General features: G+C 55.6%; 55 protein-coding genes, 1 tRNA gene and 1 riboswitch (2 of these 57 cut by a window edge). Of the genes, 27 read left to right on the top strand and 29 right to left on the bottom strand.

Going from position 1 to position 57,671, the window contains the following annotated elements:
- Positions 1 to 154: the 5' portion of a thiamine ABC transporter substrate binding subunit gene (gene thiB, locus Q0775_RS07120; RefSeq protein ID WP_298858707.1), read on the bottom strand. The gene continues 824 nt to the left of window position 1, outside the view; only the first 154 of its 978 coding nucleotides appear in the window; it begins with the start codon at positions 152 to 154; the stop codon falls past the left edge of the window.
- A 34-nt stretch (positions 155 to 188) separates the two neighbouring features.
- A riboswitch (TPP riboswitch) is annotated at positions 189 to 288 on the bottom strand.
- A gap of 91 nt (positions 289 to 379) precedes the next feature.
- On the opposite strand from thiB, the gene aroC reads away from it, so the two are divergent.
- From aroC to Q0775_RS07140, 4 genes are all read left to right on the top strand, one after another.
- The gene (gene aroC / locus Q0775_RS07125; protein ID WP_298858709.1) at positions 380 to 1,483 is read left to right on the top strand and encodes a chorismate synthase; all 1,104 of its coding nucleotides are present in this window, start codon (positions 380 to 382) and stop codon (positions 1,481 to 1,483) included.
- A 79-nt stretch (positions 1,484 to 1,562) separates the two neighbouring features.
- Positions 1,563 to 2,537 (top strand): DMT family transporter, encoded by a 975-nt coding sequence (locus tag Q0775_RS07130; RefSeq protein WP_298858711.1) that lies wholly within the window; start codon positions 1,563 to 1,565, stop codon positions 2,535 to 2,537.
- 9 nt (positions 2,538 to 2,546) lie between these two features.
- Complete coding sequence (gene cobO, locus Q0775_RS07135) at positions 2,547 to 3,140, top strand: cob(I)yrinic acid a,c-diamide adenosyltransferase (protein WP_298858713.1); 594 nt, start codon at positions 2,547 to 2,549, stop codon at positions 3,138 to 3,140.
- 124 nt (positions 3,141 to 3,264) lie between these two features.
- Positions 3,265 to 4,212 carry a cyclase family protein gene (locus tag Q0775_RS07140; protein WP_298858715.1) on the top strand — a complete coding sequence of 316 codons (948 nt, stop codon included), beginning with the start codon at positions 3,265 to 3,267 and terminating at the stop codon, positions 4,210 to 4,212.
- An 83-nt stretch (positions 4,213 to 4,295) separates the two neighbouring features.
- Here the strand turns inward: Q0775_RS07140 and Q0775_RS07145 are convergent, their stop codons facing one another.
- Positions 4,296 to 5,165, bottom strand: a complete 870-nt coding sequence (locus Q0775_RS07145) for a branched-chain amino acid aminotransferase (RefSeq protein ID WP_298858717.1) — start codon at positions 5,163 to 5,165, stop codon at positions 4,296 to 4,298.
- A gap of 164 nt (positions 5,166 to 5,329) precedes the next feature.
- Here Q0775_RS07145 and Q0775_RS07150 point away from each other — a divergent pair, with 164 nt between their 5' ends.
- The 5 genes from Q0775_RS07150 to dxs all read left to right on the top strand — a co-directional run bounded on the left by Q0775_RS07150 (position 5,330) and on the right by dxs (position 9,700).
- Complete coding sequence (locus tag Q0775_RS07150) at positions 5,330 to 5,839, top strand: MarR family transcriptional regulator (RefSeq protein WP_298858719.1); 510 nt, start codon at positions 5,330 to 5,332, stop codon at positions 5,837 to 5,839.
- Positions 5,836 to 6,537: a response regulator gene (locus Q0775_RS07155; protein WP_298858720.1), complete on the top strand. Its 702-nt coding sequence runs from the start codon at positions 5,836 to 5,838 to the stop codon at positions 6,535 to 6,537. The genes Q0775_RS07150 and Q0775_RS07155 overlap by 4 nt, the downstream gene beginning before the upstream one ends.
- Positions 6,538 to 6,650: 113 nt before the next feature.
- The gene (locus Q0775_RS07160) at positions 6,651 to 6,893 is read left to right on the top strand and encodes an exodeoxyribonuclease VII small subunit (protein ID WP_298858721.1); all 243 of its coding nucleotides are present in this window, start codon (positions 6,651 to 6,653) and stop codon (positions 6,891 to 6,893) included.
- A 1-nt stretch (position 6,894) separates the two neighbouring features.
- Positions 6,895 to 7,761, top strand: coding sequence for a polyprenyl synthetase family protein (locus Q0775_RS07165; RefSeq protein WP_298858723.1), 867 nt, complete (start codon positions 6,895 to 6,897; stop codon positions 7,759 to 7,761).
- A gap of 10 nt (positions 7,762 to 7,771) precedes the next feature.
- A complete protein-coding gene (gene dxs / locus Q0775_RS07170) occupies positions 7,772 to 9,700 on the top strand; it encodes a 1-deoxy-D-xylulose-5-phosphate synthase (RefSeq protein WP_298858725.1) in 1,929 nt (642 codons plus the stop codon).
- On the opposite strand, the gene Q0775_RS07175 is transcribed toward dxs, so the two are convergent.
- The 7 genes from Q0775_RS07175 to Q0775_RS07205 form a co-directional block, all read right to left on the bottom strand.
- Positions 9,697 to 10,518, bottom strand: a complete 822-nt coding sequence (locus Q0775_RS07175; protein WP_298858728.1) for an ion transporter — start codon at positions 10,516 to 10,518, stop codon at positions 9,697 to 9,699. The two genes, dxs and Q0775_RS07175, sit on opposite strands and share 4 nt — an antisense overlap.
- Before the next feature lie 79 nt (positions 10,519 to 10,597).
- The gene (locus Q0775_RS07180) at positions 10,598 to 11,464 is read right to left on the bottom strand and encodes an SDR family oxidoreductase (protein ID WP_298858730.1); all 867 of its coding nucleotides are present in this window, start codon (positions 11,462 to 11,464) and stop codon (positions 10,598 to 10,600) included.
- Between the two features lie 109 nt (positions 11,465 to 11,573).
- Positions 11,574 to 11,813 carry a hypothetical protein gene (locus Q0775_RS07185; protein ID WP_298858732.1) on the bottom strand — a complete coding sequence of 80 codons (240 nt, stop codon included), beginning with the start codon at positions 11,811 to 11,813 and terminating at the stop codon, positions 11,574 to 11,576.
- A 140-nt stretch (positions 11,814 to 11,953) separates the two neighbouring features.
- The gene (locus tag Q0775_RS07190) at positions 11,954 to 12,658 is read right to left on the bottom strand and encodes a YjbF family lipoprotein (protein ID WP_298858734.1); all 705 of its coding nucleotides are present in this window, start codon (positions 12,656 to 12,658) and stop codon (positions 11,954 to 11,956) included.
- Entirely contained in the window at positions 12,655 to 14,823 is a 2,169-nt protein-coding gene (locus tag Q0775_RS07195) for a YjbH domain-containing protein (protein WP_298858736.1), read from the bottom strand. Before Q0775_RS07195 ends, Q0775_RS07190 begins: the two co-directional genes overlap by 4 nt.
- Positions 14,824 to 14,942: 119 nt before the next feature.
- Positions 14,943 to 16,832, bottom strand: a complete 1,890-nt coding sequence (locus Q0775_RS07200) for a nucleoside-diphosphate sugar epimerase/dehydratase (RefSeq protein WP_298858738.1) — start codon at positions 16,830 to 16,832, stop codon at positions 14,943 to 14,945.
- Between the two features lie 169 nt (positions 16,833 to 17,001).
- Positions 17,002 to 17,619 carry a sugar transferase gene (locus Q0775_RS07205; RefSeq protein WP_298858740.1) on the bottom strand — a complete coding sequence of 206 codons (618 nt, stop codon included), beginning with the start codon at positions 17,617 to 17,619 and terminating at the stop codon, positions 17,002 to 17,004.
- A gap of 264 nt (positions 17,620 to 17,883) precedes the next feature.
- Here Q0775_RS07205 and Q0775_RS07210 point away from each other — a divergent pair, with 264 nt between their 5' ends.
- Positions 17,884 to 18,990: a polysaccharide biosynthesis/export family protein gene (locus tag Q0775_RS07210; protein ID WP_298858742.1), complete on the top strand. Its 1,107-nt coding sequence runs from the start codon at positions 17,884 to 17,886 to the stop codon at positions 18,988 to 18,990.
- 21 nt (positions 18,991 to 19,011) lie between these two features.
- Here Q0775_RS07210 and Q0775_RS07215 read toward each other — a convergent pair whose 3' ends face one another.
- The 4 genes from Q0775_RS07215 to Q0775_RS07230 form a co-directional block, all read right to left on the bottom strand.
- Complete coding sequence (locus tag Q0775_RS07215; RefSeq protein WP_298858744.1) at positions 19,012 to 20,265, bottom strand: glycosyltransferase family 4 protein; 1,254 nt, start codon at positions 20,263 to 20,265, stop codon at positions 19,012 to 19,014.
- Positions 20,266 to 20,350: 85 nt separating this feature from the next.
- Positions 20,351 to 21,316 (bottom strand): sterol desaturase family protein, encoded by a 966-nt coding sequence (locus tag Q0775_RS07220; protein WP_298858746.1) that lies wholly within the window; start codon positions 21,314 to 21,316, stop codon positions 20,351 to 20,353.
- Positions 21,313 to 22,068 carry a class II aldolase and adducin N-terminal domain-containing protein gene (locus tag Q0775_RS07225; protein WP_298858748.1) on the bottom strand — a complete coding sequence of 252 codons (756 nt, stop codon included), beginning with the start codon at positions 22,066 to 22,068 and terminating at the stop codon, positions 21,313 to 21,315. The genes Q0775_RS07220 and Q0775_RS07225 overlap by 4 nt, the downstream gene beginning before the upstream one ends.
- Before the next feature lie 357 nt (positions 22,069 to 22,425).
- Positions 22,426 to 22,845: a VOC family protein gene (locus tag Q0775_RS07230; protein WP_298859980.1), complete on the bottom strand. Its 420-nt coding sequence runs from the start codon at positions 22,843 to 22,845 to the stop codon at positions 22,426 to 22,428.
- 49 nt (positions 22,846 to 22,894) lie between these two features.
- On the opposite strand from Q0775_RS07230, the gene ade reads away from it, so the two are divergent.
- The 4 genes from ade (at position 22,895) to Q0775_RS07250 (ending at position 27,397) form a co-directional block, all read left to right on the top strand.
- Positions 22,895 to 24,691: an adenine deaminase gene (ade, locus tag Q0775_RS07235; protein ID WP_298858750.1), complete on the top strand. Its 1,797-nt coding sequence runs from the start codon at positions 22,895 to 22,897 to the stop codon at positions 24,689 to 24,691.
- Entirely contained in the window at positions 24,688 to 25,503 is an 816-nt protein-coding gene (locus tag Q0775_RS07240) for a hypothetical protein (RefSeq protein ID WP_298858751.1), read from the top strand. Before ade ends, Q0775_RS07240 begins: the two co-directional genes overlap by 4 nt.
- On the top strand, positions 25,500 to 26,969 hold the full coding sequence (locus tag Q0775_RS07245; protein WP_298858753.1) for an AMP nucleosidase: 1,470 nt from the start codon (positions 25,500 to 25,502) through the stop codon (positions 26,967 to 26,969). The genes Q0775_RS07240 and Q0775_RS07245 overlap by 4 nt, the downstream gene beginning before the upstream one ends.
- A gap of 137 nt (positions 26,970 to 27,106) precedes the next feature.
- The gene (locus tag Q0775_RS07250) at positions 27,107 to 27,397 is read left to right on the top strand and encodes an HU family DNA-binding protein (protein ID WP_298858755.1); all 291 of its coding nucleotides are present in this window, start codon (positions 27,107 to 27,109) and stop codon (positions 27,395 to 27,397) included.
- A 654-nt stretch (positions 27,398 to 28,051) separates the two neighbouring features.
- Here the strand turns inward: Q0775_RS07250 and Q0775_RS07255 are convergent.
- Positions 28,052 to 30,445: a M10 family metallopeptidase gene (locus Q0775_RS07255; protein ID WP_298858757.1), complete on the bottom strand. Its 2,394-nt coding sequence runs from the start codon at positions 30,443 to 30,445 to the stop codon at positions 28,052 to 28,054.
- Positions 30,446 to 30,935: 490 nt separating this feature from the next.
- Here Q0775_RS07255 and Q0775_RS07260 point away from each other — a divergent pair, with 490 nt between their 5' ends.
- Both Q0775_RS07260 and Q0775_RS07265 read left to right on the top strand, forming a co-directional pair.
- Positions 30,936 to 31,805, top strand: coding sequence for a DMT family transporter (locus Q0775_RS07260; RefSeq protein ID WP_298858759.1), 870 nt, complete (start codon positions 30,936 to 30,938; stop codon positions 31,803 to 31,805).
- A gap of 63 nt (positions 31,806 to 31,868) precedes the next feature.
- Positions 31,869 to 32,852 carry a GlxA family transcriptional regulator gene (locus Q0775_RS07265; RefSeq protein WP_298858760.1) on the top strand — a complete coding sequence of 328 codons (984 nt, stop codon included), beginning with the start codon at positions 31,869 to 31,871 and terminating at the stop codon, positions 32,850 to 32,852.
- Between the two features lie 6 nt (positions 32,853 to 32,858).
- Here Q0775_RS07265 and Q0775_RS07270 read toward each other — a convergent pair whose 3' ends face one another.
- Positions 32,859 to 33,377: a glutathione peroxidase gene (locus tag Q0775_RS07270; protein ID WP_298858762.1), complete on the bottom strand. Its 519-nt coding sequence runs from the start codon at positions 33,375 to 33,377 to the stop codon at positions 32,859 to 32,861.
- A 134-nt stretch (positions 33,378 to 33,511) separates the two neighbouring features.
- Here Q0775_RS07270 and msrB point away from each other — a divergent pair, with 134 nt between their 5' ends.
- Together msrB and msrA are read left to right on the top strand one after the other, a co-directional pair.
- On the top strand, positions 33,512 to 33,955 hold the full coding sequence (gene msrB, locus Q0775_RS07275; protein WP_298858764.1) for a peptide-methionine (R)-S-oxide reductase MsrB: 444 nt from the start codon (positions 33,512 to 33,514) through the stop codon (positions 33,953 to 33,955).
- Positions 33,952 to 34,458, top strand: a complete 507-nt coding sequence (msrA, locus tag Q0775_RS07280) for a peptide-methionine (S)-S-oxide reductase MsrA (RefSeq protein WP_298858766.1) — start codon at positions 33,952 to 33,954, stop codon at positions 34,456 to 34,458. Before msrB ends, msrA begins: the two co-directional genes overlap by 4 nt.
- 73 nt (positions 34,459 to 34,531) lie before the next feature.
- On the opposite strand, the gene Q0775_RS07285 is transcribed toward msrA, so the two are convergent.
- The 12 genes from Q0775_RS07285 to Q0775_RS07340 form a co-directional block, all read right to left on the bottom strand.
- On the bottom strand, positions 34,532 to 35,080 hold the full coding sequence (locus Q0775_RS07285) for a helix-turn-helix transcriptional regulator (RefSeq protein WP_298858768.1): 549 nt from the start codon (positions 35,078 to 35,080) through the stop codon (positions 34,532 to 34,534).
- Positions 35,077 to 35,652: a cytochrome b/b6 domain-containing protein gene (locus Q0775_RS07290; RefSeq protein WP_298858770.1), complete on the bottom strand. Its 576-nt coding sequence runs from the start codon at positions 35,650 to 35,652 to the stop codon at positions 35,077 to 35,079. The genes Q0775_RS07285 and Q0775_RS07290 overlap by 4 nt, the downstream gene beginning before the upstream one ends.
- A gap of 2 nt (positions 35,653 to 35,654) precedes the next feature.
- The gene (locus tag Q0775_RS07295) at positions 35,655 to 35,909 is read right to left on the bottom strand and encodes a PepSY domain-containing protein (protein WP_298858773.1); all 255 of its coding nucleotides are present in this window, start codon (positions 35,907 to 35,909) and stop codon (positions 35,655 to 35,657) included.
- Positions 35,910 to 36,066: 157 nt separating this feature from the next.
- Entirely contained in the window at positions 36,067 to 38,070 is a 2,004-nt protein-coding gene (locus Q0775_RS07300) for a hydantoinase/oxoprolinase family protein (protein ID WP_298858775.1), read from the bottom strand.
- 67 nt (positions 38,071 to 38,137) lie between these two features.
- On the bottom strand, positions 38,138 to 39,160 hold the full coding sequence (gene queG, locus Q0775_RS07305; protein WP_298858777.1) for a tRNA epoxyqueuosine(34) reductase QueG: 1,023 nt from the start codon (positions 39,158 to 39,160) through the stop codon (positions 38,138 to 38,140).
- A gap of 60 nt (positions 39,161 to 39,220) precedes the next feature.
- Positions 39,221 to 39,886, bottom strand: coding sequence for a glutathione S-transferase family protein (locus Q0775_RS07310; RefSeq protein WP_298858779.1), 666 nt, complete (start codon positions 39,884 to 39,886; stop codon positions 39,221 to 39,223).
- 52 nt (positions 39,887 to 39,938) lie between these two features.
- Positions 39,939 to 40,688 (bottom strand): monofunctional biosynthetic peptidoglycan transglycosylase, encoded by a 750-nt coding sequence (gene mtgA, locus Q0775_RS07315; protein ID WP_298858781.1) that lies wholly within the window; start codon positions 40,686 to 40,688, stop codon positions 39,939 to 39,941.
- A 219-nt stretch (positions 40,689 to 40,907) separates the two neighbouring features.
- The gene (locus Q0775_RS07320; protein ID WP_298858783.1) at positions 40,908 to 41,483 is read right to left on the bottom strand and encodes a Hint domain-containing protein; all 576 of its coding nucleotides are present in this window, start codon (positions 41,481 to 41,483) and stop codon (positions 40,908 to 40,910) included.
- A gap of 138 nt (positions 41,484 to 41,621) precedes the next feature.
- Positions 41,622 to 46,154, bottom strand: coding sequence for a glutamate synthase large subunit (gene gltB / locus Q0775_RS07325; protein WP_298858785.1), 4,533 nt, complete (start codon positions 46,152 to 46,154; stop codon positions 41,622 to 41,624).
- Entirely contained in the window at positions 46,151 to 46,576 is a 426-nt protein-coding gene (locus Q0775_RS07330; RefSeq protein ID WP_298858787.1) for a GFA family protein, read from the bottom strand. The genes gltB and Q0775_RS07330 overlap by 4 nt, the downstream gene beginning before the upstream one ends.
- Position 46,577: 1 nt before the next feature.
- Positions 46,578 to 47,345, bottom strand: coding sequence for a hypothetical protein (locus tag Q0775_RS07335; RefSeq protein WP_298858789.1), 768 nt, complete (start codon positions 47,343 to 47,345; stop codon positions 46,578 to 46,580).
- 142 nt (positions 47,346 to 47,487) lie between these two features.
- On the bottom strand, positions 47,488 to 48,921 hold the full coding sequence (locus Q0775_RS07340) for an NAD(P)-dependent oxidoreductase (RefSeq protein WP_298858791.1): 1,434 nt from the start codon (positions 48,919 to 48,921) through the stop codon (positions 47,488 to 47,490).
- A 216-nt stretch (positions 48,922 to 49,137) separates the two neighbouring features.
- On the opposite strand from Q0775_RS07340, the gene Q0775_RS07345 reads away from it, so the two are divergent.
- Positions 49,138 to 49,935, top strand: a complete 798-nt coding sequence (locus tag Q0775_RS07345) for an undecaprenyl-diphosphate phosphatase (protein WP_298858793.1) — start codon at positions 49,138 to 49,140, stop codon at positions 49,933 to 49,935.
- Here Q0775_RS07345 and Q0775_RS07350 read toward each other — a convergent pair.
- Positions 49,932 to 50,912 (bottom strand): complex I NDUFA9 subunit family protein, encoded by a 981-nt coding sequence (locus Q0775_RS07350; protein ID WP_298858795.1) that lies wholly within the window; start codon positions 50,910 to 50,912, stop codon positions 49,932 to 49,934. The two genes, Q0775_RS07345 and Q0775_RS07350, sit on opposite strands and share 4 nt — an antisense overlap.
- Before the next feature lie 165 nt (positions 50,913 to 51,077).
- Here Q0775_RS07350 and Q0775_RS07355 point away from each other — a divergent pair.
- Positions 51,078 to 51,163: transfer RNA gene (locus tag Q0775_RS07355), tRNA-Leu, on the top strand.
- 58 nt (positions 51,164 to 51,221) lie between these two features.
- Here the strand turns inward: Q0775_RS07355 and Q0775_RS07360 are convergent.
- Positions 51,222 to 53,336, bottom strand: a complete 2,115-nt coding sequence (locus tag Q0775_RS07360) for a sterol desaturase family protein (protein WP_298858797.1) — start codon at positions 53,334 to 53,336, stop codon at positions 51,222 to 51,224.
- Positions 53,337 to 53,500: 164 nt separating this feature from the next.
- On the opposite strand from Q0775_RS07360, the gene Q0775_RS07365 reads away from it, so the two are divergent.
- The 7 genes from Q0775_RS07365 to Q0775_RS07395 form a co-directional block, all read left to right on the top strand.
- Positions 53,501 to 54,310 (top strand): PaaX family transcriptional regulator C-terminal domain-containing protein, encoded by an 810-nt coding sequence (locus Q0775_RS07365; RefSeq protein WP_298858799.1) that lies wholly within the window; start codon positions 53,501 to 53,503, stop codon positions 54,308 to 54,310.
- Positions 54,311 to 54,317: 7 nt separating this feature from the next.
- Positions 54,318 to 54,932 (top strand): ribonuclease D, encoded by a 615-nt coding sequence (locus Q0775_RS07370; protein WP_298858801.1) that lies wholly within the window; start codon positions 54,318 to 54,320, stop codon positions 54,930 to 54,932.
- Between the two features lie 13 nt (positions 54,933 to 54,945).
- On the top strand, positions 54,946 to 55,545 hold the full coding sequence (gene lptC, locus Q0775_RS07375; protein WP_298858803.1) for an LPS export ABC transporter periplasmic protein LptC: 600 nt from the start codon (positions 54,946 to 54,948) through the stop codon (positions 55,543 to 55,545).
- A 20-nt stretch (positions 55,546 to 55,565) separates the two neighbouring features.
- A complete protein-coding gene (gene lptA / locus Q0775_RS07380; protein WP_298858806.1) occupies positions 55,566 to 56,057 on the top strand; it encodes a lipopolysaccharide transport periplasmic protein LptA in 492 nt (163 codons plus the stop codon).
- Complete coding sequence (gene lptB, locus Q0775_RS07385) at positions 56,057 to 56,809, top strand: LPS export ABC transporter ATP-binding protein (RefSeq protein WP_298858808.1); 753 nt, start codon at positions 56,057 to 56,059, stop codon at positions 56,807 to 56,809. Before lptA ends, lptB begins: the two co-directional genes overlap by 1 nt.
- Before the next feature lie 228 nt (positions 56,810 to 57,037).
- Positions 57,038 to 57,604, top strand: a complete 567-nt coding sequence (gene raiA, locus Q0775_RS07390) for a ribosome-associated translation inhibitor RaiA (protein ID WP_298858810.1) — start codon at positions 57,038 to 57,040, stop codon at positions 57,602 to 57,604.
- A 51-nt stretch (positions 57,605 to 57,655) separates the two neighbouring features.
- A protein-coding gene (locus Q0775_RS07395) for a PTS sugar transporter subunit IIA (protein WP_298858812.1) crosses the window boundary here: on the top strand, positions 57,656 to 57,671 show its 5' portion. 449 nt of this gene lie beyond the right edge of the window; only the first 16 of its 465 coding nucleotides appear in the window; the start codon lies at positions 57,656 to 57,658; its stop codon lies beyond the right edge, outside the window.

Consider the following 57,671-nt stretch of genomic DNA (forward strand, 5'->3'; position numbering starts at 1 on the left):
CACAGCCGCAAGTCTCCTCAAACGCCTTTTCGATCGCAGGACCAGGCCCCCAATCGCTGACAAAGCTGTCATAAGTGTAAACGGTAAGTTCGGGCGTATCCGCCCATGCTGCACTGGCAGCCAGTGTTGCAGTCGCAAACGTGAGATACTTCATAGCATCCTCCAAATTGCGGCGCAGAGAGGTGATGGAAGTATGTCCAGACCTTCCCTCCGCCGGTGTTAACCGGTTCAGGTTCTACGGGTCTGTACTGTTGTACATCTCAGCCAATGGCACCCCGAGGTAGGAGTATGGTTATGAGCAGTGCGACCCATTGGCAAGCCAAAACCACTTGAGCCAATGCCGCACGCCCGTTAAGGCATGGGGCAAAGGAGATCCTCCATGTCGATCAACAGTTTTGGCCATCTTTTCCGCGTCACCACTTGGGGCGAAAGCCACGGTCCTGCCTTGGGTGCGACGGTCGACGGCTGTCCTCCGGGGGTGCCAATCACACCCGAGATGATCCAGCACTGGCTCGACAAGCGTAAACCGGGCCAGAACAAATACACCACCCAGCGGCGCGAGGCCGACGAGGTGCGTATCCTGTCAGGCACGTTTGAGGGTGTGACCACCGGCACACCGATCCAGCTCATGATCGAAAACACAGATCAGCGCTCCAAAGACTACGGCGACATCAAAGAGAAATTCCGCCCCGGTCACGCCGACATCACCTACTTCCAGAAATACGGCATCCGTGACTATCGCGGCGGTGGGCGCTCCTCTGCCCGTGAAACCGCATCCCGTGTTGCCGCTGGCGGCCTTGCCCGCGAAGCGATCAAAGCAATCGCGCCCAATGTCCAAATCACCGGATATATGGTGCAAATGGGCCCGCACCAGATTGACCGCGATGCGTTTGATTGGAACCAGATCGAGCAAAACCCGTTCTGGGTGCCAGACGCCCAAGCGGCAACCGATTGGGCCACCTACCTCGACGGCCTGCGCAAATCAGGCTCTTCCGTTGGGGCCATCATCGAAGTGACCGCACGCGGCGTCCCTGCAGGCATCGGCGCACCAGTTTATGGTAAGTTAGACACTGATCTCGCTGCCGCTATGATGAGCATCAATGCCGTCAAAGGCGTGGAAATCGGCGAAGGCATGTCTGCGGCCATGCTGACAGGCGAGTTGAATGCAGATGAAATTTTCATGGGTAAAGACGGCCAACCAAAGTACTCGTCCAACCACGCGGGCGGCATCCTCGGTGGGATTAGCACGGGCCAAGACATCGTTGTCCGCTTCGCTGTAAAACCCACCTCCTCCATCCTCACCACCCGCAAGACGATCACCAAATCAGGCGAGGAAACCGAGATCATCACAAAAGGGCGTCACGATCCCTGTGTCGGCATCCGTGCTGTGCCTGTGGGCGAAGCGATGATGGCCTGTGTGATCCTTGACCACCTGCTGTTGCACCGTGGCCAGGTCGGTGAAAACCGCGGTACGATTGGCTAAAACCAATTTAAGACAACTGCCAATATCCAAATCCAAACCCCGTCTTGCACTTTTCCAGAGCAAGGCGCATTAAATCCATATGGCTGCTCCTCTTACTCAAAACCGATCAGGTCAGGCCATTGCCCTCAAAACAGGGGCCGTCTTTTTGTTTATGGTCATGGCCGCCCTGATCAAGGCTGCCTCTGACGGCGTCCCGCCGGGGCAGGCAGTATTCTTCCGGTCCTTCTTTTCCATACCAATCCTCGTTTTGTGGCTCTGGCAGCAAGGGCACCTGCATGACGGATTTAGGGCCAATAATGTCCTCGGGCATGTCTGGCGCGGTCTTTTCGGGACCACCGCCATGGTGCTCACGTTTGCAGGTCTCGCCCTCCTGCCCCTGCCCGAAGTCACTGCCATCGGATATGCCACGCCGATGTTCACCGTGATCCTCGCGGCCATTTTTCTAGGGGAACGTATTCGCCTTGTGCGAGTCTCTGCTGTGGCATTGGGGCTGGTTGGTGTGGTGATTGTAATCGCACCTCGCTTGTCCGCGAGCCAAGATCTAACAAGCGCCGCAACAATCGGGGCATTGATGACACTCGCTGCTGCGCTGTTGCGCGCTTTGGTTCAAATCCACGTACGCCGATTGGTCCAGACAGACACCACATCAGCGATTGTGTTCTACTTTGCACTCACGGCCAGCTGCGTTTCACTCCTCAGCCTCCCATTGGGGTGGATATTTCCGCATCCCTCATTGGTATGGACATGGCCAGATATTACAGTTCTGGGATTGATCATTTCCGCTGGATTTATCGGTGGCATTGCGCAAATCATGGTCACCTCATCCTATCGTTTTGGCAGTGCCTCCATGCTTGCACCCTTCGATTACTCCTCAATGATCTTTGCCACTCTCATTGGCTGGTTGGTCTTTAGCGAAGTGCCAACTCCCCCAATTTTGATCGGTGCTGCGCTAGTCATTTCTGGCGGCGTGCTAATCATATGGCGCGAGCGTCAGCTGGGGCTGGACCGCAGCAAATCAAAACCAAGCGTCGCCCCCTCAAGCACCCAAAATTAGGAACGCACAATGTCCGACGACCACAAAACCAAAATGCAAGAAGTTCAAGCCAAGCAGCGCAAGCGAATCTCCGAGCTTAAAGACCCTGAAAAGGGTCTGGTGCTGGTGCATACGGGCAATGGCAAAGGTAAGTCTTCCTCCGCCTTCGGCGTTATCATCCGCGCATTGGGTTGGGGACAAAAAGTAGGTGTTGTACAGTTCATCAAAGGCACTTGGAAAACCGGCGAGCGCCAGTTCTTCGAAAAGCTTGAAGAGGTCACTTGGCACTCCATGGGCGAGGGATTCACATGGGACACCCAAGACAAAGACCGCGATATCGCCGCCGCCGAAGCCGCCTTTGCCAAGGGCCGCGAGATGCTGGAAAGTGGTGAATACGACCTCGTTGTGATGGACGAAATCAACATCGCCATGCGTTATGACTACCTGTCGGTCGCGGACGTACTTGCAGGACTGGAGGCTCGGCATAAACGCACAGGTGTCATACTCACAGGTCGGGATGCAAAACCCGAACTCTGCGATTACGCCGATTTGGTCACCGAAATGACCGAAGTGAAACATCCTTTCAAAAACGGGATAAAGGCCCAGCGCGGTGTCGACTTTTAAGCGCCCATACTTCTTAGTATGTTGAAATCTTATCACCACGGGGGAAACCCGTGCTAGCCTGACCTTCCAGACAGGACGAATCGTCCCACCAGAGGACAGGCCTGTCCAATAGTGGAGGATTGATATGACTTTTAAGAAACTTACGGCACTTTGTCTTGGGCTATCGCTGGGGGCGGGTGCCGCTTTCGCGGACTGCACATCAACCAGCCAATGGGGAGCGGAGGATACCCTCGGCTCAGCCAATCTGGTGTCACCAGAACGGACATTGGAAGCAGCCAAGCTAATCAAACAGGGCAAGTCCATGCCGCTTGGCATTGCCATCGGATCAAACACACCCGCCTTCCCGCCGCGCTCGCTCAATTTGCAAGTGGTGCAACCGAACCAGCAAGGTGGTCAAAAGCTTTCAGGATTTGGTTATGAAGCGAACTATAACGATGACCTGCTGCAAACTTGGATCGGGATCGGCTCACAGCTGGATGGCCTTGGGCATCTTGGTGAAGGCGGCCACTACTATAACTGCCTCGACGAGAAAGAGATCAGTGCCATTACAGGCCTGACAAAACTTGGGACACATGCCGTACCACCGCTGGTCGGCCGCGCGGTCATCATCGATATGGCTGCACATACAGGGGTCGATGTCATGCCCGCAGGCGCGCATTTTGGCGAGGCGGAGATCAAAGCTGCCGCCGAGGCCCAAGGCGTGACCATGGGTGAAGGCGACATCATCCTGTTCCACACCGGTTGGACAGAGGGAATGATTGAAAATGATCCTACTGCGTGGGGCAGTTCCGAACCCGGACTGAACAACGAGGGCGCTGTCTATATCGCGTCGCTCAACCCGATGGCAGTGGGCGCAGATACATGGGGGTTAGAGCCTATTCCCGCACCTGAAGGGGATAAGGTCTTTTACGGCCATGTCACCTTGCTCAAAGAAAACGGCATCTACATTCTGGAGACGATGAACGTCGGGCCCCTTGTACGCGAAGGGGTAAGCGAGTTCATGTTCGTGCTGGGACAACCGCGCATCGTCGGCACAGTACAGGCTATGATCAATCCAGTAGCGCTCTATTAACGAGAGGATTTGCGAGGCCTTTGGCCTCGCTACGGAGCAAGCCGAATCTACGATCCGGCTTGCTCCAATTCAAATTTAGACTCTTATGCGCGCACGAGCTTTTCGTAGCTCTCGGCGATATCACGGGTCAGCGCACCTACCTCAAACGTATGCTCTCCGATTTGTCCAACAGGTGTCACTTCCGCCGCTGTTCCGGTCAACCAACACTGCTCAAACCCTGCCAACTCTTCCGGCATGATATGCCGCTCATGTACTGTGATACCGCGATCCCGCAACATACCGATGACAGTTTGACGCGTGATGCCGTTAAGGAAGCAATCAGGATCGGGCGTATGTACTTCACCATCTTTAACGAAAAAGATATTCGCGCCTGTCGCCTCAGCCACATAACCCCGATGATCATACATCATCGCATCGGAACAGCCCTTGGCCTCTGCCGCATGCTTGGACATCGTACAAATCATATAAAGGCCCGCCGCCTTCGCGTGGCAGGGGATCGTTTCGGGCGAAGGCCGCTTCCATTTGGAGATGTCGAGCTTGGCGCCTTTCATCTTGGCGTCACCGTAGTAGGCGCCCCACTCCCAAGCAGCAATCGCCATACGCACCGGGTTCTTTTGGGAGGCAACGCCCATATCCTCGCCCGCACCACGCCATGCGATCGCGCGCACATAGGCATCTTTCAGACCCGAGTCCGCGAGCACAAGCGCCTTGGCTGCCTCAATCTCGTCAATGGAATAGGGAATCGTGAAATCGATCATCTCGGCCGAGCGTTTCAGACGCTCGGAATGTTCACGGCTTTTGAAAATCTTGCCATTATACGCCCGTTCACCTTCAAACACGGAGGAGGCATAGTGCATGGCATGTGTCAGAATATGCACATTGGCATCCCGCCACGGCACCATCTTTCCATCCATCCAGATGTGCCCGTCCCGATCATCATATCCGCCAGCCATAACAGCTCCCTTCAAAATTCATCTATTTTTCCATATATTGCGCAATAATGTAATCGTTTGACATATAGTTACGCAAAACTTGATGTGGCGTAGCCTTTCGGGGTTGGAGTGTCAACAACACTGACATAAACTGCCCACTACAATTACTCTTGGGGAGACAATCCATGGACAGGCGCGCATCCAGCCCCTCCAGCGGCGAAGCACTGCTTTTTCTCACCGACGAGCAGTTGCGGCAGGGAATCGAGGCGATGTTTTTCGCCTATCGCGGCTTCACTGCCGATCCCGACCGCATCCTTGCCGACATGGCCTATGGCCGCGCCCACCACCGCGCCATTCATTTTATCGGGCGTGCACCCAATACCACCGTCAACAACCTGCTCAATATCCTCGGAGTAACAAAGCAATCGCTGAACCGTGTATTGCGCACCCTGATTGCGGATGGTCTGGTAGAGAGCAAGGTAGGCCGCATGGACAAGCGCGAACGCCACCTCAACCTGACGCAAGCGGGACGCACATTGGAACAAACCTTATCAGACGCCCAACGCGCCCGCATGCGAGCCGCTTTTCGTGAGGCAGGTCCAGACGCCGTATCGGGTTTCCGCACTGTCCTTGAGGCGATGATGGATGGCGAGATGCGCGCCACTTACGGTCGATTGAAAGACACAACATCATGAACACACCAGACGCCCACCTGCTGATCGTCGACGATGATGAACGTATCCGCACGCTGCTGCAAAAGTTCCTGATGCGCCACGGGTTTCTCGTGACAGCTGCCCGTGACGCCGCCCACGCACGGCGTATCCTGTCAGGTCTTGAATTCGATATGTTGATCCTCGACGTTATGATGCCGGGCGAGGACGGGCTGACGCTCACCCGCTCGCTGCGCGAGACCATGAACACCCCCATTCTGCTCCTCACTGCCAAGGGGGAGACGGACAACCGCATCGAAGGGCTTGAGGCGGGGGCAGACGACTACCTCGCCAAACCGTTCGAGCCCAAGGAACTGCTCTTGCGGATCAACGCAATTCTGCGCCGCGTTCCCGAAGCAGCCCCCCAAGACACAGCACCCAAAGTGCTAACCCTTGGCACGATCCGATATGACATGGAACGGGGCGAGATGTGGCAAGGCGAAGACCTTGTCCGCCTCACCGCCACTGAAATTCAACTGATGAAAATCTTTTCCGCCAAACCCGGTGAAGCGCTGAGCCGCACCACCTTGGTCGAAGAACTGGGCCGTGATCGCGGCCAAGCCCAAGAGCGTGCCGTGGACGTGCAAATCACCCGCCTACGGCGTAAGATTGAAGCAGACCCCAAGCAACCGCGCTATTTGCAAACCGTGCGTGGCGCGGGATACATGCTCGCCCCTGACTAATCGCCGCGACGGAATTTTCCCTTTGGAAAACACATCAATTGGCCCCGCCCGATACTGGCCTTACGGGCTTCATCACCCTATGCTTGCTCCAACACATGCCAAGAGAGAATTACATGAGCGAAACACCTGTAAACGAGATGAGCTTTGAAGCTGCTATGACCGAACTGGAAGCCGTTTTGGGCAAGCTGGAGCGTGGCGATGTCGCACTCGACGAGAGCATCGCCTTGTATGAGCGCGGCGCTCTGCTCAAAGCGCGTTGCGAAGCAAAACTCAAAGAAGCCGAAGAAAAAGTCGCTGCTATCACGCTCGACGCAGACGGAAACCCCGCCGGATTGAAACCCGTCGAAGGCCTGTAGCATGAGCGGCTTTGCCAATGCGTTGCGAGATGCAGGGGCATTGGCCTCAGCCCATATCGAAGACGCCCTGACAGGAACAACAGGCCCCATCCGTGATGCAATGATCTACGCTACCGAAGGTGGCAAAGGGTTGCGCGGGTTTCTTGTGCTTGAATCCGCTCGCTTGCACGGGATCGGGGCACAAGCTGCCGCCCCCGCCGCTGCCGCAATCGAAGCATTGCACGCCTATTCGCTGGTCCATGATGACTTGCCTTGCATGGACGACGACGATCTGCGCCGTGGCCGCCCCACCGTCCATCGCAAGTGGGACGAGTCCACAGCCGTTCTGGCAGGCGATGCGCTCCAGACCCTCGCCTTTGGACTGGTCGCTCAAACCACCTGTCCTGATGCGGCAAAACTTGCCCTTGTGACCACCCTCGCACAGGCCTCTGGCGTGCGTGGCATGGTCGGCGGTCAGGCTCTCGACATCGCAGCCGAAACCGCAGATGTGGCCCTGACATTAGACGAAATCATCACGCTCCAAGCTGGCAAAACAGGCGCACTTATTGAATGGGCCGCCACCACTGGGCCACGCATGGCACAGGCTAACACAGGTCCTCTGGGACAATATGCCCGCGATCTGGGCCTCGCTTTCCAGATTGCTGATGATATCCTTGACGTCGAAGGCGATGCCACGACAGTTGGGAAAGCAGTGGGCAAGGACGCGAGAGCAGGCAAGGCCACCTTCGTGTCACTGCTTGGCCTTGATGGCGCCAAAGAGCGGGCGCAAACATTGGTTAACGCCGCATGTGACGTGCTATCACCATATGGCGCGGAAGCGGATACGTTGCGCGAGGCGGCACAGTTTGTTGTCGCACGAAAAAGCTAGGGACAAGATAATGACCGACACGCCGAACACACCCCTACTGGACCGGATCTCCCGCCCCGCCGACATGAAGTCACTCTCGGATCGTGAGTTGCACCAGCTTGCTGCGGAAGTCCGCGCCGAGACAGTCTCGGCTGTTTCCGTTACGGGCGGCCACTTGGGCGCGGGTCTTGGTGTGGTTGAATTGACCGTGGCTCTACACGCCGTATTCGACACCCCACGCGACAAAATCATTTGGGACGTAGGCCACCAATGTTACCCCCACAAAATCCTGACAGAGCGCCGCGACCGCATCCGCACGCTGCGCATGGAAAACGGGCTGAGCGGCTTTACCAAGCGTTCTGAGTCTCCCTATGACCCCTTCGGGGCCGCCCACAGTTCCACATCCATCTCCGCCGCCCTTGGCTTTGCCGTGGCGCGAGATTTGGGCGGTGTCGTGCCTGAGGGGCTTGGCGATGCTATTGCTGTTATCGGCGATGGCTCCATGTCTGCAGGCATGGCCTATGAGGCGATGAACAACGCGGGCCACCTCAAGAAACGCATGATCGTTATTCTTAACGACAACGAGATGAGCATCGCACCCCCCGTCGGTGCCATGTCCGCCTACCTCAGCCGCCTTTATGCAGAAGAGCCTTTTCAAGAACTCAAATCCGCCGCAAAAGGCGCGGTGAGCCTGCTCCCCTACCCCTTCCGCGAAGGGGCCAAACGCGCCAAGGATATGCTCAAGGGGATGACTGTCGGCGGGACGCTGTTTGAACAGCTCGGATTTAGCTATCTCGGCCCCATCGACGGCCACGACATGGATCAACTCCTGCCTGTACTGCGCACTGTCAAAGCGCGCGCCACTGGCCCAATCCTGATCCACGTGTTGACGAAAAAGGGCAAAGGTTACGGCCCCGCCGAAGCCGCCCGCGATAAAGGGCACGCAACTGCCAAATTCAACGTAGTGACGGGCGAGCAGAAAAAAGCTCCCAGCAACGCACCCAGCTATACGAACGTCTATTCCGATAGCCTCGTTCAGCTCGCTGCTGACGATGATAAGATTTGCGCGATAACAGCCGCCATGCCGGACGGCACCGGCCTCAACCTGTTTATGGAGCGCTACCCCTCGCGTTGCTTTGACGTTGGCATTGCAGAACAACACGGTGTGACCTTCTCCGCCGCGCTTGCCGCTGGCGGAATGAAACCGTTTTGCACCATGTATTCCACTTTCCTGCAACGCGGATACGATCAGGTCGTCCATGACGTTGCGATCCAGCGTTTGCCGGTTCGTTTCGCCATCGATCGTGCGGGCCTTGTTGGCGCTGACGGTGCTACCCACGCAGGCTCCTTTGATATCGCCTATCTCGCCAATCTTCCCGGTTTCGTCGTCATGGCCGCTGCAGATGAGGCAGAGCTCAAACATATGGTCGCTACCGCCGCGGCGCATGATGACGGCCCCATCGCTTTCCGCTTTCCGCGCGGCGAAGGGCGCGGAGTCGATATGCCGGAACGCGGCATCCCGCTTGAGATCGGCAAAGGCCGTATTATTCGCGAGGGCGGCCGCGTCGCGATTCTCTCCTTTGGTACACGCCTTGAAGAAGTTGAGAAAGCCGCCGAGGCACTTATGGCGAAAGGCATCACACCCACGATCGCCGATGCCCGCTTTGCCAAGCCGCTAGACCGCGACATGATTCTATCCCTCGCGCAAAACCACGAGGCTCTGATCACCGTCGAAGAGGGCGCCGTTGGCGGCTTTGGCAGTCATGTCGCCCAACTGCTTGCGGAGGAAGGCGTGTTCGACAAAGGTCTCAAATACCGCTCAATGGTCCTGCCTGACATCTTCATCGATCAGGCCAGCCCGGAGAATATGTACGCCGTCGCAGCCATGAACGCGGAACACATCGAAGCCAAAGTCCTCAACACCCTCGGCATCGCCAAACTCGGCGTGCAAACCGCCTAGTCCTTGCGCACAGCAATCAGTTGGTCGAGCTTTGCTTCAAGCACAGCCAGCTTTCCTTGCACATCCTCACGGTAGGCATCAGTGCTGGCGACTGATTCCTCCTGATGCGCATCCTGCATAGAGTTAACGATCAGACCGACCAGAAGGTTCACCACTGCAAATGTCGTCATCATGATGAACGGGACAAAGAACATCCATGCCAGAGGATAGACCTCCATCACAGGGCGCACGATCCCCATGGACCAACTCTCCAGCGTCATAATCTGGAACAGCGAATAGCCAGAGCGCCCCAGCGTCCCGAACCACAGGTCAAAATCTGCAGCCTGCTCGGGCGTACAAACTTCACACCCCATTCCAAACAACTTGGTCGCCATCACAGCTCCAATATAGAAAATCAGCGACATGAGCAGAAAGACCGATGCCATACCAGGGAGCGCGGTAACAAACCCCTCCACCACACGGCGCAGGTTTGGCGCGACCGAAATGATCCGCAGTACACGCAAAATCCGCAAAGCACGCAGCGCCGAGAACCCTTCAGCGGCTGGAGCAAGCGAAATACCCACGATAATAAAGTCAAAAATATTCCAACCGTCGCGGAAGAATCGAGCGCGATAGGCGATCAGCTTTGCCACCAATTCAACTACAAAGATCGACAAACAAACTTGGTCCAGCAACAGGATTAGGCCACCTACCTGCTCCATAATCGGTTTGGATGTCTCGAGGCCCAGAATAATTGCGTTGAACAGGATCACCCCGAGAATCGTATTCCGCACAAAGTCCGATTCCAATGTTGCGGTCAACTTTTGAGTGAGTGTCATAGCGGCTCCGCATTCTTTGAGGTTGGGGTGTATATGGCGTGTGCACAGGAGCGCGACAAGGCACCACAAAATGAGAAATTTAGGCGCCGCGACCAGCACTCTGCGCCAATATCGCAGCAAGGCCACTGCGGTAGTCGGGATAGTGCGGCGACCAGCCCAACTCACGCTTGATATGATCATTCCTGACCCGCTTGCTCTCCGCATAAAAGCTGCGTGCCATAGGGGTCATCTCCGCATCTTCAAACGCAACAGCAGGCGGGACAGGCACACCCAACAACTCGGCGGCATAGCCGATCACATCCTCAGGCGGTGCAGGACTATCGTCACACAAATTATAGATAGCGCCCCGCGATGGCGCGTTGAGCGAAAGCTCCAGCGCAGAGGCGATATCCTCGACGTGGATACGACTGAATACCTGCCCCTGCTTAATGATTCTACGCGCTGTGCCATTGCGTACCTTGGCAAAGGGCCCACGCCCCGGCCCATAGATGCCGGCAAGACGGAAGATATGGAGCGGTAAGTCCCGAATCGACTGCCATGCAACCTCAGCATCAACCCGCGCCTGTCCACGTGCCGTGCTGGGGTTAAGCGGTGTCTGCTCGTCTACCCAACCACCGCTATGATCACCGTAAACACCTGTCGTTGAAAGATAGCCAACCCACCGCGCCTGAGGGGCTGCATCAACAATGGTATCTCGCAGCTCCGCCAACACCGGATCACCTGCAATACCAGGTCCTGCCGAAATCAGAATATTTGGGAATTCGGCGACCAACGACCGCAGGTCACTGCTCGGCCACTGCACGGGTTCTGCGCCTGTTGCGGCAATCCCTGCCATCTTGTCAGCACTGCGCGTCGTCCCAACGACATGCCAGCCCTCTTGCACCAACCGCGCCGCTAGTGCCCGTGCACTATAGCCATGACCAATGGATAAAAGGCGATTGTCCACGAGAACACTCCAGTTGTTTCATCAGACTAGTGCAAAGAGACCTTACCCTTGAAAGCAAAACGGCCCTCCCAAAAGGGAAGGCCGAATTGTAACGAACAGAGTGGAAGACTTAGTCTTCGATCTCTGGTGTGACTGTGTCGCTGTCGCTGTCGCTGCTTACCAGTGCTGCTACTGCTGCTGCTGCAACAAGGCCGCCTACTACAACTGGAACACCGATACCGGAGCTACCTGTTACTGGTGCAACGTACTCGCGCTCAGGCTCTGCTTCGTAAGTGGTGTTCAAGGAACCCGCGAAAGAAGCGGAGGCTGCTACTGCGAAGAGTGCGGCAAGAGAAACTGTTTTCATCATGTCATTTGTCCTGTTTATCAAAATAGCGGAATGAACTCGCGATTGCGGTCTGAATAACCGAGTTAAAAATATTTCACAACGTTGTTAAAGCTACGGCCCAAATAAAACAGGCGCAGTTTCGCCAACTGTTGCATACTTGCCTAGTTTTTGACTAGTACTACTTCAAAATAACCGACCCGTGGACCGATCCACTGACGCGATTTTCGGACCAGCCCGGTGGACGGCTGCACCCAATACTCATTACGCAATACAGCATCGCCGCGGACCCCCCCCACACAATCCTCACGTATGTAATTTGTGTTAAATGTCTGATTTACAATGGTTATACGCTCTTGCCCTATAACGTCCAGTTTGCACTGAAACCGATATTCCGTTGTCGTAACGTCACCATCCGAGACCACGTAGGTCCTGACACCGCTGCGATCTGCCCCTGCAGACAGTGCTTTGATTGTCACATTGGCGTCCGCTGAAATCATATCGCCACCAACGCCGCGCGTTCCGATAATTACACCGTTCCGCAGGAAAACCCGCGCATTATCAGTCGAATTCCAGACCTCAACAGTCCCAAGACCCGAATCACGACGCGTAGTGGCACGCCCTAAAAACGAACTTCCTCCCAGCAATTCTGGATTGATCTGTAGCAAAGGCTGATCAATCTCCGCCAACTGCGCGGCGGTCAATTCAAGCTTTTGAGGTGGTCCAGCTCTGCGAGCCGCAATCACCTGACTCAGGGAGTCTAACACCAGTTTAGGCGTGTTGGTCCCTGTCCCTTGCTCAGAGCTACACCCGACGAGAACAAGGCCCATCAAGCCAACGCAAACGAGGCGTGAAATCTCTTTGATCATTCCCATACTCCGGACCAATTCCCGACCAAGCCTTCTCGATGGCCGCTGCGCACCTGTTCATACAAACGACCCGGCACATTCAAACGTGCTCCGCCATCTCGCGTCAGAGGCCTTAGGGTGGTCGACCGCTTGCGCTGATCTGGCTTGCCAATTAACCAATCCATTGGAATGGTGACTGTAATGCCTTTATCAAAAGACCCCTCACCAAAATCTTCGGCGGACACATCGGTTAGCGTAAAGAACCCGCCAACGCGCCATCCGTTTGCAAACTCGCGCTCAAGCGTCACAGTCCCACCAACGTCACCCGCAAGGTAGCGCCCGACGTCAAGCTGACCTGTGAAACCATTGCCAAATTCGTAATAGGCAGAAGCGTGACCTGTTGCGACGCCGTAGTCTTGAAACCCGAGTGCGTTATCAAAAGCACGCTGCTTTACATAATTCGCCTCAACACCCAGCGCGAGGCGGCTGCCAACGGGCTTCCACAGCACTTCTGCTGAAACGCCACCGAACATCCGCTCAAGGTAACCTGCCGTAACCCGCGCATAAACGTCTGGTGCGGCCTTCCACTGGCGATTCACATAGAGGTTCGTAATGGACGTAGCGCCACCTTGATCATACAGAACAGCATCCGTTCGCACATGTTCCAAAGCAGACGTATTGCTGGAACCGTCACTGTCACTCGCACTTGTCAAACGATGCTGGAGTTGCCCTGCAACCTTCCAACCCGGGATTGGTTCATAGGACAAGTTAAGTTGGAGACCTGCATTAAACTCCACAGGCTTATCCGGATCAAACAACCTCTGGGTGAGGTACGGGCCGACAGACCAGTTAAAAATAGGAAACAGATCCTCGTTGCGCGCACTGCCAGCCAAGTTGGGTGCAGCACTTGTAATACCAGCGACGGCCAAAAGCGCATCTGACGAATTCGGCGCAAACTCTAGCGCCTCAAGGTCAGAGCGGCGCAAAACGATCGCAGACTGCGCCAGATTGTTCACCACGGGGACGATGCGGAATGTCTCAACCGAGTCTGGCAACAAACGCGCCAAAACACGCGCTACCCGTCCAACCGATACCGCCGTAGCTCCATATCGCTCATTGCTGTAGCGTACTTCCGTGGTTGAGGCTGTCGTTTTAACCTCAATGAGGGTCAGCCCCTCGGCCTCCAACAAAGGCACCAACGCATCGCGTACCAGAACAGAGCCTTCGACTTCGGATGCAGCCCACGCGGTATCATAAGCCTCGGGCTGCTCGCGACGGCTTGGGCGGATGAAATAGGGACGCGGCGCGGGAATACGCTGCTGTGAAACGGGGCGGTTCGGATTGAATTGCAGTTGTACGTTCACGCCAAGCTCGGAACCGTAAAGATAATATGCACCAACACGAATGCCTTCAGTCACTTGATACTCGGCACCAAAGTTGAAGCGTGATTTGCGGTCAAAAACTCCCCGCGTTGTCTCGGCGATATAAGCGTCAGAGCTATACTCGGCTTTCAGGCCCAACTTGCCATTTACGTTCCATTCCACCCCCGCAAAAGGCGCAGCCTCACCACGAAACCATTGATCTGTGGACAACTCGCCACCAGTATCTCCGGGCATAAACGCGGGGCGATCACCGCCAAAGGGCGCACCGATCCCGCCAGAGCTACCCAAGCGACCCCAGCCCAACCCGACAGTAGCTTTGACAGTTCCTGGAATACTGGCGCCCGAAAACGTTTTGGTCGCGGCAACAAACTCACCTGCGTAAATGCCCGTACCTGCAAAATCCTGCAATCCGACGGTCACCGCTGGTAAATACTGGCTCTCGCGGTTCAGTAAGAAACGCACATCAAAACTACGGTCGCGGTAGGTATCGAAGGATTGACTGAAGTTCGGATTATCGATCCCAACATATCGAAAGCTGGCCTGTATCCGTGGCGTAGCCTGAAACGTCAGGGTCGTTCGAGTCTGACTGCCAAAGTTGGAAACACCAATCGCCACCTGACCATCAGGCAGCGCCTCAGCCGAAGGCATATCGATAAGGCCCGAAGCGCCATAGAAATTCAAGGACGGCCTGTTTGGCACCTCGAAAATCCCGTCTACATTATCAGCGATAAGAATGGACGGCACCAGCGCCACAGACCCAAGAAGGGCTGCGCTCAGGGATGAAATTGCTAATTTCCTGATCATTCGTGACTCTCTGCCAAAGACTTATTTTTCCGCGACCATGCACGCATACGTCCGCCAGCGCAACAAAAGCTACGAATCATCGGTGGTATTCACCGCCAGCGTGACAAATCTGCGTAAATCTAGGAGACATCAGCCTTCGGAAGTGGTCGTTGATAGCCTTCCACCCACTGCCGCGCCACGTCCAAAGCAAGGTCTTCGTCGCTTGCGACATAGGCCTCACGCAAACGGCGAAGCGCACCTGCGATCTCGATCTGGGGCAACCCAACTTCATGCGTCATAAAGATCTTAGGATAGTTAGTGCCCAAAAGTTCACCTGACAGCGTCAACTCTTCGGACATCTTCTCACCGGGGCGCAAACCAGTAATTTCAATTTCGATGTCCCCATCAGGGTTCGCGGCGTCACGCACTTGATACCCTGCACTCTCGATGACCTGCCGCGCAAGCTTAAGGATCGGAACAGGCTTTCCCATATCCAGCACAAAAGTCTCAGCATCTCGGCTCACAGAACAGGCCTGCAACACCAAGCGCACGGCCTCTTGCACGGTCATAAAATACCGTTCGACACCTTTGTCCGTCACGGTAAGCGGTCCACCACGGCTCAACTGGTCCTGAAACAGGGGCACCACCGATCCCGAAGACCCAAGGACATTACCAAACCGAACGATAGAGAAAACAGTGCGGTCCTTTTGATGCTGACGCTTGGCCAAGCTTTGGATGACCAATTCGGCCAACCGTTTCGAGGCGCCCATGACATTCGTAGGTCGCACGGCTTTGTCGGATGAGATAAGCATAAACCGCTCAACACCTGCCTTCGCCGCCTGCTCTGCCAACGTCTGCGTGCCGAAGACATTGTTCACCAAACCGCTCAGGGGGTTCGCTTCAACCAAGGGAACGTGTTTGTAGGCTGCTGCATGCAACACCACCTGAACCCCATGCGATACCAGAACTTTCCGCACCTGCCTGCTGTCTGTGACGCTCCCCAAAACAGGGACCAATTCTATATTAAGCTGCGCATCCTCAACAACACCACGCAATTCCATCTCAATATGATAAAGGCCTAACTCGCTCAGCTCGAACATAATGATCTTGCGTGGCTTACAATCCAGCACCTGACGACACAACTCTGACCCGATAGAACCACCTGCGCCAGAGATTAGAACCACTTTGTCTTCGTAACACTTACGCGCGTCGCCCAACGGGTTGGACACCTCCGTACGGCCCAAAAAGCTGCGCGCAGAAAGAGGCGTCAACTGACTAACCAACGCCTCTGCACCGATCAGCTGCGAGAAAGAGGGCAGAGTCTGCACTTCAAGCCCCATCCGCTCCAACTTGCGCGCGATCTGTGCCTGCTTTGGCTGACTCAACGAGGGCACCGCAAGCAATACGCGGTCAATCTGGTTGTCTTTGGCAACGGTAGCTATGTCCGATGGCGGATACACAGGCAGACGTTGCACCCGCATTCCTTGCAATCCTTTGTTGTCATCTACAAACGCGACAGCCTGGATATGCTCATGACCCCGTAACGCCGAGACAAGCTGTGATCCCGTTGCGCCCGCGCCATAGATCAAAACCCGCGTCCGGTTTGACGAATAGCGATATACCATCAGGACAACTTGTAACATCACTGCACGACTGCCCACAGCGAGACAGAAAAACGCAGCGCCAAACACCATGTGTAGGCCAATAGGAAAGTCCAGCGCAGCAATATCCGAAAAAGTAACCGAGGCAATCGTGAGAAAAGTCGCCTGCACCGCCGTCAAGCCAACTGAGGCCGCCTCATAAGCGCTTACCTGAATGTCACAAATCCCGACCCATAGCGAAATACCAATGCCCGCGAAGATAATATAAGGGAGCAAGAGCATGAAGCTGCTCATATTCTCCGAAATCCCACCCTCAAGGCTGAGCGCTACAAAAGCAAACACCATGGCCAAAGGTACCAAAGCACTGTCAACGCAAAGCATCACCAGCCGTTTTTGGGTTTTAGTTAGTGTTTTGATCCAATTAAGCATTCAGACCCTATATCTGTAATCGCCCGTCCACGCTGGCGTGTCGGGGCCCTATTCCTACAACCTGCATCGCTTTGCGATGCTGGCCTAACTGTCGGATTCTCCCTAATTTAACCAACTTCGCCGAAATTTCATATCAAATGATTAAATTCTCGGAATTTTTGAGCGCTACTCAGCTTTTAGATCTGCGAAAAAGATTACCGATTGTCTGGAAAACCAGATCAAAGTCATAGCAAACATTTTGATGCCGTTGATATATGAGGTCCAGCTTCGCTTTGCGCGGGACACAGATACGGCAATAAATATCATCAGTCTGCGCTGCAGTCTCGCAACGCGACAAAAGTTGGTCCTCGTGCTTGTGAAACCTTATGGTCGCGAGGCCTGTTACACCGGGGCGGGATTTTAGCACTTGGCTGTATATCTCTGGAAACCGCTCAACATACTCGCGCAGCGGTGGCCGCGGCCCGACAAACGACAAGTCCCCTTTCAAGATATTCCAAAGCTGCGGAAACTCATCCATTCGCTTTGCCCGCAGACGCGCGCCCACTGGCGTAACACGCGAAGCTTTGTGCGCACCCGAAACCCCTTGATCATTCTCGACCACCGTCATCGTGCGGAACTTAATAAGACCGAAGGACTCATCTGGTGTCTTCATCCGCTCCGCCACATAGAATAAGGGGCGTCCCTGTTTGAGGTAAATATACACCACCAATATTAAAATGACCGGCCCAAGGATCACGACCAGCAAGCTGGCGAAAAACAAATCAAAAATGCGCTTTCGCAATGTCATCGACGTTTGTTCCCTATTGCCAGCGCGTCGAAATGACCGCCCAGCCCATCGTTTTCTCCACGATAGCGCCACCTGACGCCTACCTAGCGATACTGCCTTAACCAACCCCCCTGCAACAGGTGAGGATAAAGTTTACGCTCGTTTTTGGTAAAGATTGACGGGATACGCCGTTTCAGTATCTTTGCGCAAAGACGTTTAAGCCTGAAACGCCGAAAACAAAGCGCGTAGCACGGGCAACTAACACCTGATTGAGCGGTATATTTCATGATCCGACTACCAAAATATATTCTTTGCATCGCCCTCGTCGCGGCACTTTCAGCGTGCGGCACCCTCCCGCGCGGCGCTGCCATTCAGGCCGAAATTACCAGAGGCGCGGACCAGCCCGAAGCTGACTTCGCGGTATATCCAGTTTCAAAAGCATTCCTGCCCAGTGTCGCGGCATGGCCCAGCACAGGCGAGCGTCACTACAGCTGGATCGGACACAGCCACGGCTCAAATGCCCAAATCATCCGTCCTGGCGACATGCTCAATGTAATAATCTGGGACAGTGCGGAAAACTCCCTACTCATGGCTCCTGGACAACGCAGCGTAGATCTCAGCAACATGCGCGTAGCGTCGAACGGGACAATTTTTATACCCTACGTTGGAACAGTACGCGTCGCGGATCGGTCACCAGACAATGCACGCCAGACATTGCAGCGCCAGCTTGAAACAATCGCACCAGGCGCACAGGTTCAGCTTTCCATGTCGGAAGGTCGCACAAATTCGATTGATATCGTCGGCGGCGTTCGTTCCCCCGGCAATATAAAAATGCCCGATCAGAATTTCTCGGTCCTCGCCGCGATCTCTGCTGCGGGCGGCGTGGAGGCTGCGCTAACGAACCCGCGCGTCAAGCTGGTGCGCGGCCACAAAACATACCGCACGTCCCTCAACCGTCTTCAGGACAACCCAAAGCTTGATACGCGTTTGGTGGGTGGCGACCAACTCATTGTTGAAAATGACAAACGCTATTTCCTGTCGTTAGGTGCCGCTGGCGCTGAGAGCCAGTTCCCATTCAACCGCGATCAAATATCTGCACTTGATGCTCTCTCGCTCATCGGAGGTGTGGACGACAATCGCGCAAATCCAAAGGGTGTTTTGATCCTGCGCGAGTACCCTGCCTCCGCCCTTGATGCGGGCCAGCGCGGACCACGCCAGCAGCGCGTCGTCTTCACAATTGACCTCACCACCTCTGACGGACTGTTCTCGGCGCGTAACTTCTTCATCAACTCTGGTGATCTTGTGCTCGCCACCGAAAGTCCCGTATCGTCTGCGCGTGTGGTTGTTGGCCTGATCGGCTCTGCCTTTGGCCTGATTAACGTCACCAAATAAAATCGCATCAGCGATTCAGATCTATTTGCGCATCGAAACTTGTTTATCCTGCGGCAGCAGGGCGTTCATCTCTGCGACATGCACAGGCAAACATTTGGTAAGAAAATCATACTCCGCTACTACGTGTCGACGGGCCGCAGGCCCCAGATCGGCAAAATCCTGCGGGCGCTCCAGCACCTCTACAACCTGCTTGGCCAATGCCGCAGGATCGTGAAAATCTACCAAAAGCCCTGTCTTGCCATGAGTCAGAGCCTCCCGCACAGGCTCCACATCAGAGGCAACAATTGTGGCCTCCATCGCCATCGCCTCAAGCAGTGACCACGACATCACAAACGGCATGGTCATATAGATGTGGCATCGGCTAATCTGAATGATCTTCTGATAGTCCGCATAAGGGACCTGCCCCAAAAAATGCACACGGGTCCAATCGACGCGGTCGCCCACTTCGGCTTCCATCTCCGCACGCAATCCACCCGGGTTTTTGCTCTTGGCGCCATAGGACACCTCGTTCCCGCCAATCACTAAAACCCGCGCATTGGGCCGTGCCGCCAAGATATCAGGCAGCGCGCGCATGAACTGATGAAACCCGCGCATCCGCTCAAGGTTACGCGCCATATAGGTGACAATCTCGTCGCCGCACCCCACTGGCTTCTCTATACGCCCCAGCTTTAGCTTCGCCTGCGGATCGGGCCGCAATTTGTCTGTACGGATGCCGTCATGGCAGACATAAATCTTATTATGAAACTCGGGCGGAAAACAATCGCGCTGCCACTTTGTCGGGCTAAGGCCGCGATCTACCGTCATGATATTCGCATTCGGCACTGCATTACGTGCTTGGAGTAAAAACGGCGTGTGTTCGTTGACAGGCTCTTCAGGGTCGAAATTCACTGGCCCGCCGTGCAGGCGATAATAATACTCAAAGAACCCGATAATCGGCACATCAGGCCAAAGCTGCTTAAAAAAAGTAAGCTCACCCCACCCAACATGCCCTACAATAATGTCAGGCTTGAAGCCTTCCTCAGTCTCAATCCGCTTAGCTGCGATCACCGCACCAAAACCGGCACCTGTCGCCTCTTCCCATACTTTGCTCAGACCATAAGCATCTTTTTTTGGGGCGTAATGGGTCTTATAAACGCGTCCTTCCACGCCCTCGATCTGGGGCGGATTTCTGCGTTGGGTCAGGAAATAAATCGTATGCAACTTCTGCTCAGCCAGCCATTGCACCAACTCACGATATTGGCCCGGCATGTTCTGATGCACAAAGAGGATATTCATAGAGACTGCACGCCCTTAATTGACACAATAATTCTGTCTCAGGTAACCCTGCAAATGGCCCTTTGGCAAACACCTTCTTGGGCCTTCATCCGCGCTTACGGTTCTTGAGGCGTTCGCGCATCATCGCTTTGCCTGCATCAGTTCCGTCGTGAAACGAGCCGAACAGCTTGTCCCATGGCACATCCAGATTTCCGTAATTCACCTCAAAATAGCGATGATGAATCTGGTGATGGAAATTGCCCAGATGCACCCGCTTTTTGTTGCGGACCCGAAGGCCCTCAAATCCAGTGTGCGAGGTTATGGCCAACAACGCGTAAAACATCAGATGGAAAATCACATGCACAGGACTACTCGGCACGACGAGATGGATAAGCACCGTTCCAAAATACATCACATGCTCCACAGGGTGCATCGACAGACCTGACCAAGGGCCGATGTCCGTATTCCGGTGATGCAGTGCGTGAAAGCGATACAGCGTATTTGTGTGGAGCAGTCGATGTATCCAGTAGAAATAGAAACTCTCCCAAACAGGGATCAGAAAGAAGAACGCAATGAACCACACAGGCATTTGCGCTAACGTAGTGTAGGGCAGCCAGCCATTCGCCAACCCCCACCAGCCCAGCGCTTCGAACAAACTCCAGACAGTCACACCCGACAATATCGTCCAGAACATGTTATCTTTGATTTGGTCCGAGAACGAAAACATCCGCCCCTGCCGCGGAAAGGGGCGTGGGTCGAATTTCAGATCGGTCCCTTGAGCAGCAATGCCGTGGAACCAATAGTGTAGCCCTCCCGCCAGCAGCGTCACAATCACCGCATTACGCAACCAGATGCCGAAAATCCACCAATCTGGCGTTAAAGCAGACTCTAACGTGGGGCTAAACAGACCCCAGCTCAGAAATGCCAGCGCCAGAATCCCCAGATTGATCGTCAGCGGAAACCACGCATCTGAGTACCATTTCAGCACGGCCAGCGGACGCGGCGGCCATTGCCACAGCGGCGAGACTTGAATCGCCCCATCGGGCGCATGGTTCCATTCCGCTCTGCTCATCGTGCGTAGTCCGACCCCTCGTCGTCCAAAATCGCCTTCAACTCCGCCAAGTGCCGTGCGTCCTGCTCGGGGTAGTTCTCCAACTCGCCCGCAGTCTTTTCCGCAATCTCGTCACTGATACGGCGCAACGGCAGACCCGTCTGCAAGGCGCGAATATACGTCTCCGCCGCCCGCTCGAAATAATACAAGCGGTTGAATGTATCGGCCACAGTATCGCCAATCACCATCACACCATGCGATCCCATCACCATCACTTTTTGCTTGGGATCGGTAAGCAAGGTCGCACAGCGTGCACCCTCATGCTCGAACGCCAGCCCACCGTAATCCTCGTCAATCACCACACGGTTAAAAAAGGTACAGCAGTTCTGGTCAATCGGCGGCAGGCGGCTGTCTTGCAGACACGCCAACACCGTGGCGAAAATCGAATGCACATGCATCACACACCGCGCATGAGGCACCGCCGCATGAACACCTCCATGCAATCCCCACGCCGTTGGGTCAGGCGCATTTGGCCCCGAGTAAGTCTCGGGATCATCCGCATCAATCAGCAGCATATCACTCGCCTTGATCCGGCTAAAATGCGCCTGATTAGGGTTCATCAAAAACTGCGAACCACTGTCATTCACCGCGAGGGAAAAGTGGTTCGCCACCCCCTCATGCATGTTGAGCCGTGCAGTCCAACGAAACGCCGCCGCGAGATCAACCCGCTCCTGCCAATGCTCCATATTCGGTTTCATCTGCGTCACACTCATCGGCCTATCTCCCTGTGCTTATGTTACAGCCTGCCCAATGCGCTGCGCACCCGCCACCCTGAAAGCGACACGCCCGCGCGGTTTTATTCGTCGTTCCCCCTACAGGCAAAATTGAGAAACCAAGTGCCGGCCAATCCGTATGGTCCGATGTGCACGATCTCCAAGGGGGGCTTTCCACAATAGCGGCCCGCTGCGCGCAACATCCGTTTTCCGGAATCGTGTTATCGTTGGAGTAATAGAATGTCTGGGCCACGAATTGCTGTGTCGGCAGCTTATCCAAAGGTCTGCTAGACTCAGAGATAGACACCCCACAACTCGTAAGAACAAGGATATTTATTATTGCTCCGAAATTACGCATCATATCGCCCTGCTCGGCACCCATGCGTACCCGTTCTCGCACAATATATATGCCTCACGCAGGCCGTGCGGCTTGTCCGCTGGCGTTTGCAAAATCGTACCGCCCGCTGCCTCTGCCACAGCACAGGCCGCTTCAGGATCCGTTTCATACAAACGTATCTCGATCCCCGCACCGCGCGGCGGGCTCTCGGGCAGCAACCCCAGCAATGGATTCGAATGATACGTACCGTCACTGTGCAACTGAAACACCTCGGTACCGTAGGTCACAATCGCGAAATCCGGTGTCGGCTGATGCGCCCGCATCCCGAAAACAGTCTCTAAAAAGGCTACTTCGGCACCAACATCGCGCACAAGCAGGTTAACCCCCATCCCGCGCAACCCCGCGCCAAATGCCGCTGCCCCGACAGTATCATAGTCCATATCACCCGCTCCCGCTTGAACCTGTACCAACCCTGTGGAATGTTGCGACATGACACAAGCAACTTTCCCCTCATGGCCCGATGTGGCCGCCGATCTAGTCAACGTCGCTGCAGGGCGTATACCCGCCGATATGATCATCACGGGCGGCATCTGGGTCAACGTGCACACCCGCGAGGCACTGCCCGATCACGATATCGCAATCGTAGAAGGTCGGATCGCTTTTGTCGGCGTCAACGCTGATTACTGCAAAGGCCCCGACACCCAGATCATCGAAGCAAATGGCCGTTACATGATCCCTGGCCTGTGCGATGGCCACATGCACATCGAGAGTGGCATGCTCACCCCTGCCGAATTTGCCCGCGCCGTGATCCCCCACGGCACCACCAGTATGTTCACCGACCCGCACGAGATCGCCAATGTACTCGGCCTCGAAGGCGTGCGAATGATGCACGACGAAGCACTGATGCAGCCCATCAACATCTTCACCCAAATGCCCTCCTGCGCACCCAGTGCTCCGGGGATGGAAACCACAGGTTTCGAGATCACCGCCGAGGATGTCGCCGAGGCGATGCAATGGGAGGGCATCATCGGTCTGGGCGAGATGATGAACTTTCCCGGTGTCATAAACGCCGATCCCCAGATGCTGTCCGAGATCGCCGCCACCCAACGCAGCGGCAAAACCGTAGGCGGTCATTACGCATCCCCCGACCTCGGCCCCGCCTTCGCCGCTTACGTTGCGGGCGGTCCCGCTGACGATCATGAGGGGACATGCGAAGCCGATGCCGTCGCCCGCATGCGCCAAGGGATGCGCGCGATGATCCGCCTCGGCTCTGCATGGTATGATGTAGAGAGCCAGATCACCGCCATAACCGAGCGCGGCCTTGATCCGCGAAACATGATCCTGTGCACCGATGATTGCCACTCTGGCACGTTGGTGAACGATGGCCACATGAACCGCGTCGTCCGCCACGCAATCGACTGTGGCTGTGACCCGCTTATCGCCCTGCAAATGGCAACGATCAACACTGCTACCCACTTCGGACTGGAGCGCGAAATCGGCTCCCTTACTCCGGGCCGCCGCGCCGATGTGATCCTCACCTCGGACCTCAAGACACTCCCGATCGAGACGGTCATCGCCCGCGGTCAGATCGTCGCGCAGGATGGCGAATGCCTCGTAGACTGCCCCCATTACGACTGGCCGCAACATGCCCGCAAAACCGTCAACATGGCCCATGACCTGAGCGCAAATGATTTCACCATCATCGCCCCTGCTGGTGCCAACGCGGTCACCGCAAACGTGATCGGTGTGGTCGAGAACCAAGCACCGACAAAAGCCCTGCAATTCGAGCTGCCCGTCACTGAAGGCCGCGTAACCGCCCATGGCGATGTTGCCCAAATTGCACTGGTCGAACGTCACCGCGCCACGGGCGGCGTGGTTAACGCGCTGGTCTCTGGCTTCGGCTATACAGGCAAAATGGCCATAGCCTCCACCGTGGCGCATGACAGCCACCACATGATCGTCGTCGGCACGGATGCTGATCAAATGGCCCTCGCCACCAACCACCTGCGCCAACTCGGCGGCGGCATCACCATCTTCAAAGACGACACCGAACTCGCCACAATCGACCTGCCGATCGCGGGCCTCATGTCCGACAGCCCCGCACACGAAGTCGCCGCCAAGACCGACGCCATGATGCAAGCCATGCGCGACTGTGGCTGCACCCTCAACAACGCCTACATGCAGCACTCCTTGTTGGCGCTGGTGGTGATCCCCGAGTTGCGCATTTCTGATTTGGGCCTTGTTGACGTGCGCAGCTTTGAATTTATTAATGTGATTGTGTCGTGAGAACCTTTGCCCAGAACCTGATGAAACTCGCCCCCGATTGGGTGACATTACCGCCGGAACTGGTTGAAGTGCTTAACTGGCTTGATATTGTTCAGGGCAATCAAATCATCAGGGGTGATGCGCCACGGAACTGCTCATTATCGATCATGACGCTTGGCTACTGGGGGCATCCGACCAGAAGCTATTTCCACTTTGGCAAGGCGACACCGGCCTCCGATGGAATTTGGTCCGACACCTCTATAGGTTTCGGCGACCGCCTCTTTGAGATTGCAGAGACATCAAGCGATGGTGGACGTATCGCGATCTGGCTCGATGAAGAGGGCAAGCAGCAATATGTGCATATCGGTCATAAAACCCTTGGCGTGATTACAGATGATCCAGTGGTGTTTCTCCAATTCATCGCCATGGGCTACCCTGAGCCAGGGTCGCTTATGCGTACCGATATTACCCCTGTCGCGGCCTATCTGGAGCATCGCGGCCTCGTGCGCCTTGAAGATTTTAGGCCTGATGAGCAACCTGTTTATCCTGTAGCACTTCAGGGATTTCTCAAAGAACGGTTCGACCTTGATATGCCTGCCACCGCGCGTGATCTTGGGATCACGGATTTCCCTGAATACGGTGATGACAGCACCAATGATCCCTTTGCCCGATGGATCAATGAAGCCACACCAGAAACGAGCGAAGCTGATCTGGTCTATGAGATGGAATTGATGCGCACGATTGAGGCGCTAAACCTCCAAGACGATGACAGCTCGGATACCATCATGGGCAAGATCGGCTCTCTGTTCAAAAGCAAGGATAATAGAGAATGAAGCAGTACCAGATTTTGACACCTGACGCACCGCAGGCGGAGGCGTTTACCGATGCCACCGCCGCCGTAGACCGTTTGACAGAGCTTTATTGCGATGCAGTCAATTTCTTGCGCGAACGCTTTGCAGAGGCCATGCAGGACACCCAGCCCGATACCCGCATCCGCGCCTTCTACCCTGAGGTGCGGTTTACCACTTCTTCCTATGCGCAGGTCGACACACGCCTTAGCTTTGGCCATGTTTCGAGTCCTGGCACCTATGCAACCACTGTCACGCGTCCTGATCTCTTTCGCAATTATCTGATCCAGCAGATCGGCCTGCTCCTAAAAAACCACGACCAGCCAGTGTACATCGGGCGGTCCGAGACACCGATCCCGCTGCATTTCGCCATGACCCCCGAGACGGGCATGACCGTCCCCCAAGACGGCGCCGCCGATTTCACGCTGCGCGACGTATTCGATGTGCCAGACCTTAGCACCACCAACGATGACATCGTGAACGGTACCTACGTGGCCCCAGACGGCGTCGGACCCCTTGCCCCCTTCACGGCCCAGCGCGTGGATTATTCCCTCGCGCGGCTCGCGCACTATACCGCGACCGATCCTGACCACTTCCAGTGCCACGTGCTCTTCACAAACTACCAGTTTTACGTGACCGAGTTCGAGGATTACGCACGTGCCATGTTGCGCGATCCGAACAGCGGTTACACCTCCTTTGTCTCGACGGGCAACCAAGAGATCACAGACCCAGACGCCCCGATTGAAATACCGCTTAAACTACCACAAATGCCGACCTACCATCTCAAGCGTGAGAACGGTGGCGGCATCACACTCGTCAATATCGGCGTCGGACCCAGCAATGCCAAAACCGCAACAGACCACATCGCCGTCCTGCGCCCCCATGCGTGGCTCATGGTCGGTCACTGCGCGGGCCTGCGCAACACACAAGCGTTGGGCGACTTCGTTCTCGCCCATGCCTATCTGCGCGAAGATCACGTCTTGGATGATGATCTCCCCGTTTGGGTTCCCATTCCAGCATTGGCAGAAATTCAAATCGCGCTTGAGAATGCCGTGGCTCAAGTCACCCAGCTTGAAGGCTATGAGCTCAAACGCATCATGCGCACGGGCACAGTCGCCACCATCGACAATCGCAATTGGGAATTGCGTGACCAATCAGGCCCCGTGCAACGCCTAAGCCAGTCGCGTGCCATAGCTCTCGACATGGAAAGCGCCACTATTGCCGCCAACGGATATCGCTTCCGCGTTCCCTACGGCACTTTGCTCTGCGTCTCAGACAAGCCGCTCCACGGTGAACTCAAGCTTCCTGGGATGGCCTCCGACTTTTACAAATCCCAAGTATCGCGCCATTTAATGATTGGAATCCGCGCGATGGAACAACTGCGCGACATGCCGCTAGAGCGGATTCACAGTCGCAAATTGCGTTCTTTTGACGAAACCGCCTTCCTTTGAGCGGGTTCAAGCCTGAAAATATCGAAAAAACCGCATATTTCCTAGGAAATCGCACCACTATTCGTTGTGTTCACTGTCTACATACAGTTACATTCCGCAGATGAGGCCCAACTGTAGGGCAGTCGAGGAGATTTAAAATGACAACGAAACCAATGACAAAAACTCAACTCGTCGCCGCATTGGCTGATGAAATGGGCACAGACAAAAAAGCAGCAGGCGCAGCACTCGATGCAGTGTGTGCACTGATCACCAAAGAAGTATCTGGCGGCGGTGCCGTTACTCTTCCCGGCGTTGGCAAAATCTATTGTCGTGAGCGCCCCGAGCGTATGGTTCGCAACCCTGCGACCGGCGAACAGTTTAAGAAAGACGCCGACAAAGTTGTCAAAATGACAATTGCCAAAGCGTTGAAAGACAGCGTTAACGGCTAAGTCCGACACACGTCAGATTTACGAAAAGGGTCGCTCATTCGAGCGGCCCTTTTTCGTTGGCGTATCACCTCTACACTATAACTCGTTTTAGAAATTTCAGCGTATCGACCTGCTCTCCCCAAGGTCCGCTTCGAGCCCAAAGTGACGGATGCTGCGGGATGTTTGAATGGCGGCTTCTCGGCTCATTGAGGACGTTTGCGTCCGTACTCTGTGCCAATTTCACTCGTTCGCTTGTTTTGAGCGGCATTTTTTTGCCAGTAGCATTTCAAACAACGCGGCAGGCGTAGCCCCACCAGTCGGCCCCATAGCTCCAAATACACCAAACTGTACTGGAATATGGACCATGCACTCACCTACCGAGCATCGGTTGATCCGCCACACCGTTTTCTACATTTTACCGATGTGGACAAACATGCCGGTCTGCCGTCCATCCGAACTCCGGTCAGAGCCCAACTTGCCCCCAATACAAACCATCGTAAGTGCCAAAAACCCCGACAACGAATACACATACACTGCCAAACACGTCTGCATCCGAAAGACTGGATTTTCTGGTGCGATCCTAAATGTATTAAAGCGGAATACCTCGTCTTTTCGGCTAACTCCAAAAAGGGCCACCCAAACCAAGGCAGCCCTTTTTCAATTCAAAATTGTGACTTAAGCGATATTATCCCAAGTCATTAATGCGGAATTATCCTGCCAAAACGCAAACTGATTAACGTCAAGATTAACGGCATCAATCCCAGCGACAATAATGGTTGTTCCATCAACGGTAATCATGCTGCCTTGTGTGTGATTCTGAATATCCAGATCGTTAAATGAGACACCTGAACCAAAGGCAATCAAGTCCTCTCCGATTTCAAAGTCATTGATTTTATCACGCCCTTCATCCGCTCCGAAGACGAAAGTATCGGCACCGTTGCCACCGATCAGGATGTCGTTGCCCGTACCACCCAACAGCATGTCGTTACCGCTTCCACCGATCAATCGATCGTTGCCACCTGCGCCAATCAACAAGTCGTCACCGCCCTGACCTTTCAACACTTCTCGCTCACCACTTCCGGTCAATCTGTCATCGTATTGCGAGCCGAAAACCTTCTCGATTGAGGTGAGCTGATCACCCTCAGCGTGACCGCCCCGACCTATGCCAGTGCTCAAATCAACAGAAACAGCCGAATTTGACGCTCTATAATCTGCAGCATCTGTGCCTTCACCACCATTTAACTGGTCTGCTCCGATACCACCGATAAGCCGGTCATTGCCTTCGCCGCCGTTCAGAACATCCGCTGAATCCACAACTGTTGTGCTCGAATAAGCCGCACCATCTGTCACAGTCACAACATTGCCAGCGGCAATATCTGTGGCGCCCGCAACATCTGCGGTGACATAAGAAAGCAGACCATCGGTGTCGGCGTCAATCTCGGTCAAAGCACTGGTGCGGATTTCGTCCTCTGTCCGAACGCCCTCAAAGATTCTGATGTCAGCAAGTGTGCCATCAAAGCTGAAAGTCACATCCTCGGACGCTCTCATCGTAAGGGCCGTGATGCTATCGCTCTGCGTCGTTAGGGTGCGCTCTCCATCAAGAAAGACTTCGGCAATGTTGTTCACACCATCGTAAGTGATGGAGATGCGGTGCAACTCTTCATCCGTCACGTCAGCAACGCGGATACCTGTAAAGCTCCACGTGCCATCCGAGGCCCAAAACCATACGCCTTGATTGTTCGGATCGTAGGCAAGCCACGCACCCCCAGGCAGCTCTGCGAACCACTCAAGGCTGTCGGTTTCAGGATCAAACCCCATGAGCATTTCTATAGTCAACGCAGCTACATCCGTGCCGTCGATAGAATATGAAAGGGATTGGTTGCCCGATAGGGTAACGGTCTGGTGATCGAAATCAGCGCCAAAGTCTTCCCCAACACCGGACATTGCATCACCGTAAAGCTGATCATTGCCAGCACCACCCGTGAGGGTGTCTGCGCCAAGATTGCCGATGAGCCTGTTGTTTGCCTCGTTTCCAAGGATCGTATCATCGCCCGTCCCACCGATGGCACGCTCAATCGTTGCGCCATATGCAATCGATACATTGAAGTCATACCCCCCCACGCTGGAGTGGGTGCCCGCGCCAAGATTGATAAATCCGTCCTCAATAAAGCGAGACATATCCAGAGTATCGGTCCCGCGCCCGTCCCAGATCGCAATCGCACCAATCTCGCCATATTCTTCAAGCAGCATGTCAAAATCGAAGGCATTCCGGTCAGCCGTAGAATTGAACCCGTAAACCGTATTTCCCGCCCGCGTTTCCATATTCGCACCGTAGATCGACTGCAAAGCTGCGATGTCGATAATCATTGGTGTGGATGCGTAGGAAGTCTCCCAATCCAGACCACCCGAGACAGCGCGCGTGTATGACATCTGGGTAAATGCCTGATTGTTTTGCAGATACGTTGCGTATTCATCATAACTGTCACCAGCCGAGATTGTCGTGTGCGACAACCCCATGATGTGGCCCATCTCATGAACCAGCAGATGCCACTGGTAAGATCCCGGATCGAGATTGTAGCCATCAATCGTGTCGGGATCATAGTTGTAGATCCACATATCACCCGCGGTTCCTTCACCAGCGGGCGCGCCACCTGCAGTGCCTGCAAGAGTTGAATTATACATCCGAATATCTGCGTCAACGTCAGCTCCGCCATCAATCATCTCAAGATTGATCAAATCGGCAAACATAGACAGGACTTCACGGGCAGCCTCTGCTTGCGTTGCTGAAAATGGTGCGAGAGTTCCTTCCCGACCATTCCCGATGTAATCATCTGACTGCTCTGTCGGGAACGAAAACGTAACGCTCTCAGCATTCCACGTGGACAGGTTATCAATGTCGTCAATTTGCTGGGCAGAGGTGTAGACGGGCAAAGCATCAAACGTTTCTGAATACGCTGTTTCTGCTGTTTGCTGCTCTGTGATATCAATATTACCTGCCAATGCAGGATCTTGGTGGTGGTCTGTGGTGTCATCGTGGTCATGATCATGGGTGTGCAAAAGGTCGGTCAAGAGACAGCTCCGGTAGTATGCCAATTTGTAAGGCAGTTATAAAAATTGGGCGCCAGCGGCAGCTAGATGGCCCAGAGGGGTAAAGTCTGGCGGCAGGACTAAATTCAAAAAGAGGCAAAAGCGTGGCAAGTTGATTCCAAGTTTGAAGTCATAATTCCTCGCCTATAGGTCAGTAAGATTTGTCTTATAAAGACGCTTGAAATTTATAATTATGGGATTTTATAGCAGTACAAACCCTCATCACTAGCGACCGCGGCTACGGCAGAGCCGGAAATCTTTGACAACTACTTCGGTTTCGAATGGCGTTTTGATTGCGTCAATCGAGGTGAATTGGGTACGTGTCAAAAACAACCTTTTTTGAACCGGTCGCCAAAGCGGACCTTGGCATACGTCGAACGAAGGCCGGCTTCGTCCGCACAGCGAACTTACCCGCTTGCCCTCCCTCCCGTTCCATCCCAATACTGCGTCTGTATCTAAAGGACACAACCCCATGGACATGCGCGCGATTGCTCTCGGCCTCGCCTTCGCGCTTATGTGGTCGTCGGCTTTCACATCTGCGCGCATCATCGTGACCGACGCGACGCCGCTCTTTGCCCTTTCTGTCCGGTATCTGGTATCAGGGCTGATCGGCATCGCCATCGCCCGCGCATTGGGGCAGAGCTGGCATTTGACCAAGCCTCAGTGGCGCGCCACCATCGCATTTGGCATCTTGCAAAACGCAGTCTATCTCGGCCTGTTCTTCGTAGCCATGCAGACGATCGAGGCATCGCTGGCCGCAATCATCGCCTCCACCATGCCCTTGATGGTCGCCCTCGCCGCATGGGCGTTCATGGGCGACAGGCTCAGCCCCCTTGGCATTATCGGCCTCATCGCAGGACTGGCAGGGGTGGCCCTCATCATGGGTGCACGCCTCACCGATGACCTTGATCTCGTTGGCGTCGCCATCTGCTTTGTCGGCGTGCTTGCCCTGACCATCGCCACCCTCACCGTGCGGAGTGCCTCCGCTGGCGGAAACCTCCTGATGGTCGTCGGCTTGCAAATGCTTGTCGGCTGCGCAGCCCTCACCATCGCAACCTTGCTGTTCGAGACACCCCAAGTCACGCTCAGTTGGCCACTCGCCCTCGCCTTCACTTATACTTGCCTTCTCCCCGGTCTCACCGCGACGTGGGTCTGGTTCAAACTCGTGGGCCGCATCGGCGCCACCCGCGCGGCCACGTTCCACTTTCTCAACCCCTTCTTCGGCGTGGTCATCGCTGCGCTGCTACTGGGCGAGGAGCTTGGCCCCCGCGATATCCTTGGCGTCTGCGTCATCGCCGCTGGCATCCTCGCTGTACAAATTTCGCGTCAGCGGAGCGTATAAAACCGACATCACTTTGCCGCGTCAGACCATGCAGAGATGTGCCGCCGCTCTAATCTCTTGTCTATGATAGACGCCGCACCAGCCAAAGCCTATGCCTTCCTCCTCTTACCGGGTTTCTCGACGTTGGGCTTTTCTTGTGCGCTCGACGCGTTATCGCTCGCCAACCACCACCCGTCAGGTTTCAAATACTATCGATGGCGGTTGCTGTCTGAAAATGGCCAGCCCGTTGAGGCCTACAACGGCGTCAAAATCGCTGTCGACAGCGCACTCTGCCCGCTCGACCGGAATGAGACCCTCATCATCTGCGCGGGTGAGAACGCGGGCCTGTCCAGTACCAAAACCATCCTAAGCTGGCTGCGACGTGAGGCGCGGCGCGGCGGTGATCTGGGCGCGCTCTCCTCTGGCACCTACATCCTCGCTCTTGCGGGCCTCATTGGTGGCAAACGTGTCACGACCCATTGGGAATACAAAACCGCGCTGGCCGAACTGCTCCCTGATGTGATTATGGAAGATACAATCTTCTCCGTCGATGGGCGCATCTTCACGTCCGCAGGCGGGGCTGCCTCTATGGACATGATGCTCGACCGGCTGCGGCGCGACTACGGCAACGATCTGGCGACATGGGTCGCCGATCAAATGATCTACACCTCGCCCCGCGCCTATTCCGACGCTCAGCGCATGTCCCTGCAATCGCGCCCCGAAGTCCGCAACCCGAAATTGCTCCTCGCGATGCAGGTAATGGAAAACAATATTGAGGACCCGCTCACCCCAGACGAGATAGCAGGCGTGGTCGGCCTCTCCACCCGCCAGCTTGAGCGTCTGTTCGCCAAATACCTGTCGATCTCGCCCAAACGGTATTATCTTCGCATCCGCCTTGAAAAAGGGCGCGACCTGCTGCGCCAAACAGACTTGTCAGTGACAGACGTTTCCATCGCTTGCGGGTTCAAATCCCTTTCACATTTTTCGAAAAGCTATCGTGCCGCTTACGGAATCCCACCAGGATTGGAAGCATCAGGCGGGAAGGTTATGTGTTCTAACCGCACCTGAGTACGGTCAGTTCAAGAGTTTCTCAATCTCCCCCAGCACCGCAGCACTGTCAGGTCGGGCAGATGATCCCCACGTCGCCACGACAGCGCCTGTGCCATCAATCAGCACCTTGTTAAAATTCCACTTCGGAACAAAGCCTGTCTCGGCCTTCACAGCCTTGTAAAACGGATGGGCCTTGCCACCGCGCACATGGGTCAAATCCGTCATCGGCAGTGTGAGGTTATAGTTAATTTCACAAAACTCTTTAACCTCCGCCGCACTTTCCAGCTCTTGATTGAAATCATCGGAGGGCACAGCAAGAACGATCAAACCCCGCGAACTATACTTGTCGTGCAAATCCTGTAGCCCTGCGTATTGCCGCGTAAATGCACATTGCGACGCAGTGTTCACCACTAGAATGGGCTTTCCCGCAAAATCGCTCAGCGCAATGTTGCCCCCGTCAATCGAGGGAAATACAGCATCGCGCGGAGCTGCAATAGCAGCCCCAGCCCAAAGCGATACAATCAGTCCGATAATAAGTCGCATGTCACGTCCTCCACTTTATCATACGCCCCAGAGCGGCAATAAGTTCACAATCATTTTAACCCATCGCACATCCCCCTTTGATTTCCACGCAAAAGCCCCATCTAATAGGGCAACAACAGCGCAAGGAGAGACCCGTGCCAGAGTATACCAAAAACCCCGATGTCCTCGCGACCCTGTCGCCCGAGGAGTTCTATGTTACCCAAGAAAGCGGGACAGAACGCCCCGGCACCGGCAAGCTGCTCTACAACAAAGATCCGGGTATTTACGTCGACATCGTCTCGGGTGAGCCCCTGTTCGCGTCGAGTGATAAATACGAGAGCGGCTGCGGCTGGCCCAGCTTTACCAAAGCGATTGAAAACGTGGTCGAGCTTGAAGACAGCAGCCTCGGCATGGTGCGCACGGAAGTACGCAGTGCCCATGGCGACAGCCACTTGGGTCACGTCTTTCCCGACGGCCCCCCAGATCGCGGCGGCATGCGCTATTGCATCAACTCAGCGTCGCTTCGCTTTATTCACCGCGACGATATGGAGGCCGAAGGATATGGCAAATACATCAATCAAGTGGAGGACGTAGCATGACGGAACGCGCAGTATTGGCAGGAGGATGTTTCTGGGGCATGCAGGACCTCATCCGTAAACGCAAAGGCGTGGTCGCCACCCGCGTCGGATACTCTGGCGGTGATGTGCCCAACGCTACCTACCGGAACCACGGCACCCACGCCGAGGCGATTGAGGTCATCTTTGATCCGACGGTAATCAGCTACCGCGAGCTATTGGAGCTGTTCTTCCAAATCCATGACCCGACCACCGAGAACCGTCAGGGTAATGATCGTGGTATGAGCTATCGCTCGGCAATTTATTACGAGAACGAAGATCAAAAGGCAGTCGCGCTGGACACCATTGCAGACATCGAAGCATCTGGCGTCTGGCCAGGGAAAGTGGTGACCGAGGTCGAGCCTGTCTCCGACTTCTGGGAGGCGGAACCCGAGCATCAAGACTACCTTGAGCGTATTCCCAACGGATACACCTGCCATTTCCCCCGTCCCGATTGGGTGCTGCCCAAACGCGCAGCAGCGGAATAATATAATATTGGCCACTCAATTCGTTGGGTGGCCACTTAAAAATCATCAACAAGTTGGAACTTACGGTTTCTAATTAGTACCCTGATCCCTCAAAGGGATCTGGCACGGACCTGCTAAAATCACCCGACATCAACTCCTCCATGAAAAGGCTAATAAACTCGGCGCGACTATGCGTATCAGACTTTGAATAGATATTTGCTGTCTGAGCCCGCACTGTACCCGACGCAGTTTGTCTAACCCGTGCAATCTCGTCATTGTCCAACCCTTTGAGGAGCATGACGGCAACATCCCGCTCTGCATCCGTCAGGCGCCATGCGTCGAAGAATCCGTCCATAACTTCGGCAATCTGGCCCTGCGCCACCTTCAGGCCAGTATCCATATCCGTCATACGGGCAAGAACACGGCGCAACTCAATCATCAGAAATACTACCCCACCGACAAGGGCAAACGCCGCGATACTTTCAAGAGCCAAGTGTAGATCATCAAGATGCTCACCTTCACTCAGGTCAGTGATCACATCTCCAATGAAAAACAGCGCGCAAAGCCCTTGCAGGATAATAATCCCAGCGAGGACTGTTGCGCGCCGTTCCTTGGATATCACATGCCGCTTTGCTCGCTTCATTCTACATCGGTCCCTTGCGGTATTCGTTTGCGTCCCACTACCATCGCCCTCACCAAATTCACACCCGACCGCCATGTGTCAAAGGCAACACCAGCGACATGCAGCGCAACAGAAAAGATCAGCCAGACAAATAAGCCCTCGTGCATTTCCTCCAGCCAGCCAACACCAAAGAACCGCAACGTGGTCATCATATAACCGGTAACGCCAAGGCCAATCACCGCCAGCCACAGATTATACACCATCAACGCTCCCAGCGGGTTATGCGAAAGATGTACAGTTCTATCCCCCCGCATAACCGCGCGGGTATACTGGACAGCACGTGCAATACTTGGTCGAAACGCGGAAAATCGCGCGTGTCGTGGACCAATAAATGCCCACACGATGCGCAACCCCACCAACCCCAACGCGACATACCCTACCCATTCGTGCAGCTTGCTTTCATCGTCGGTGATCGCTCCATTAAGCAAAATCATCAAGGCAAGGGACCAATGTATAAGACGCACGAGCGGGTCCCATACGGCAACATCACGGGCGCCTTCGCGCCCGCTTACCGGATCAGCTATGACCGACATGATCAGTTCTTGATTTCAAGCTTGGTGATCGCACCTGTTGTCGTGCTCACATAGGCTTCGCCCATCTTGCCGTCTTTAACAAAATAGACCTCAATCTTGCCGTCTTCCATTTCGGCTTTGCGCACCTCATAGCCCATCTCGACCAGCTTGGTCTGGACTTCATCCATCGTAGTACCAAGAACAGTATTAGCCGTGATATCTTCGGCAAAGGCAGGGCCAGCCAGCGCCAGCAAAGTAATTAATGCAAATTTACGCATATCTTCCTCGTTTCAGTTTGGGGTTGGTCGGCAACTCATGTTGTCGCTGCTTACCCAAATGAACCTCACCTGCCGTTCGCACCATTGCCTCGGCGCTTAGAACCCCGCAAATAAGCCCGCGCTTAGAGCGGTATTTCGCCGTTATATTGAACGTGACTTAAACAGCTACCCGTGGCCGACCCGATGCCTCTACCGTGATATCCGCCTCCACAAAAACTTCACGGCTCTCCACACCCGCAACCCTCACATCGCGCTCTACGCTCACGGTAATATCCGCCGCACCCGCAGCCTCTGCCGCAGCCACAGCACGCGAACGCAGCACATCCTCCAACCGCGCCAGCGCACTTTGCTGATTAGCGAAATCCTCCGGTCCAGCCGTCAGATGCACGCGGTATTTCCCCTCACTAGGCGAGGTCACAGTTCCAGCCTCCCGCATCGTCACGCGCCCCACCACAGCACCAATCGCATTGGCCACACCCGCATGTTCGGGCAGAATCATCTCACAGCCCAACCGCGTTCCAACCGCAGGGTAATAAGTGCCAGCCGAAGCGCCCAATCCGATCACAGGCACCGCCAGACCCGTCTCCAACTTTACCAAACCCTTATGCCCACCAAGGCCACGCTGCATCAAAACATGCCGTGCCAGCACGCCAGGCTCCACACCGAATTGAGTCTCTTCTTCCGCAAATGCAGTCTCTAACAAAGCCAAAGCAGTCTGATGCTCCAGCTGCTGCACAATCATCCGCGCCATCACAGCGGGTTCCGCCGCAAGGCGATCCCCCGCCCCTGTCCGCCGCCGTCCAAACAGCGCCAGCGCCTTCTGTGCCGCCGCACTGTCCCACACATCCGCCAGCCCCAGAACATGGCTCGCATCCGACGGCGTCACCCCTGCAACCTGCACCAGCCCCCGCTCCACCAACCGCTTGAGCGCACCCGTCTCAACCCGTGAGCGCAACACATCGCCCAACGGATGCACCGCATCGCCAATACGCTCCAACAGCGTCTCTTCACGCGGCCCGATGCCCTCCATGGTCTGCCCAGAAACAGCTCGCACAAACCGCCCGTCATGTTCACCCGGCAAGGTCGCGCGCATTTGCGCATCCAGCGCGCCGTGCACCACATCCGCCGCATCCACCGCAATCAGTGATATCGGCAACAGCCGCCGCGGCCCCAGCGTCACTCCCCCCTGCAACCCTTCGGTCACGAAATGCACCTCGCTGTCACCGCCCAAACCAGTTGTGCGCATCGCCACGGCTTCAACCATCGTGCGGTACGGCCCCACCCGCGCCCCAGCAGGATCAATCGCTGGCCGCCCGTCTTTGAGCAGCGCCACATCCGTCGTCGTCCCGCCAATGTCAGAGACAAGCGCGTGCTCCGCCCCCGTCATCCACCGCGCCCCCACAATGGACGCCGCTGGCCCGCTCAATATCGTCTCGATAGGCCGCTCCCGCGCCTGCGCAGATGAAATGAGCGCCCCGTCACCGCGCACCACCATCAGCGGCGCCTCCACGCCAATTTCGCGCAGAATATCCTCCGCCCGCCCGATCAACCGATCAATCATCCCGATCAACCGCGCATTGAGCACTGCCGTCATCGCCCGCTTCGGCCCGTTCAACTTGGCCGACAACTGGTGCGAAGCCGAGACAGGCCGCCCCGTCATATCCGCCACAATCTCCATCGCCCGCAACTCATGCGCAGGGTTGCGCGTGCCAAACTGTGCGGCCACAGCAAACCCGCCAACCCCCGCACCATGCTCCGCCAAAAACGTGCGCAAACCGTCCTCTTCAAACGGCACCGCCTCACCGCCTGCATGGTTATGCCCACCTGCCAACACAACATGCGGATCACCCTTCAGCGCCTCCAACAAACCATGCGTCTCCAGATCGCGCTCCTTGAACCCGATATAGACCAAGGCAACACGCCCACCCTGCCCCTCAACCAACGCATTTGTAGCAAGCGTCGTGGACAAAGACGCCAGCGCAATATCACCCGCAGCAACACCCGATTGCTCCAGCACCGCTCGCACAGCACCACCTACTCCAACGGCCAGATCGTGCCGCGTGGTCAGCGCCTTGGCGCTCGCAACGACTTCTTTCTCATCACGAATAAGAACCGCATCCGTATAGGTCCCGCCCGTATCCACGCCCAAAAGCAATGCCACCGCACTCTCCTCAAAACTGTTCAGAAATGTCTATCCCAGCGGCGGCCCCGCGCCAGCCCCAATAGCGTCACAGATCGCCCATCCGCGCCACTGCCCAGCGCGCCCCATCGGCCACTGCCGCGTCCGCATCGCCGCACAATTCCTGCGCCAACCCGCGCAACGACACATCACCCGAATTCCCAATTGCATAGAGCACATTCCGCACAAAGCGGTCCCGCCCGATCCGCTTGATCGGCGAGCCTGAATACCGCAACCGAAACGCCGCATCGTCCAACACGACCAGCTCCGCCAGCGTCCCCCCCGCGCTGCCATGATACCGCATATCACTCGCCGCTACGGCAAACTTGTTCCACGGACACACCGCCAGACAATCATCACAGCCATAAATCCGGTTGCCCAGTTTCCCGCGCAATGCCTCGTCCACAGGCCCCTTATGCTCAATCGTCAAATACGAAATACACCGCCGCGCATCCAACTTATACGGTTCAGGAAACGCATCCGTAGGACAGATATCCTGACAGGCCGTACAACTCCCACAGCGGTCCACCTCCGCCGCATCAGGCTCCAAATCCAAAGTCGTAAAAACAGACCCTAAAAAGGCCCAATTGCCCCATTCACGGCTTACTACATTGGTGTGCTTGCCCTGCCAGCCAAGACCCGCCGCCTGCGCCAACGCCTTCTCGGGCACAGGGGCCGTGTCCACAAACACCTTCACCTGACACGCCTCTTGCTCAATCAGCCACCGCGCCAACCGCTTGAGGCGTTTCTTCACCACATCATGATAATCACGCCCCTGCGCATAGCATGAGACCGCCCCAAGATCAGGCCGCTCCAAGATCGCCAGCGGGTCATGCTCTGGCGCATAACTCTCCGCCAACATGATCACTGACCGCGCCTCAGGCCACAAATCCGACGGATCACCGCGCCAGCTTACGCGCTCCTCCATCCATCCCATCTGCCCGTGATATCCCGCGTCCAGAAACGCACCCAACCGCGCAGGCACGTCTGGCACAGCATCAGGCCTGCACACACGGCACGCAACAAACCCCTCCGCCAATGCCTGAGCGACCACGCGCGCCTTAAGGTCCATTCTCTATTTTTCCCTTAAACTCAAATCCCGCACCCACCACAGGCGCAGCCAACGACAGGATCAGAAATCCAGATCATTGTAATGCTTCGGCGGTGTGAACCCCGGCACCTGATCCGCCAAGAGGGATCGGAACGCAGGCCGCGATTTGATCTTCGCGTACCAGTCCTTCACCTCAGGGCAGCTGTTCCAATCCACGTCCGAGATATAATCAAGCGAGGACAAATGCGCAGCCGCAGCAAAATCCGCCAGCGTCATCACATCCCCCGCAAGCCAGCGGCGCTGGTCCAGCAACCACGTCATATAGCCAAGGTGGAACTTGATCGCCCGCGCCCCCGCTTTGACGTTCTTGCTGTCGGGATATCCCGCCTTCTGCATCTTCTTGTTTACCCGTTCATAGAGCAGCTTACTCGTGACTTCATGGTGAAACTTGTCGTCAAACCAGTTCACCAAACGCCGCACTTCCAAACGCTGCGCTGGGTCCGAGGGCAAAAGTGACGGATCAGGCCGCGTTTCCTCAATGTACTCACAAATCGCCGCACTCTCGGACATCATAATTCCGTCGAGCCGCAGCACAGGAACTTTGCCCGCTGGATTGCGGCGCAGGAAATCAGGGTCCTGCTCCCAATACCGCTCCTCGACAAGCTCCACCTCGATCTTCTTCTCGGCGAGGCTCAGCCGGATTTTGCGGCAGTAAGGCGAAAGAGGGACGTGGAACAAGCGGGCCATGGTAAATCCGTAAATGGGGTCCCAACATCAATGCCTTGTGCCGCAGAATTATTCAACTCTCGAAACAATCGCTCCGGCCATCCGCTTTGATTGTCGCCGCACCCGAGCGGATTTGCGCCGCACGCTTCTTTAGGTAGTTCGTCGGACGTGAGGCGCTGCGCGTCTTGGGCGAAGGCAATACTGCTGCCAGTTGCGCCGCCTGTCGTGCAGTCAATTCCTCCGGCCCAACTTTGAAGTAGTGCCGCGCGGCGGCTTCCACACCAAATACACCCTCATCAAACTCCGCCACATTGAGGTAAACTTCCAAAATACGCCGCTTGGGCCACAGCGCCTCAACCAGCGGCGTTATCCCCGCCTCCAACGCTTTGCGCACCCATGTCCTACCGTGCCATAGGTACACATTTTTGACTGTTTGCTGGCTCAGTGTCGATGCCCCACGGTTTGACCCCTCGGCAATCGCCATTCGGATCGCACGCACATCAAATCCCCAGTGTCGGCAAAAATTCGCATCTTCCGCTGCCACGACCGACCGCGCCATTACAGGCGCAATCATTTCCATCGGAACCCATTCATGGTCAATCCCACCCAAACGGTGCCGCTCTCCCAACATGTAAATCGTCGTCGGCGGGTTCACGACCCGCCCCAACAGGACCGCACCCACCAGCAGAAGAACTGCTAGAAACAGCCCGCGCCAGAACGTCCTGCGGATGCGCCGCCCTAAGGGCTGGTGCTCCACAACCTTGGCGGGCGCTTCGGCCTTTGCCTTGGATTTAACTTTTGGTTTGGTGCTACGTTTTGCCATGGTTCAGCTATAGTGCCGCAAATCCGCGTTGTGAACGATCCTCACCCGCAGGGCGCACATCGTAAGCGCCCGTGCCATGAATGATACGCTCATGCGGTCAGGCAAAACCATTACAGCTGTTCAACAGAACAAGGCCGCAGATTGCAAAATAGAAACGTGTAGGAATAAATGTGAGTGTCATGTGAGCTATCCTTATAAATCGTATCGTTTAATTCAAAATTACGCGGCCATCAGGCATGCGGCTTCCGCGCTTCTTACGACGGGCCGCGCTACAAGTATGCTCGCTGCGCCTTTTGCCCCGTGGGTAATCTCCGTCGGCGTCCAGCAATTATTGGGCAAGCAGCTTTCAGTGGCGCACCCGTTCACAAATATGATCTGATGTGCGGCAAAGAGCAGATGAATATAGTCAACCGCGCCGCCCACAACAGTTCGCACATCCTTGCCATTTACCAGATGCTTGGCCGCGACCAATACCTCGTCACAGCCCATCAACAGCTCTGCACGCCAATCCGCAATAAGCATCCGATGCTCGGGTGATACCAAAACCTCATTGCTATTCCCGATGCTACCAGCCTCAAACAGAACCGGCGAAAACTGCTCGCAAGCTTCGACTGTTTGTCGCTGAACAAACCGAACGGGCTGCGCCCCATTGTCTAAGGTCAAGACAAGATCGCCAGCTGCGATATCCTCGATAGCCTTTGACCCATTCTGTGTCTCGACCTTGGCCCCACGGACAAATCCGTTGGAATAAGGCGGATCTGATACGGGTCTTTGATGTGTAATTGATGCAAGCATAACGCGCTTCCTTGGCTGGAGTTGAGCCTATGATGCGCGTAAATCTTGCCGACAATGTGCCGCCGATTGTTTCGAAAAGAGGTCATATTGTGTCAGCGAAACAAACTGTTTCCTTCACTGACACAGTTACTAAAATGTCTATTCGGCAGGAATAGACTGTTCCTCAATCCCCAATGGCGCAGGGATACGGCTCAGCATTTCCTTGGGGCAGATTTGAACAAAATTGACCTTCTCCAACTCCCAATGCTGAAGGATATCTTGCGCCTTGCGGCTGTCAGTTTCCGCCGCATGACGCTCGATCAAACCCTTGAGCTGATCTTCCCAATGTGCCGTCGTAACCGCACAATGTACCAGTGTTTCATGGTTCATCATGTCCACCGCGCGCCCTTCAGGATCATACAGATACGCCATCCCACCAGTCATACCCGCACCAAAGTTAGCACCGATTTCACCCAGAATAACAGCCACGCCACCGGTCATGTATTCACACCCGTTGGAGCCACATCCCTCGATCACAACTTTCGCACCTGAGTTGCGCACAGCAAAGCGCTCCCCCGCACGACCCGCCGCAAAGAGGTAGCCATCTGTTGCGCCATACAGAACAGTATTGCCGATGATTGTGTTCTCTGACGCCACAATCGCGCTGTTCATCGGTGGCCGCACAACGACCGTACCGCCCGACAGACCCTTACCCACATAATCGTTAGCATCCCCCGCGACGACCAGCTTCAGCCCGGGTGCAGCAAAGGCCCCCAGCGACTGACCCGCCGAACCCGTAAGGTTTACCGTCAGGTGATTATCCTGCAAATCATTGCGCATGCCAAAGCGTTTCACGATATGGCTCGACGTGCGCGTCCCAACCGAACGATGCGTGTTCTGCACCGCATAGCTAAGCTGCATCTTCTCGCCATCCTCCAAGAACCGCACCGCATCCGCTACAATCTGCGCATCCAGCGTGTCAGGCACAGCATTGCGCGGCTTGGCACGATCATAAACAGTCCCCTTCTCCGAATCCACGCTAATCAGGAGCGGGTTCAGGTCCAGATCATCCAGATGCGCCGATCCGCGTGATACCTGAGTGAGCAGGTCCGCACGGCCAATAACGTCATCAAGGCTACGCGCCCCAATGCTCGCCAAAATTTCGCGCACTTCGGTGGCGTAGAACGTGATCAGGTTCACAACCTTATCGGCATTGCCCGTAAACTTGGCGCGCAAATCCTCGTCCTGTGTACACACGCCCACGGGGCAGGTGTTGCTCTGGCACTGGCGCACCATGATACAGCCCATCGCAATAAGGGCCGCCGTGCCAATACCATATTCCTCGGCCCCCAACATCGCCGCCATCACAATATCGCGGCCCGTGCGCAAACCACCATCGGTGCGCAATGTCACACGGTCGCGCAGGTTGTTCATCGACAGAACTTGATGCGCCTCGGTGAGGCCCATCTCCCACGGCAGACCCGCATATTTAATCGACGTCGCAGGCGATGCACCCGTGCCGCCGTTATGGCCCGAAATCAGGATCACATCGGCCTTTGCCTTTGCTACACCCGCCGCAATCGTGCCCACGCCGGAGGAGGCGACCAGCTTCACCGTCACCTTACAGCGCGGATTGATCTGCTTGAGATCATAAATCAGCTGGGCCAAATCCTCGATGGAATAGATATCGTGGTGCGGCGGTGGTGAAATCAGCGTCACACCAGGCGTCGAATGGCGCAGCCGTGCAATCAGCTCTGTCACTTTCATACCGGGCAACTGCCCACCCTCACCGGGTTTCGCACCTTGGGCTACCTTGATTTCCAGCTCTTCACACTGGTTCAGGTATTCCGCCGTCACACCAAAACGACCCGACGCCACCTGCTTGATCTTCGCAGACGGGTTGTCACCATTTGGTTCGGGGAAGAAGTGCGCGGGATCTTCACCGCCCTCACCACTGTCCGACTTTGCGCCAATCCGGTTCATCGCCACGTTCAACGTTTTATGCGCCTCAGGGCTAAGCGCGCCCAACGACATACCCGGTGTCACAAACCGTTTGCGGATCGCAGTGATGCTCTCCACTTCCTCAATCGGCACCGCCTCGCCCAATGGCTTCAGCGCCAGCAGATCACGCAAATGGATCGGCGGATTGCTCTGCATTTTGGCCGAATATTGCTTCCACATTTCATAAGAGGCGCGGTTACACGCAGCTTGCAGCATGTGCATTGAAGTTGCCTCCCACGCATGTGTCTCACCCGACTTGCGCGCCTTATAGAAACCACCAATCGGCATCACGGTATCATTCCCGCTCCAGCCTTTGGCGTGCACTTCTTCCGCCTTACGCTGGATACCGGTGATCCCAATGCCGCTGATGCGGCTCGTCATACCGGGGAAATACTCCGCACACATGGCGCGGGACAGGCCCACCGCTTCAAAGTTCAAACCGCCACGATACGAGGACACAACAGAAATGCCCATCTTCGCCATGATCTTGAGCAGACCTTGGTCAATCGCCTCGCGGTAGCGTGCAATCGCCGCCGTCAGATCACCATCAAGCAACCCGCGACCGATACGGTCCGCCAGCGAATCCTCCGCCAGATAGGCGTTCACAACAGTCGCACCACAACCGATCAACACGGCAAAATAATGCGGATCAATACACTCCGCCGAGCGCACATTCAGCGATGTAAACGTCCGCAATCCGTTGCGCGTCAGGTGGCTGTGCACCGCAGATGTCGCAAGGATCATCGGCATCGCCACTTTGCCCTCACCGCTCATTTGGTCGGTCAGGACGATATGCCCCGCACCCGACCGCACCGCATCTTCTGCCTCTGCGCGAATACGCATCAGGGCCTTACTAAGGTTCGATCCACCCACTTCAAAGGTACAGTCAATGGTCACCTTGTCCGCGTTGAAATGGCCCATCAACTCGTCAAACTGCGCATTGCCCACAAACGGGCTGTCCAACACCAGAATCTCGGTCTGGCTGCTGTCCTCGTCGAGAACATTCTTCAGGTTGCCGAACCGTGTCTTGAGGCTCATCACACGAAATTCACGAAGCGAGTCAATCGGCGGGTTCGTCACCTGAGAGAAGTTTTGACGGAAGAAATGCGATAGCGGACGGTACTTGGTCGACAGCACAGCGCTCGGCGTATCATCCCCCATAGAGGCCAGCGTTTCCTTACCGTCCTCCGCCATAGGCGCCAGAATTTGCTCCAGCTCTTCAATGGTGTAACCCGCCGCAATCTGACGACGGCGCAACTCATTGCCCTCGAACAGTGGCACTTCAGTCACCCCCAATAGCTCGTCATCCAACTCGTTGATTTTGCCAACCCAGTCGCCAAAGGGTCGCGCGGCAGACAGCTTGTCCTTGATCTCCGTATCCCCGAATAGCTTACCCTCTTCCATATCCACAGCCAGCAACTGCCCCGGCCCAAGCGCGCCCTTGCGCACAACACGCGCTTCATCCAGCGGCACCATGCCTGCCTCAGACCCTGCAATCAGCATCCCGTCAGAGGTAACGACATACCGCATTGGGCGAAGACCATTGCGGTCAAGCCCCGCACAAACCCACCGCCCATCCGTCATGGCAAGTGCTGCTGGACCATCCCACGGCTCCATCACAGAGTTGCAATAGGAATACATATCACGCCACGCCTGCGGCAACTCGATCGCCTGCTTGGACCACGACTCAGGCACCAGCATCGTTTTCGCCATCGGCGCAGAACGCCCCGCACGCACCAGAACCTCAAAAACAGAGTCTAATGCAGCCGAATCCGACGACCCTGCCGCGACAATCGGCTTAATATCCTCGGCCATGTCCCCAAATGTGGCACTTGCCATGCGAATCTCGTGGGACTTCATCCAGTTGAGATTACCCTTGAGCGTATTGATCTCACCGTTATGCGCCAACATGCGGAACGGCTGTGCCAGCCACCACTGCGGGAACGTATTGGTCGAATAGCGTTGGTGATAAATCGCGAACGCACTCTCGAACCGTTCGTCCATCAGGTCGGGATAAAACTCCGCCACCTGCTCCGCCAGCATCATGCCTTTGTAAATGATCGAACGGCACGACATCGACGCAATGTACAGCGTCGGCACCTGCGCCGCGATCGCCGCCTTCTCGATGCGGCGGCGGATCACATACAGCTCACGCTCGAACGTCTCTTCATCCACACCCTTGGCGTTGGAAATCAAAATCTGCTCGATTTCGGGGCGTGTCGCATTGGCCTTCTCGCCCAGACACTCGACTTTCACCGGCACATGACGCCAGCCATAAATATAATACCCCATGCGCAAGACTTCAGTCTCGACAATCGTGCGGCATGTCTCTTGCGCGGCAAAATTCGTGCGTGGCAAGAATACCTGCCCCACAGCTAGCATTTCATTCATGCGTGGGGTGTGCCCTGTACGCTGAACCTGATCGTAAAAGAACGGCACAGGTATTTGCACATGGATACCCGCGCCATCGCCTGTCTTCCCGTCCGCATCTACCGCACCACGGTGCCAGATCGCTTTGAGCGCCTTAATCCCGTTCTCAACCACTTCGCGACTCCGCGACCCGTCGATATTTACAACAAGGCCAACACCGCAGGACGAATGCTCCTCCTCAGAAGAGTACAAACCCCTCTCGGCCATAAATGCGCGTTTCGCTTCTTCGCGTGCTACCCATGCGTCATCATATTTGGTCATTTGGCATCTCCTTCAGAGGGCGCGAACAGCGCAAAGGTCTCGTTTCTTGTGAGTTTCTCGTGATCGCCAGGAAATCCATTCCCCAGCAAACATTCGTCTGTAAAATATTCTGTCATCAGCGCAGTTCCAGTCTTGGGAAACAAACCCGCTGACAAATTGCGGTGGCCGTCTTCTTGCAGCCCGTACCAGATCGTCGACCCACACTTCGAACAGAACGCCCGCTGCGCCCAGTCCGAGGACTTCAAAACCGTCACAGGTCCCGTGATCCGAATACTTTCCTGATCCGCTTGTAGTGATACAAACGCATATGAATTCTGCCGCCGGCACATCTCGCAGTGGCAAGCACGCAGCGCGGGGTCTGATGTCGTCGCTGAAACTTTCACCGCGCCACACATACATTCACCTTTGATTTCATGTTTCATCTCAGGCTCCTTTTCGGATCGGGCGCACGGCGGTCGGCGCATCTTTTGGCGGGTTTGTTATTTTTGCGCCAAACGTCTCTTGAAGCAGCAGCCGCACCTTCCGCCGCCGACGTTCACAGGCATGCTTGAACACATCCGCCAGAACGCCGGTCTGCTTCATCCGCTGAGGCGAGTTGTGAACCACAGTCGGAATATTGAACAACGCAATATTGTCAGCCAGAGGAAATCTGTCGCGCTGGGGACGCTCACGCGGGTGACTGCCGAAAAATACATAATAGGTACAGCTGTCATGCAAGTAGTCAGCAGCGGATGAAATCCTGATATCGCCTATATTCGCACGAAGATCCATCCAGCGGTTTTCATCGGGAACAACGGCAGGATCAATCGATAGCTGCGGCGAAAATGCAATTGCAACATCGGCCCCCACCATCCCTGCTATCACCAGTGCACTGAACCCACCCATGGAATGCCCCATGGTTACGATTTGCGTTGCCCCGACCTCTTCTGCCTTGGCAAAGATACGCCCACAAATTGCGTCAACCAGACCGTCACCGTTCAGCCATGTCCGATTGGGATCAGCAATGAACAAGACCGAATTCTGCCCATCCTGAGCAGCCGTTGAGGCAAAGTTGGTCACAGGTGTTGGGTCCGTCTCACCACCGATACCAGAAAAGCACACAACCAGACGGCGGCTGGGACCGTCATGCTCCCAAACCCAAAGCAGATCACTCTGCTCCGTAAGCCGTATATCCAGCGCAGGTTTAGTCACGCCATTCTCCTATTTGACCCACGTCACCCGATAGCGGATCGCTCTTCATTCTCAACTCAACCGTCACAACAGGTAAGACTGCATCACCCATTCAAAAATTCGCGTCCGCCAGATGGTGGAAACCGATGTGCAGCAAATATTCCTACTCTGCCGCCACTGCCGCTGATCCATTAAACTGCTCGATAATCGCCTCGGCACAATCGCGTCCGTCCTTGATTGCCCAAACAACCAGCGACGCACCGCGTACAATATCACCCACGGCAAATACGCCCTCGGCCTCGGTGCGGCCCGTGACATAGTCAGCCTTCACAGTGCCCCAGCGGTTCACGGGAAGATCAGAACAGTTCCAAAGCGTCGGCAAATCTTCCGCTTCAAAACCCAATGCCATGATCACCAGATCGGCCTCTTCGACATAGTCGGAGCCCTCAATAATTTCGGGTGCCTGACGCCCCGTCGCATCGGGCTGGCCCAAACGCATCTTTTGCACCATCACACCTGTCACAGGCTCACCGACAAACCCCTTGGGCGCGGTCAGCCATTCAAAAACAACACCCTCTTCTTCTGCATTGGCAACCTCACGCTGGCTGCCGGGCATGTTGGCACGGTCACGACGATACAGACACTTCACCGATGTTGCCCCCTGACGGATCGAGGTCCGAACACAGTCCATCGCCGTGTCCCCCCCACCGATCACAACAACCCGCTTACCTTCCGCATTCAGACTACCATCCTCGAACGCAGGCACATCATCACCAAAGCTCTTCTTGTTAGACACCGTGAGGAAATCAATCGCCCGTACCACACCTTCGGCACCCACACCGGGGGCCGCCAAATCACGGCTCTTGTACACGCCCGTTGCGATAATCACCGCATCATGGGCCTTGCGAATGTCGTCAAAACTGATGTCTTCCCCAACCGCACAGTTGAGCTTGAAGGTAACGCCACCCTCCTCCAACTGCTTGTTGCGGCGCATGACCACATCTTTCTCCAGCTTGAAACCGGGGATGCCGTAAGTCATCAGACCACCCGCGCGATCATAGCGGTCATAGACCGTGACCTGCACACCTGCACGGCGCAGGAAGTCCGCAGCAGCCAAGCCACCCGGACCCGCACCAATGATGCCCACAGACTCCGTGCGCTCATGGTTCGCCACAATCGGCTTAACCCAGCCATTCTCCCACGCGGTATCGGTGATGTACTTCTCAACCGACCCAATCGTCACAGTGCCATGCCCCGACGATTCAATTACACAGTTGCCTTCACACAGGCGGTCCTGCGGACAGATACGTCCACAAATCTCGGGGAACGTGTTGGTCGCCTGCGACATTTCATAGGCTTCCTGCAACCGCCCCTCGGCTGTCATGCGCAGCCAGTCGGGGATGTTGTTGTGCAATGGGCAATGGGTCTGGCAATACGGCACACCACACTGGCTACAACGGCTGGACTGCTCCTTGGCCTTCGCTTCGGCGTACTCTGCATAAATTTCGTTGAAATCTTCTTTGCGCAAGTTGGGCGGACGCTTCTCTGGCATGTCCCGCTCAATATTGGTAAATTTCAACATAGGTTGCTTGGCCATGGGTCCATTCCTCAAATCCGCGTTAGAACGGTGAATAAACCATGCCTTAATTGAATAAAAGACAGTACTACTTACCTAAATTCACTTTTCATCCATTGAAATCGTGCTTCAGGCAACACTTCATCTTCAAATTAGGTCCGATTTGATACCTATATATTCTCTTTCCACCAACTTTCATGCCTCTATCGTGCGAGAAACGAATCAACGGATACCCTGATGACCACATTTTACCTCCTGCTTGTCGCGTTGATTCAGGGCATCACCGAATTTCTCCCCATCAGCTCATCAGGACATCTGATCCTCCTCCCCCAGCTTTCAGGGCAAGCGGATCAGGGACAAGTCATTGATGTCGCAGCGCATGCTGGTACGCTATGCGCTGTGATCATTTATTTCTGGTCCGACGTGCGACTCGCCCTCATCGGGACGCTGCGACTAATGCGGGGCAAGATCGACACAAAAGGCGCGTTCCTCGCGCTCGCGCTGCTCATCGCCACCGTCCCTGTCATCATCGTTGGCCTGATCCTCAAAGTCACCGGATTGGCCGACATGATGCGCGGCATCGCCGTTATCGGATGGAGCATGCTGATCTTCGGGATCGTTCTTTACTGGGCGGACCAAAAGGGCCCTGTCGCGCGCACCGCCGAGGAATGGACGCTAAAGCACGCCATCACCATGGGTCTATGGCAGTGTATCGCACTTATCCCTGGCACATCACGCTCAGGCATCACAATCGCCGCCGCACGCACCTTAGGCTACAACCGCTCGGATGCGGCACGCCTGTCGATGCTCATGTCGATCCCGACGATCATCGCGTCCGCCGCCCTGCTCAGCCTCGACGTGATCGGCACACCGGACGTCATGGGTGACATCGCAATCGTCGCCGCCATGTCCTTCGTCGCCGCACTTTGTGCGCTGGTACTGATGATGAAGCTGCTCCAGTCAGTGAGCTATACACCCTATGTCATCTATAGGGTGATCTTCGGCTGCTTCCTGCTCTGGCTGGCTTACGCCTAACCCCGCAGGTTGCTGGCCGATTCCTTGATCGCGTCATACTGGCCCGACGGGCGGAACCGCCACAGATATTCAGGCAGCACAGACACCATCGCCGTAGGCTCGATCCCCAGCGCATCAAAGCCCTGAGCATCCTCCGCCACGACGTTATCTTTGGCCAAATTCTTGACCTGATCGCGGGTAATCATGCCATTCTTCACCAGCCCAAGCGTGACCGCCTGAAGCATGTCAAAACCAAACGCCATAATCTTGGCCGCGAAGAACGGAATGTTCAGCACCAACCGGCGGCGACGGATCACATCCAACATCAGGTCCATCAGCTCACGGAAATTCATGGTGATAGGACCGCCCAGCTCATAGACGCCCTTGGCCTGACCCAGCACACCCATCACAGCAGCCTCTGCCACATCATCCACATAGACGGGCTGGAACCGCGTCTTTGCCCCCACCACAGGCAGCACTGGCGACATACGCGCCATTCCCGCAAAGCGGTTAAAAAATTCGTCCTCGGGTCCAAACACAATCGACGGGCGCAGGATCACGGCGTCAGGCTGATACTTGAGCACGCCCGCCTCGCCCTCGGCCTTGGTCCGCGCATAATCGCTATCACTTTCCAGATCTGCACCAATGGCCGAGATCTGCACCATTCGTTTGATCCCCATCTCGCTGGAAATACGCGCGATCCGTGTAGGACCCTCGGACTGCACCGCATCAAAGCTGTTCTTGCCGCTCTCGGCCAGCACGCCCACACAGTTAATCACCGCATCGGCACCCTTCATCACAGAAGCAACGGAGGCGTCATCACGGATATTGCACAACACAGGCTCAACCTGCCCCACAACGCCGTATGTCTTGACAAAAATCGCTTCGTTCGGACGCCGCACCGCAACCCGCACACGCCAGCCCGCCTTGGCCATCCGCCGCGCGATATACCGCCCGACAAAGCCCGAACCGCCATAAATTGTAACCAGCTTAGACATGCGCATACCCTCAAGAATTATCCCGAGTGGGTGTACCCCCCTGCCGCCCGCCAAACAAGGCGCAATTATCCCTTAGGCGGCGCACCGCAAAAGAACTTGGCTTTCTCCGAATAAATCAGATTGACACAACCAGACGAGCGCCTTAGGTGCTGCAACACGTTGAGTGCCCAGGTGGCGGAATGGTAGACGCGCTAGCTTCAGGTGCTAGTACTGGCAACGGTGTGGAGGTTCGAGTCCTCTTCTGGGCACCAAATATTCCGAAAAATTTATCGAAACAACTGCGGATATAGCTGTGTCGACGCATCTCTGTTATGTTTCTGTGGGCGCAGGTTGCGGTATTGGCATGCGCTGCCAAATCGCTTTCACCCAAAGGCGAAACGGCTTGAGCGGACGCTCGAACACAGCTGCGAAGGCAAAACAGACGGCAAGCGTAATCCCCAACAACCACAGGTTATATGCGGGAAGCGTTTCAGGCAAAGTTGCGTCCAGCAGATGCAGCGTGGGGTAGTGGACAAGGTACAGAGAAAAGCTGCCTCCGGCGACCCAACGAACAGACTTGGCCAGCCCGCCCTCGGACCAGTTCGGCATGGTCAGCGTCAGGCGCCGTACGCCAATCAGGTGAACCGCAATCAACAACGCAATCACACTGTTCCACAAAACCTCGTCCGAATAGACCAAAGCGCTTTGGTAATGCTGCGGATAAAACGCCTGTGCGGTCAGATTACTCAGCACTAACGGCAAGCCGGACACTTTCAGAACAACCAGCGCAACGACGCTGCCAGCAGCCATGATCCATGACATCATGCGCCCGTTAGTCTCATCTGCCTCGGTCGTTCTGCTCCAGACCCAGGCACCCATCAACCATGCAGGCAGCATAACAAGGACAGGTAAACCCACCAGTAAGCTCAGCAGCGCCAGAATAACGAGACGCATCAGACCTTTCAGAAACACAAATGCGCCAAAGAACAGGTAGAAACCCACCTCATAGCTCAGCGACCAGATCGGCCCGTTTGTCCCTAAACGTACCCAGTCAGACATACCCGTCCAAAGCGGTGTTACCGTCAAGCCGCGCCACAGGAACTCACCCAATGGAAGTGCTTGATAATATCCCTCAGGATAGGCGGCCATATCGACCCGAGTACCGATTCCATCAAATACCAGCGTCAACAACAGCGCAGGCACCAGCACGGTAACAATGCGCGTAATCCGGTTGAACGCAAACTTGCCCAATGTCTCATCGCGTCCAGCAGCATAGGCGATCACCACGCCCGACAGCACAAAGAAGACTGCCACAGCATCGCTCGCCACGTTCCAGTCACGCAGGAAGTAATAGTCTCCCCCCGTAAACCGCACATGTGCCATATGACCGAACAGCACCGTGAGTGCCGCCCCCGCTCGCACAGCATCGAGCCAAAGGGAGAACCCCTGAGTGATTACAGTATCGTTGCGGGGGACGGTTTGCGTAGAATTGGCACCTTTTGCCAAACGGCGGCGGATTGCCTGTCCGCTTTCCTTGAACGGCAGCACCAGTGCGGCCATCAAGCTTGGGTAGGGCTGGTCAATCGGCTTTCCCGTCCCATCAGAAACACCAAAGGTCAGCGTTTCCACGTTCTTCGGCACATAAAGCGTGCCAAACATCCAATCCCAAACCGCAAAGATGGAGCCATAGTTTTTATCGTGATGCTTGTTCGCAACCGAATGATGCACTTGATGCTGTGCAGGCGAGATGAGGATATGCTCCAGCAACGGGCCATAGCTGATCCAGATATGACTGTGGCGGAAATTCGCGCCCAGCGCGTTGAACGCAAAATAGAGCGCGTTGGCCCCACCAATTGTCGCGATGCTCAGCTCGCCAATGATCAGATACAGCACAACACCCTGCACCAGACCCACAATCACGGTCATCAACGCATTGCGGATAAGCGGCTCAATCGGATGAACACGCTGAACAGTCAGCGGCGTAAGGACATCCGCCGAATGATGGACCGCGTGAAACGGCCACAGAAACTTCCACTCGTGATGTGCACGGTGCGCCCAATATTTACAGAAATCAGAGGCTACAACGATGATGATCGTCGCAACTAGGATCCTGTTCCAACTGGTCGGGGGTGCCGCAAAGTCGGAGCCCCCCAGATGCTTCAATAGCGCGTAAGCAACTGTCGTGGGAAAAAACACCGCACTGAAAACCCCAAACGCCATGAAAAAGCGGCTGGCGATAAACAGCTTGATATCAAGCAGGTTGGATTTGTGGCGGTACACATGGCTCGGCATCAACCATGAGAGAAACCCCTCAGGCCGCCCACGATAGAGCCAGATGCCAAAGGCAATGGCGATTGTACAAAACAGATAAAACAACGAATAACGCACGTTGAGATCAAACGGCGCGGCAATGACGGCCTCGTAAAATGCTGTAATCGTTTCCATGACTGCCTTTTCTTTCGCTTTTAGAAACAATAGCTGGCGAATATGACAGAAATACGGCCCGTTCCTGACGATATACGAAACCACGTAAGCAAGCGCATAGGATTGGCGCTGCGCCGCAATAACCTCTATATAAAACAGTGATGCCTCGTAACGGACCGGCCCCAATGCCTGCAGACCTCTTTGATCAGACTAAATCAGCCCTCCTCGCGCTGGGCAGCCATCGCGTCTGGTCTCTGATGGTCACGCTCTTTGGCGATTTGGCGCAGGCGGAGGGCAGCACAATCGACGGGCCGACCCTCTCCGCCGTCATGACCGAAATGGATATCCGTCCCGAGGCCGTGCGTGTGGCCCTACACCGCCTGCGCAACGATGGATGGATATCATCCCAGAAGACAGGCCGCACAGGGCAACACTGCCTCACACCACTTGGTCGCTCGGAAACAAGGCAGGCCAGCGCGCGCATCTACGCATCCGCCACCTCACCTCACGAAGGGTGGAAGCTGGTCCTCACCCAAGACGCCGATACCCCTCAGCATTTGACTACCCAAGGGCTGCTACCGCTTTTGCCGCGCATCTATCTGGGCGGCACTCAGGCAAAAGTACCGCCAATGGCGCTGGTATTGACTGGCAATGATGCCCCTGAGTGGCTCCGTTCCCAGATCGCCCCCCTGATGCTTGAGGCGGATTATGCGGCCCTGCTTCCGGCCTTAGGGCAAGTGGAACAGATGATGCAAATTGACATGCTAACGCCGCTACAAACCGCGACGCTACGCTGTTTATTGGTGCACAACTGGCGGCGAATTGTTCTACGCCATCCTCCCCTACCCCATGCCCTGCTGCCCGAGAATTGGTCAGGCCACGCTTGCCACCTCCTCATTGAGACACTCCTCACCCGCTTTCCGCGACCCGCGATCAACACGATCCTGCCAGCCCGAGTGTCGCGCACTTCCCCCCCTTTGCCGCGCCCTTTATAGAGTAATTATGACAAACAAAGTTTACCAAAACGACCTGCCAGACGGCCTCGATCTCGGATCCGAGGTTGCGATTGATTGCGAGACGATGGGCCTGCATCCGCACCGCGACCGCTTGTGTCTAGTGCAACTATCATCGGGCGATGGCCATGCCCATCTGGTCCAGATTGCACGCGGCCAAACGGAAGCACCGAACCTGTGTCGCCTGCTCGCTGATCCAAACGTGCTCAAACTTTTCCACTATGGCCGCTTCGACATTGCCGCCATGCTCAATGCCTTTGGCGTCCTAACCGCACCCGTCTATTGCACAAAAATCGCAAGCCGCCTGATCCGCACCTACACTGATCGTCACGGGCTGGCCAAACTGCTTCAGGAACTGCTGAGCGTGGACATCTCCAAGCAGCAACAATCCAGCGATTGGGGCGCCGAGAAATTAACAAAAGCCCAGATCGACTATGCCGCCTCCGACGTGCTCTATTTGCACAGATTGCGCGATGCGCTCAACATTATGCTGGTCCGTGAAGGGCGAATGGAGACTGCTCAGGCCTGCTACGACTTCCTTCCCATGCGGGCCAAGATTGACCTCGACGGCTGGCCTGACACCGACATCTTTGCCCACTCATGACCGGCACCAAACCATGATCGCCCGTGACCGCTATTCGCGCATGGTGTCGCTGCTCAAAGTGGCGTTCCCGCTGGCCGCGCTTGCGCTGCTCTCAACCCTCTTCCTGCTTGCTCGTGTAATGGATTCAGATACGGCAATCCCCTTTGCCGATGTCGAGATACAAGAACGCCTGCGCGATCAGCAAATCACTGGCCCGTTCTTTTCAGGCACCACCCAGACGGGTGATCAAATGTCCTTCTCCGCGAAAAAACTCGTCACGCTTCAGGACAATGTCGGCACCAACCGCGCTGAAGAGGTGGTGGCCAAACTCCAGACTGCTCAAGGGACCATTTTCCAGCTTCAGGCCGATGTGGCAGAGCTTGATATCGCTGGCAACACCGCCCACTTGAGCGGCGCCGTATCCATGGACACCTCGACAGGTTACCGCATAAATACCGCCGAACTCACTTCAAACATCTCGACATTGGACGTTACCGCCCCCCAACGGGTCGAGGCAACAGGCCCTTTGGGGGTTTTCACAGCGGGGAATATGCGAATCTTTTCGCCAAATGACGCTGAAAACACGCAAATGCTTTTCAGTGGCGGTGTGAAACTGGTATATACCCCTAACTGATCAAGAAAGTTGTAAGAATTATGGGCCTACGTTTGCTGCTGACGGCGCTTTTTTCGGCGCTTATTTCCACCAGCGCGTTGGCTCAGGGGGCCAGCGTCGCCTTTGGCACAATCGCCCAAGATACCAGCCTGCCCGTTGAGGTCAGCTCGGACGAGCTATCGGTAGATCAGGAAACTGGCACAGCCATCTTTAGCGGGAATGTTGTGATCGGTCAGGGCGACATGCGTTTGTCCGCCCAGCGCGTCATGGTAGTGTATCGCGCCACCGCTGACGGAATTGCAAAAATGGAAGCAACGGGCGGCGTGACCCTTGTGTCGGGCAAGGATGCCGCCGAAGCGCAGCGTGCCGACTATAGCATCGATGAAGGCACGATAGTGATGCGCGGGAATGTCCTGCTCGCCCAAGGGGTAAGTGCGCTGAGCGCTGACATGATGACAATTCGCCTGCGCGATGGCACCGCACGTATGTCTGGTAACGTCCGCTCGCGCCTCTCCACAGGTGGCGATAACTGATGCCAGAACTGACCGTCGCAGAGGGCAGCGCAGGTCTGCGCATCTCCCACCTGCGTAAATCATACCGCAAAAAAATCGTGATCCGCGACTTCTCTATGGAGCTGATGCGCGGTGAAGTCGTGGCCCTTCTCGGCCCCAACGGTTCTGGCAAAACCACAACATTTTATGCCATCGCGGGCCTTGTAACGCCTGAGGGCGGCACCGTGACAATCGACGGCAAGGACGTGACAACCCTGCCCATGTACCGCCGCGCCCAACTGGGCATCGGGTATCTGCCGCAAGAAATGAGCATTTTTCGCGGCATGTCGGTACAGGAAAACATCCTCGCCATTCTCGACATCGTCGAACGAGACCGCCGCAAAAAGCTGATGCGCCTTGACGAATTGCTCAGCGAATTTTCCATCGAACACCTGCGCCGTGCCCCCGCATTGGCCCTCTCAGGCGGTGAGCGGCGCCGGGTCGAGATCGCGCGTTGTTTGGCCGCAAATCCTAAATATCTCCTGCTGGACGAGCCCTTCGCAGGTGTCGATCCTATCTCCGTAGGCGATATCCGTCACCTTGTGGCAGATCTGAAAAAGCGCGGCATCGGCGTGCTTATTACCGACCATAACGTGCGCGAAACGCTCGAAATTGTGGATCGCGCCTACATCCTACACGAAGGGCGCGTGCTCATGTCTGGCACCCCCGACGAGGTCGTAAACAACGGCGATGTGCGCCGCGTCTATCTTGGTGATAATTTTAAGATATCTTGAGCTATTTCCCGCGAACACCTGCGCAATTTCCATCTTAAATGATTGACTCCTAAGCCGTTCCCGCCGTCTAATCAGATATGGCGAAATTGCTATGCTTGATACATGAGGCCGTAACACCTTTGGGTGGGACACCTTATTGTAACTACTTGCAAGCCGCCATTCCCCTGCATCCGCACTCAAAAATTCGAGCAAATACAAGAGGCGGGTTTTATCATTAAAGGAGACACTATGCGTTACCAAATCAGCGGAAAACAGATCGACATCGGTGAAGCACTGCAAACCCACGTCAAAACCGAATTGGACGGCGTCGTCCAGAAATACGCTGAACGACCGACAGATGCGCTTGTTGTATTCTCCAAGTCCGCACATGAATTTGTCTGCGAAACTACCGTGCACCTTTCCACCGGTCTAACCGCATCGGCAAAAGCACACGCAACAGAGATTTACGCCGCCTTTGACGCCTGTGGCGAGAAGATGGAAAAACAGCTGCGCCGCTACAAGCGTCGGTTGAAAGATCATCACCGCGACCGCACAGATCCTGTTGAACTTTTGGGCGCTTCCTCGTATATCTTGGCATCAGAGCAGGACAGCGGCGCAGATGAGCCCGAGACACTCCAGCCCATGATCATCGCAGAAATGCAGACAAAAATTGCTACCCTGTCTGTCGGTGAAGCGGTCATGCAAATGGAGCTTTCAGGCGCACCCGTGCTGGTGTTCAAAAAAGAAGGTAAGGACGGGGTCAACGTCGTATACCGCCGGGATGATGGCAACATCGGCTGGATTGACCCTGCATAAATACTGGTCTAAAGCGCGTCAAAGAGCGTGCGCCTACAGGGAAAGCAGACGATGAACTTTGCAAAAC

This window comes from uncultured Sulfitobacter sp. (genome assembly GCF_947499945.1).
Lineage (GTDB): Bacteria > Pseudomonadota > Alphaproteobacteria > Rhodobacterales > Rhodobacteraceae > Sulfitobacter.

Excerpts from the sequence above, each read along its gene's own strand:
- aroC (WP_298858709.1), top strand. The coding sequence starts at position 380 with ATGTCGATCAACAGTTTTGGCCATCTTTTCCGCGTCACCACTTGGGGC.
- Q0775_RS07130 (WP_298858711.1), top strand. The coding sequence starts at position 1,563 with ATGGCTGCTCCTCTTACTCAAAACCGATCAGGTCAGGCCATTGCCCTC.
- cobO (WP_298858713.1), top strand. The coding sequence starts at position 2,547 with ATGTCCGACGACCACAAAACCAAAATGCAAGAAGTTCAAGCCAAGCAG.
- Q0775_RS07140 (WP_298858715.1), top strand. The coding sequence starts at position 3,265 with ATGACTTTTAAGAAACTTACGGCACTTTGTCTTGGGCTATCGCTGGGG.
- Q0775_RS07145 (WP_298858717.1), bottom strand. The coding sequence starts at position 5,165 with ATGGCTGGCGGATATGATGATCGGGACGGGCACATCTGGATGGATGGA.
- Q0775_RS07150 (WP_298858719.1), top strand. The coding sequence starts at position 5,330 with ATGGACAGGCGCGCATCCAGCCCCTCCAGCGGCGAAGCACTGCTTTTT.
- Q0775_RS07155 (WP_298858720.1), top strand. The coding sequence starts at position 5,836 with ATGAACACACCAGACGCCCACCTGCTGATCGTCGACGATGATGAACGT.
- Q0775_RS07160 (WP_298858721.1), top strand. The coding sequence starts at position 6,651 with ATGAGCGAAACACCTGTAAACGAGATGAGCTTTGAAGCTGCTATGACC.
- Q0775_RS07165 (WP_298858723.1), top strand. The coding sequence starts at position 6,895 with ATGAGCGGCTTTGCCAATGCGTTGCGAGATGCAGGGGCATTGGCCTCA.
- dxs (WP_298858725.1), top strand. The coding sequence starts at position 7,772 with ATGACCGACACGCCGAACACACCCCTACTGGACCGGATCTCCCGCCCC.
- Q0775_RS07175 (WP_298858728.1), bottom strand. The coding sequence starts at position 10,518 with ATGACACTCACTCAAAAGTTGACCGCAACATTGGAATCGGACTTTGTG.
- Q0775_RS07185 (WP_298858732.1), bottom strand. The coding sequence starts at position 11,813 with ATGATGAAAACAGTTTCTCTTGCCGCACTCTTCGCAGTAGCAGCCTCC.
- Q0775_RS07190 (WP_298858734.1), bottom strand. The coding sequence starts at position 12,658 with ATGATCAAAGAGATTTCACGCCTCGTTTGCGTTGGCTTGATGGGCCTT.
- Q0775_RS07195 (WP_298858736.1), bottom strand. The coding sequence starts at position 14,823 with ATGATCAGGAAATTAGCAATTTCATCCCTGAGCGCAGCCCTTCTTGGG.
- Q0775_RS07200 (WP_298858738.1), bottom strand. The coding sequence starts at position 16,832 with ATGCTTAATTGGATCAAAACACTAACTAAAACCCAAAAACGGCTGGTG.
- Q0775_RS07205 (WP_298858740.1), bottom strand. The coding sequence starts at position 17,619 with ATGACATTGCGAAAGCGCATTTTTGATTTGTTTTTCGCCAGCTTGCTG.
- Q0775_RS07210 (WP_298858742.1), top strand. The coding sequence starts at position 17,884 with ATGATCCGACTACCAAAATATATTCTTTGCATCGCCCTCGTCGCGGCA.
- Q0775_RS07215 (WP_298858744.1), bottom strand. The coding sequence starts at position 20,265 with ATGAATATCCTCTTTGTGCATCAGAACATGCCGGGCCAATATCGTGAG.
- Q0775_RS07220 (WP_298858746.1), bottom strand. The coding sequence starts at position 21,316 with ATGAGCAGAGCGGAATGGAACCATGCGCCCGATGGGGCGATTCAAGTC.
- Q0775_RS07225 (WP_298858748.1), bottom strand. The coding sequence starts at position 22,068 with ATGAGTGTGACGCAGATGAAACCGAATATGGAGCATTGGCAGGAGCGG.
- Q0775_RS07230 (WP_298859980.1), bottom strand. The coding sequence starts at position 22,845 with ATGGACTATGATACTGTCGGGGCAGCGGCATTTGGCGCGGGGTTGCGC.
- ade (WP_298858750.1), top strand. The coding sequence starts at position 22,895 with ATGACACAAGCAACTTTCCCCTCATGGCCCGATGTGGCCGCCGATCTA.
- Q0775_RS07245 (WP_298858753.1), top strand. The coding sequence starts at position 25,500 with ATGAAGCAGTACCAGATTTTGACACCTGACGCACCGCAGGCGGAGGCG.
- Q0775_RS07250 (WP_298858755.1), top strand. The coding sequence starts at position 27,107 with ATGACAACGAAACCAATGACAAAAACTCAACTCGTCGCCGCATTGGCT.
- Q0775_RS07260 (WP_298858759.1), top strand. The coding sequence starts at position 30,936 with ATGGACATGCGCGCGATTGCTCTCGGCCTCGCCTTCGCGCTTATGTGG.
- Q0775_RS07265 (WP_298858760.1), top strand. The coding sequence starts at position 31,869 with ATGATAGACGCCGCACCAGCCAAAGCCTATGCCTTCCTCCTCTTACCG.
- Q0775_RS07270 (WP_298858762.1), bottom strand. The coding sequence starts at position 33,377 with ATGCGACTTATTATCGGACTGATTGTATCGCTTTGGGCTGGGGCTGCT.
- msrA (WP_298858766.1), top strand. The coding sequence starts at position 33,952 with ATGACGGAACGCGCAGTATTGGCAGGAGGATGTTTCTGGGGCATGCAG.
- Q0775_RS07285 (WP_298858768.1), bottom strand. The coding sequence starts at position 35,080 with ATGAAGCGAGCAAAGCGGCATGTGATATCCAAGGAACGGCGCGCAACA.
- Q0775_RS07290 (WP_298858770.1), bottom strand. The coding sequence starts at position 35,652 with ATGTCGGTCATAGCTGATCCGGTAAGCGGGCGCGAAGGCGCCCGTGAT.
- Q0775_RS07295 (WP_298858773.1), bottom strand. The coding sequence starts at position 35,909 with ATGCGTAAATTTGCATTAATTACTTTGCTGGCGCTGGCTGGCCCTGCC.
- queG (WP_298858777.1), bottom strand. The coding sequence starts at position 39,160 with ATGGACCTTAAGGCGCGCGTGGTCGCTCAGGCATTGGCGGAGGGGTTT.
- Q0775_RS07310 (WP_298858779.1), bottom strand. The coding sequence starts at position 39,886 with ATGGCCCGCTTGTTCCACGTCCCTCTTTCGCCTTACTGCCGCAAAATC.
- mtgA (WP_298858781.1), bottom strand. The coding sequence starts at position 40,688 with ATGGCAAAACGTAGCACCAAACCAAAAGTTAAATCCAAGGCAAAGGCC.
- Q0775_RS07320 (WP_298858783.1), bottom strand. The coding sequence starts at position 41,483 with ATGCTTGCATCAATTACACATCAAAGACCCGTATCAGATCCGCCTTAT.
- gltB (WP_298858785.1), bottom strand. The coding sequence starts at position 46,154 with ATGACCAAATATGATGACGCATGGGTAGCACGCGAAGAAGCGAAACGC.
- Q0775_RS07330 (WP_298858787.1), bottom strand. The coding sequence starts at position 46,576 with ATGAAACATGAAATCAAAGGTGAATGTATGTGTGGCGCGGTGAAAGTT.
- Q0775_RS07340 (WP_298858791.1), bottom strand. The coding sequence starts at position 48,921 with ATGGCCAAGCAACCTATGTTGAAATTTACCAATATTGAGCGGGACATG.
- Q0775_RS07345 (WP_298858793.1), top strand. The coding sequence starts at position 49,138 with ATGACCACATTTTACCTCCTGCTTGTCGCGTTGATTCAGGGCATCACC.
- Q0775_RS07350 (WP_298858795.1), bottom strand. The coding sequence starts at position 50,912 with ATGTCTAAGCTGGTTACAATTTATGGCGGTTCGGGCTTTGTCGGGCGG.
- Q0775_RS07360 (WP_298858797.1), bottom strand. The coding sequence starts at position 53,336 with ATGGAAACGATTACAGCATTTTACGAGGCCGTCATTGCCGCGCCGTTT.
- Q0775_RS07365 (WP_298858799.1), top strand. The coding sequence starts at position 53,501 with ATGCCTGCAGACCTCTTTGATCAGACTAAATCAGCCCTCCTCGCGCTG.
- Q0775_RS07370 (WP_298858801.1), top strand. The coding sequence starts at position 54,318 with ATGACAAACAAAGTTTACCAAAACGACCTGCCAGACGGCCTCGATCTC.
- lptC (WP_298858803.1), top strand. The coding sequence starts at position 54,946 with ATGATCGCCCGTGACCGCTATTCGCGCATGGTGTCGCTGCTCAAAGTG.
- lptA (WP_298858806.1), top strand. The coding sequence starts at position 55,566 with ATGGGCCTACGTTTGCTGCTGACGGCGCTTTTTTCGGCGCTTATTTCC.
- lptB (WP_298858808.1), top strand. The coding sequence starts at position 56,057 with ATGCCAGAACTGACCGTCGCAGAGGGCAGCGCAGGTCTGCGCATCTCC.
- raiA (WP_298858810.1), top strand. The coding sequence starts at position 57,038 with ATGCGTTACCAAATCAGCGGAAAACAGATCGACATCGGTGAAGCACTG.